Here is a 43,721-nt window from a genome sequence, read left to right as displayed (position 1 = left end):
GTCCACTTCTTCACCCGCGGTAAAGCCGTCACCAGCCGCTGGCTCGACCCCAGCCACGGCGGTATCAACCTCGGCTTCCCCGAAAACAGCTGACGGAAGGACGAGACCATGACAATGACCTCGGAGACAATGACCTCGCACTCAGTATTGCCGCGCGGGTTGAATCTCGACGCGGAATTGGAGCGGGGCCGCAGGGCCTACGAACTCGACCGCAGCCATGTCTTCCACTCCTGGTCCGCGCAGGGGCTGATCGACCCGATGACCATCGTGGCGTCGGAAGGATCCTACGTCTGGGACGGCACCGGCACACGCTTGCTCGATTTCTCCAGCCAGTTGGTCAATACCAATGTCGGACACCAGCATCCGCGCATTGTCGAAGCAATTCGCGAGCAGGCCGCGAAGCTGTGTACCGTCGCACCGCAATACGTCAACGATGCACGATCCGAGGCGGCCCGCCTGATCGCCGAACGCACCCCTGGTGATCTCGACAAGATCTTCTTCACCAACGGCGGCGCGGATGCGAACGAACATGCTGTCCGTATGGCCCGTCTGCACACCGGACGGTACAAGGTGCTTGCCCGCTACCGCTCGTACCACGGCGGCACGGACACCGCTATCAACCTCACGGGCGATCCTCGGCGCTGGCCCAACGACTACGGCAACAGCGGGGTCGTCCACTTCGCCGGGCCGTTCCTCTACCGGTCGCAGTTCCATGCCACGACCGAGGAGCAGGAGTGCCAACGCGCACTCGAATCACTCGAGCGCACGGTCCAGCTCGAGGGGCCGACCTCGATCGCGGCGATCGTCCTCGAATCGGTTCCGGGGACAGCAGGAATCATGGTTCCCCCCGCCGGATACATGCAGGGTGTAAGGGAAATCTGCGATCGATACGGCATCGTTTTCATCGCCGACGAAGTGATGGCAGGGTTCGGCCGAACCGGTCGATGGTTCGCCATCGATCACTTCGGAGTCACACCTGACCTCATCACCTTCGCCAAGGGTGTGAACTCCGGCTACGTCCCTCTCGGCGGTGTTGCCATCAGCGAGAAGATCGCAGGCACCTTCTCCGAGCGGGCATACCCCGGTGGCCTCACCTACTCGGGACACCCACTGGCGACCGCAGCGGCCGTGGCAACGATCAATGCAATGACCGACGAGAAGATCGTCGAGAACGCCGCACGGATCGGAGCCGATGTTCTGGGCCCAGGCTTGCGAGACCTCGCAGCGAAGCATCCATCGGTCGGCGAGGTACGAGGCCTCGGAGTGTTCTGGGCAATCGAACTGGTCACCGATCGGACGACGCGAGAGCCGTTGGCACCCTACGGCACCAGCAGTCCGGCAATGGGCGAGGTCATTGCGGCATGCAAGCAGCACGGCATTCTCCCGTTCGCCAACTTCAATCGGATCCACGCCGTGCCTCCGTGCACGGTCAGCGACACCGAGGTAGCCGAAGGCCTCGCAGCTCTCGATGGCGCACTCGACGTAGCGGATTCACACATCGTGTCCTGACCGAAATCGGTCAGGACGACGATTCGTCCCGCGGTCGACGATGCCCGCGGGGCGAATCCGTTCCACCGATTCTCGCCCCACCCACCCAGCACGCGTTCGGATCTCAATGGAGAGACCAATGAAGACGACCACCCATGCCGCAGCCACAACACTCGACGACTACGTCGAAATCCCCGACGAACAGCCGAAGGTCAACACGTCCAGGGTCATCGCGCTGGGTGAGAACTCCGTCGAGATCGACGTCGATGCCTCGAGTGCGAGCGCACCGAAGATCACGTTCTACAGCAGCGACGGTCCAGTCTCCTTGGAACGCGTCTTGCAATTGGTGGACAGCTTCGATCTGAGCATCACCGACCAGCGAACCGTGACGCTGGCCCGCCGCGACGGGCTGATCTGCTTCGTCCACCAATTCAGCACTTCCGCGCGAATCATCGACGGCGACAACGTACATGATCATATCGAGTCCAGGCTGGCCGATGCCGTCCGCGCGATGTGGGCGGGCTGGACCGAGCTGGACCGATTCGCAGTGCTGGTGCTGACCGCCGGGCTCGATTGGCGCGATGTGTTCGTCCTGCGTGCATACGGACGCTATCTCAAGCAGACCAATCTGCCGCACAGCCTCTACCGGATTCAAGCCATCCTCCTCGATAACCCGGCGACCGCCCGCGCTCTCATCGACCTCTTCCATGCGCAGTTCGATCCCACCTCGACCAGGGACCCGGAACGCCGTCGTCGGCTCGTCGAAGATTGCCTCGCCCGAGTCGATTCGCTGCTCGATCTCATTCGAAATCTGGATGCCGACAAAGTCATTCGCGCATACCGGGGACTGATCACAGCCACCGTGCGGACGAACTTCCACCGTGACGGCGGCCTTGGTCTGCAGCGACGCCACCTGTCGTTCAAGCTCGTCCCCGCGTTGATCGACGAGCTCCCGCAACCGCGACCACTGCACGAAATCTACGTCTGCTCCCCCGATGTCGAAGGAGTTCACCTCCGATTCGGATCGGTGGCCAGAGGAGGGCTTCGCTGGTCCGATCGGCTCGACGACTTCCGCACAGAAATACTCGGGTTGGCCAAAGCGCAGTCTGTGAAGAACGCAGTCATCGTGCCGGCTGGAGCAAAAGGCGGGTTCGTCGTCCGCAATCCCCCTCCCTCCACAGGAGATCGCGCAGCGGATCGACAGCTGCTACTCGACGAAGCCCGCCGCTGCTACCGGCAGTTCATCGCCGGTCTGCTCGACGTCACCGACAACCTCGATTCGCAGCGCACAGTCATCCACCCACCGTCGGTGATCTGCCGTGACGGCGACGACCCGTACCTCGTTGTCGCAGCGGACAAAGGGACGGCGACGTTCTCCGATCTCGCGAACCAGGTAGCGAGCGACTACCACTTCTGGCTCGATGACGCGTTCGCGTCGGGCGGTTCTGTCGGCTACGACCACAAGAAGATGGGGATCACCGCCGCGGGAGCCTGGGTCAGCGCAACCCGGCACCTCGCCGAAAACGGCATCGACGCACAGCGCGACCGCTTCACCGTCGCGGCGATCGGGGACATGAGCGGAGACGTGTTCGGCAACGGAATGCTGTCCAGCACAACGCTTGCACTCGTCGCCGCTTTCGACCACCGCCACATCTTCATCGATCCGAATCCCGACACCGCTGCCTCCTACCTCGAACGTCGACGTCTGTTCGAGCTCCCGAACTCATCGTGGAACGACTACGACGAACACCTGATCAGCCCCGGCGGTGGGGTCTTCTCACGCGAGACGAAGTCGATTCCGATCTCACCTCAGATGAGGGACGCACTCGACATCGCCGACGACGTAATGAGTCTCGATCCGAACGAGCTCATCCGCGCGGTGTTGAAGGCACCGGTCGACCTGCTGTTCAACGGTGGCGTCGGAACGTACGTCAAAGCGCACAGCGAGTCGGACTCGCATGCCGGCGACAAAGCCAACGACGGAGTCCGCGTCGATGCCGACGAGTTGCGGTGCGGCGCCGTCGTAGAGGGCGGAAACCTCGGCGTCACCGCACGTGGACGCGTCGAGTTCGCGCGGGCGGGCGGGAAGATCAACTCCGATGCGATGGACAACTCGGCCGGGGTCGACTGCTCGGATCACGAAGTCAACATCAAAGTGCTGCTCGATACGGTGGCACCCGAAGACCGGTTGTCCGCTGCCGACCGCGCCCACCTGCTGGCGTCCTTCACCGATCAGGTCGGCGAATTGGTTCTCGAGAACAACCGCGCACAGAACCGAGTGCTCGGCGACGCGCGTTCGACATCGGCCCGTCATGCCGAGATCCACGCGCGAATGATCGCCGATCTCGAAACACGCCGCGGTCTCGATCGCGAACTCGAGACGCTTCCGACCGCCCGCGAGTTCGAGCAGCTCGTCGCCCGAGGCGAGGGCCTGACGTCTCCGCAGTTGGCCACCCTGCTGGCCCACGCCAAGACGGATCTTTCGGACGCACTCGCCAGCGCCCAGGTACTCGACGATCCGCACTTGGTCGACCGGCTGGACAACTACTTCCCCACAGGATTGCGCGACAACAGCAATATCGCGCAGCACCCCCTCCGCAGCGAGATCCTCTCGACGACCCTGGTGAACGAGATCTTCGCGGTCGGTGGATTGACCTTCTGCTTTCGGCTGCGCGAGGACACCGGCGCAACGGACGAGGACGTGCTGCGGGCTTACCTGGTGGCAAACGAGGTCTTCGGAGTGTCGACGCTGGTGGACGACATCGTCGATGCCCATCTGGCCCCGGACGCCGAGTATCGACTTGTGGTGGAGAGCAGGCGGCTTCTCGATCGCGGTGCTCGGTGGTTTCTCGCGCACGCTCGACAACCACTCGACATCGATACCGAGATCAGCCGCTTCGGTCCGGCGGTTCGCTCCCTGAGCGACTCGGTCCACGAATTCCTGCGGGGCGAGGAGGCACGCAGGATGCAAGAACTGCACGACGACTTCACCGCAATCGGAGCCGGTCACTCGATTGCGCGAGGCGTTGCGGTCGCCCTCTACAAGTTCAGCCTGCTCGACATCGTGGAAGTAGCCGACGAATGCATCGTCGACGTCTCGGTGATTGCCCGAGTTTACTTCGCTCTGTCGGACCGACTTCGCGTCGATCGATGGCTCGTGGCGGTATCGGCGCTGGAGCCGGTCGACAACTGGCACACGCTCGCGCGCATGACGTTACGTGAGGACCTGTATCAGTCACTTCGCTTGCTCGTCCACGGCATCGCTCGGCACGGATTGAGCGAAGACCCGGACGAGTCGATCGACATTTGGGCCCGCGCGAACCGATCTCTTGTCGACCGTGCCAACCGCCAACTGAACGAACTCGATGATGCGCGCTCGCACAGCGTTGCATCCCTCGTTGTGGCAGCTCGGCAACTGAGAGGAATGACCGGCTAGCTCGTCGGCCTCCGCGATTGTCTAGCGTACAGCAGACAACTGTCGTTCCAGCCAGTCCGCGGTCAGCTGATCCTTGTCGACGGGGTTTCCGTTGGCGATGATGGCGCGGACCTGTCGGATGTCCTTGGGGAATCCGATCCCTATGGCTCCCACGAGCAGGTCGCCGCGCACTGCACAGACCGTGAACCGGCGATCCTCGATGGAACCGCGGACCAGGACGTAGTCGTCGTCCGCATTGGTCCACCCTGCGAACTGCAGGTTGACCCCATGCTGGTTGGACCAACCCCACGGCACATCGAGATCGCCGACCTCCGCGCCGAGCATCGAGCGTGCAGCCCTCGTCGCCTGGTCGACAGCGCCGTTCCAGTGCTCGCTTCGGTAAGTGCCGCCGAGTAGGCGATTGGGAACCTCGGCAACGTCGCCGGCTGCATAGATGTTCGGCGCTGACGTCCTCATGTTCGCGTCCACCAGGACCCCGGAACGGGTGGCGAGACCGAATTCAACGGCTAGTTCGGTATTCGGCACCGAACCGACCGCCAACAGAACCGTTCCGGCAGACCAGGTGCGGCCGTCCTGCGCCGTGACAAGGGCGGTGCCGTCGTCTTGCCTCTCGATCTGGGAGACGGCAACATCGGTATGAATGGTGATGCCGTTGTCTGCGTGCATATCGACGTACATGCGCGAGATCGATTCAGGGGCAATCCTGTTCAGGGGCGCCTTCGCTGCTTCCAGAACCGTGACCTCGGCGCCGAGGGTGCGAGCGGTCGCGGCGGCTTCGCACCCGATCAGCCCGCCGCCGATCACCAGCAGCGAACCGGTGCGCGCGATGTCCTTGCGCAGCGGTTCCACATCTGCGGCCGTGCGGAGAGTGAAGACCGAACCGGAGCCGAGATCGTCGAGTTGCCGTGCGCGCGAACCTGTCGCCAGAAGCAAGGCGTCGTAGGAGATCGGATCGCCGTTGTCGACGATGACTGAATCATCGGAGATCGACACTGCGGTGACACCGGGGTAGACGTCCACATCGACGACAGGCTCCCCCAGCAGTACCTGCTCCACCGACTTGCTCCCTGCCAAGAGCTCCTTGGACACTGCCGGTCGCCGGTAGGTTGCCGACCGGTCGCTACCGATCATCGAAATGCATCCGGTGAATCCCTCGGCGCGCAGAACTTTGGCCGCTGTGTACCCAGCCGCACCATCGCCGACGATCGCTATCGAACGTGGTGTCGAAACACTCAGGTCACGCTCGCGCCACGACTCGACAGACGCCTGCACCCTGGGTTCGACATCCGATGTCGTCATCGCCACTCCTCTGTAAGTCCGATCACTGCGACATGGACAATACACGTATTTTGTAAGAAGAATAGACAAATTAGTGAATTTGTAACCCGAAGCTGAGCGAGCAAACCTCGCTACCGAGTTTCGACGGCGGGCCGGGCGAGTGTGTGCGACGTGTCGATGCAGTAGCCGCCGGTCCGGCCGAGTTCCGCCCAGATGGGCACCGAGAGTGCCGCGAACGCCTCAGCTGTCGTCGGCCGCCTTCACCAGCATCTCACCGATCCGCCTGTGCACTTCATCCGTATCATCCTCTGTTGCAACGACACTAAGGAAGAGCGATGCACCGGCCGCCAGCGCGATCAATGCGCGCGCATCGAGCTGTGCGTCCGCTGGGTCTCGGGATGATCCCGCCGAGAACAGTTCGGCCGGCGGGCCACTGAAGCTCTGCCACAGCTGACTCCGCAGGCCCTCGTTGCGGGTGAATGTGCTGAGCAACCCCGGAACGGCAGCACGAACTTCGGGCATCGCGAAAATCTCGCGACTTCCCGACGCAACCCACCGCACCCACCCATCTGTATCGGCGCCTTCGAAGGGCGCGAGATCAGGGGTGGAACCGAGAATTGCGTGGAGCACCAGTTCCGCTTTCGACGACCACCGTCTGTCGATCGTGCTGCGGCCGACTCCCGCACGCGCGGCGATCCCGCGCAAGCTCAGCTCGTCCCAGCCGAGCTCCACCAGCAACTCTCGGGTAGCACCGAGCACCCTGTCGTCGATGCTGGCGTCGCGTGGCCGACCCGGCTTCGCTGCGTCGGCGCGGTCGGGTTTCGTCGATTCAGTCACTCTGCTCGCCCGTTCCCCCTATTGTGATGCCACTGGCATCGAAATCCTGGGCATGGGAGACAGTGCATGATCGAACAGAACACACCCGCGGCACTGTCACGCCGCCGCTTCTTCGGTGCGGCAGCGGTCTTTGCGGTTTCCGCAACCGTGTCGTCCGCGTGGACTCCAGCAGCGGCTGTGCCCGCTGATGACGCCCCGCTCCGAGTTCCGCACGAGTTCCCGCCCGGCATCGATCTCTACCAACAGAGCTACGAGAACTGGTCCAAAGAAATTCAGTTCGACAGCGTCTGGACGTGCGCACCGCGCGACGAACAACAGGTGGTGAACCTGGCCAACTGGGCTGCGGGGCACGGGTACACCCTACGTGCACGCGGGTCGATGCACGGGTGGAGTCCGCTGACCGTTGTACCCGGCCACCCCGTCGAGACGGTGATCCTCTTGGATACCACCAGACATCTGACCGGCGTGAGCGTCGACCCAGCTGGAACTCCGGCCACCGTGACCGCGCAGGGCGGCGCAAGCCTGATGACCATCCTGACCGCCCTCGAAGCCGTCGGACTCGGCTGGGCAAGCATCCCCGCCATCGGCGACATCACCATCGGTGGTGCTCTCGCGATCGACGCTCACGGCGCCACCGCCCCGGCTAACGGTCAGACCGCGACGCCGGGACTGAGCTTCGGATCTGTGAGCAACCTCGTCACCGCGCTCACTGCCGTCGTCTGGGACGAGTCCTCCGGCGAATACACCGGCCGAACCTTCGCGCGATCCGACCCGGGCATCCTTCCGCTTCTGACCCATCTCGGACGAACGTTCATCACCTCCGTGACGCTTCAGGCAGGCGCCGACCGGCGTGTGCGGTGTCAGAGCATCCTCGACATCGGGTGGCGAGAACTGTTCGCACCCGCGGCTGCGTCGGGGCGGACCTTCGAAAGGTTGCTTGCCGCGTCGGGAAGCGTCGAAGCGATCTGGTTCCCGTTCACCGACACACCATGGGTAAAGGTGTGGACCGACGAACCGCAGCGCCCGATCGGCTCGAGGGAAGTCGCCGGCCCCTACAACTACGCCTTCTCCGACATGCTTCCCGAGCCACTCACCGACGGACTCGGTTCCGTTGCACCGCATCTCGGGGCGGCCACGCCAGCCTTCTCCGCGTCGCAGTTGGGTGCCGTCACGGCCGGGCTCGCGCTCACCGGTACCGCCGATATCTGGGGCACGTCGAAGAACGTCAGGTTCTACCTGCGGGCAGACACGCTGCGTGTCACCGCGGGCGGTGGTGTCGTGCTCGCCCGTCGCTCCGACGTCGCCACGATCATCAACGACATGACGACCTGGCTCTTCGATCGCCTTCGGCACTACAGCTCGCTTGGCCGATATCCGGTCAACGGCCCGTTCGAGGTACGACTGTGCGGTCTGGACGACGTCGTCGATGTCGACAGCGCCGGGCCGCCGTCCTTGTCTGCACTATCCCCGGTGGTCGAGCACCCGGAATGGGACACTGCGATTTGGATGAACGTCGTCTCCATCCCTGGCACACCGGGAATGTACGCATTCTTCCGCGAAATGGAACAGTGGATGCATCAACACTATTCGGGGTCACGCTGGACGATACGGCCGGAGTATTCCAAGGGCTGGGCATTCACGGAAGACCGCTCGCATGCCGATGGGCAATTTCTGACCGATACTCTCCCCTCCCGCTACAGCGAGTGGGACACTGCATCCCAGACGCTCGATGCCTACGACCCACACCGCATCTTCCGAAACCCGTTCCTCGACAGAGTGATGCCATGAAGATCTTCGAACCCGCAGCCATCGGCCCGGTCTCGCTGCGCAATCGCGTCGTCAAGGCAGCCACATTCGAGGGGCGGACGCCGGACGCGCTCGTCACCGAGGAGCTGATCGACTTCCACCGCGGGTTCGCCGCAGGCGGCGTCGGCATGACCACTGTCGCCTACTGCGCATCCTCGCCCGAGGGCAGAACCGATCGCCACCAGATGTGGATGCGTGAGGAAGCAATGCCGGGACTCGTGCGTCTGACCGACGCCGTGCACTCCGAAGGTGCGGCAATTTCAGCCCAGATCGGGCATGCGGGACCCGTCGCGAATTCGAAATCCAACCGCGCCACCGCCCTCGCGCCGACGTGGCAGATCAGCCCGTTGAGCCTTCGTTTGACGAGGTCTGCCACGAAGTCCGACATCGATCGCATCGTCGCCGATCACGCGAGGGCCGCCCGGATCGCTGTCACAGCAGGGTTCGATGCGGTCGAATTGCATTTCGGCCACAACTATTTCGTCAGTGCATTTCTCAGCCCGGCCCTGAATCGGCGATCCGACCAATTCGGCGGAAGCCTCGACAATCGGGCTCGCGTCGCGCGCGCTGTGGCATCGGCCGTTCGAGCGGAGGTCGGATCCGAGATCGCGGTGACGGCGAAGCTCAACATGGACGACGGTGTGCCCGGCGGGTTCTGGCTCGACGAGAGCCTGGCGGTCGCGCAGTGGCTCGAGGCCGACGGTTCGCTCGATGCTCTCGAACTCACCGCGGGCAGTTCGCTGAAGAATCCGATGTATCTTTTCCGTGGAGATGCACCACCACTGCGCGATTTCGCAGCGTCGTTCCCGCAGCCGCAACGCGCCGGAATTCGCCTGGTCGGTAGCAAGTTTCTGCGCAGTTACCCGTACCGCGAGGCGTATCTCCTCGATCAGGCTCGACAGTTCCGCAGCGTGGTGAAACTTCCGCTGATATTGCTGGGCGGCATCTCTACACGGGCGACGATGGACCTGGCGATGGCCGAGGGATTCGAATTCGTCGCCATGGCGCGCGCACTCCTTCGCGAACCCGATCTGATCAACCGAATGCAGAACGACGAGCGCTCCACCTCCCTGTGCATTCACTGCAACCGATGCATGCCGACGATCTACAGCGGCACTCGGTGCGTGCTGGCCCACGAAGGAGACCGAAGATGAATCGATTGAGCGGACGAGTTGCGCTCGTCAGCGGCGCCGCGCGCGGTATGGGACTGAGCCACTGCCGCGCCATGGTGGCCGAGGGCGCGCAGGTAGTGCTGGGCGACATTCTCGACGACGAAGGACGCGCTGCGGCCGAGTCGCTGGGCGACGCCGCACGGTATGTCCACCTCGATGTGACGTCCCCGGAAAGTTGGGAAGAAACGGTACGGTTGACCACCGAAACATTCGGGCCTCCAACGGTACTCGTGAACAACGCGGGGATTGTCAACGGCAATCTCATCACAGCGTTCGAACCAGACGAGTGGCGCCGGATCGTGGACATCAACTTGACCGGAACGTTTCTCGGCATCCGCGCGTGCGCTCAGACGATGATCGACGCCGGTGGCGGCTCCATCGTCAACATCTCCTCGGTCGAAGGGTTCAGGGGAAGCCCCGGTCTGCACGGCTACACCGCCACGAAATTCGCCGTTCGCGGACTCACCAAATCGGTCGCACTGGAACTCGCTCCGCACAAGATCCGCGTGAACTCGGTCCACCCCGGGTTCGTCAGGACCCCCATGACCGATGGCATCCCCGAGGACTTCCTGCAGATCCCGTTAGGCCGCGGAGCCGACGCGTCCGAGGTGGCTGCGATGGTCGTCTTCCTCGCCAGCGACGAATCCTCCTACTCCACCGGCTCCGAGTTCATCGTCGACGGCGGCCTGATGGCGGGGGTTCCGCATCGGACGTTCGAGTAGCTGGCGGACAGATTCCACAACCTGGGCCTTGCTCGCTCGGTCGTTCGCTGGTCTCGTCGAGTTCCTCTCGCTTCACACAGAACCTCACTTTTGCCTTCGATGTTGTTCCGATCCCGAACACTCGAACTGGCGTCGCCTGACCGACTATGAGTGAGGTCACATCGGAGTCGGTGTGACGCACATCGAAGGAGAAATTCAATGAGCGTTGAATCCGCGCAGCGAGCGCTAGTCGATACCGAGTTCGTCATGACCATCGATGGCCGTGCTGCTACCACGAGCGCCACCGCTCCAGTCTTCAATCCTGCAACGAAAGAGGTCGTGGCGAGCGTTCCCGTTGCCGGCCGTGACGACCTCGACCGTGCCGTCTCCGCGGCACAGGAGGCGTTCGTCGGATGGTCGAACACTCCCCTGACGGAGCGACAAGCCGCGGTATCAGCGATCGGCGATCTTCTCGAAGCACGCGCCGAGGAATTCATGGCACTGCTCACTACCGAGCAGGGCAAGCCGCGGCCGATGGCCGAGTGGGAAGTCCTCGGGTCCGTTGCCTGGTTTCGTGAGATCGCACAGCAGTCGCTGCCCGAAGAGGTTCTGGAAGACGGGCCCGACCGCAAGGTCATCACTCGCCACACGCCGCTCGGAGTCGTCGGTGCGATCGTTCCATGGAACTTCCCAATCCTGCTGATGGTGTGGAAAATTGCGCCAGCTCTGGTCGCCGGCGACACGATGATCGTCAAGCCGTCCCCATTCACGCCCCTGTGCGACCTGAAGCTGATCGAACTCGTGCAGGAAGTCCTGCCGCCTGGCGTATTGAGTGCACTCAGCGGGGACGACGAGCTGGGCAAATGGATCACCTCCCACCCAGGTATTTCCAAGATCGCGTTCACCGGCAGCACCGACACAGGCCGGCACGTCATGCGTTCAGCCGCCGAAACACTCAAGCGAGTCACTCTCGAGCTCGGCGGCAACGACCCGGCCATCGTGCTTCCCGACGTCGACCCGAAGAAGGTTGCATCGCAAATCTTCTGGGCTGCATTCCAGAACAATGCCCAGTTCTGCAACGCCGCAAAACGAATCTATATCCACGACGACGTTTACGAGGCCGTCCGCGATGAGCTTGTCGAGTTCGCGAAGACTGTGACGGTCGGAAACGGCGCGGACTCGTCGACCGATCTCGGCCCGATTCAGAACGAACCGCAGTACCACAAGGTGCAGGAGTACTTCGACGACTGCGCGGCGCAGGGTTACACCTTCGCACTCGGCGGACACATCGATACGGACCAAGACGGTTGGTTCGTGCCGGTCACGTTGGTGGACAACCCGCCTGAGAACTCGCGCTTGGTTGTCGAGGAGCCGTTCGGACCGATACTTCCGCTACTGCGTTGGTCGGACGAGGACGATGTCATTCGGCGCGCGAACGACACGATCTGGGGGCTCGGCGCCACAGTGTGGGGTGCTGACCTCGAAGCAATCGAACGAATCGGCAAGCAGCTCGAGGCCGGAACGGTATGGCTGAACGAGGTGCATCAGTATTCGCCGCATCAGGTTTTCGGCGGCCACAAGCAATCCGGAATCGGCGCGGAGAACTCGCTACACGGCCTCGCCGAATACACCAACCACCAGACCATCACCATCAACAAGACCTCAGGCGCGGTGTCATGAAAATCCAAGCGGCGGTACTCAACAAAGCAAATGCACCACTCGACTTCGAAGAACTCGACACAACGGATCTCCGACCCGGAGAAATCATCGTCAAACTCGCGGGCACCGGAGTGTGCCATACTGATCTGGGCTTGATCGCAGCGCCCGGCGAAGGCCAGACCCCGATCGTCCTAGGACACGAAGGCGCCGGCACAGTCGTCGAAATCGGCAGCGGCGTCGAGACCGTCGCGGTCGGAGACAGTGTCGTTCTGTCGTATGCGCATTGCGGCCGTTGCGACAACTGCACGTCCGGCGTTCCACAGCATTGCAGGGATTTCATTCCACTCAACCTGGTCGGCGCACGCGTCGATGGTTCTACCCCGCTGCGTCGGGGCGACGATCCGGTGCTGGGCGCGTGGTTCGGTCAGTCCTCCTGGGCTGACCATGCAGTGGTCGCCCCGCACAATGCCGTCAAAGTCGACGACGACCTCCCGCTCGAGCTACTGGGGCCACTGGGGTGCGGAATTCAGACTGGTGCAGGAGCTGTCCTGAACACTCTGCAGCCCGAAGCCGGATCGTCGATCGCGATCTTCGGTTGCGGGTCGGTCGGCATGGCCGCCCTGCTCGGCGCAGTCGTAGCGGAATGTTCGACCATCATCGCAGTCGACATCAACGACGCACGCCTGGCCAAAGCGTCCGAGCTGGGGGCGACTCACACGATCAACTCCGCTGATGTCGATGCAGCTGAATCCATTCGGGAGATTACGGGCGGTCTGGGCGCTCGGTACTCAGTGGACTGCATCGGTTTTCCCGCGGTTGTCCGAAGCGCCCTCGAGTGTCTGCAGACGCCGGGCGTGTGCGCCACCGTCGGGTTTCAGGGAATTCCTAACGAGATAGTCATCGACCAAGGTCTGCTTCTCTTCGGGAAATCATTGGTGGGTGTCATCGAGGGTGATGCCATTCCGTCCGAGTTCATTCCCCTGATGATCAGCTTGTACAAGCAAGGTCGTTTTCCGTTCGACAAGCTGATCGAGACGTTCCCGTTCGCCCAGATCAACGATGCAATCGACGCCGCACATCATGGGACAGTGGCCAAGGCAGTGGTGGTCTTCGGCGACGAGCGCCACACCGATGTCTGAGTTGAATCTCCGGCCGCAGGTAGGTCCCGGAGAAATACTCCCGTACGCGGCCGCCAGGTTTCCCGACAAGGTGGGGCTGGTGGTGGGTTCGCGCCGATTGACATACCGAGAGCTCGATTCGTACGCCCGCAATGTTGCAACGTCGCTGTGCAAGTTGGGGATCGGTGAGGGCGACGTCGTATCGCTGTACGGTCAGAACAGTTGGCAATGGATAGTCAGTTACCACGGTGCACTTCGCGCCGGTGCCATCGTGAACCCAGTGAACGTGATGCTCACCGGTCCCGAGTTGGAATTCGTCTTGAACGATTGTCGATCCAAAGCGCTGCTGGCCGGAGCGCAGCAGGCTGAGGTCGCGGCAAATGCCGCGCAGCGAACCGGCTCGGTCGAGTTGGTCGTCACGTTCGGTGACCAACCACTATCGGGTGCAAGGACATTCGAATCCCTATTGTCGGACGGTGCCGACCAAGACTTGTCGGCCACCGATTGGGCGGGCACAGAAGCCCTCTGTTCCATCGGGTACACCTCCGGGACCACCGGCCACCCCAAGGGCGCCATGCAATCGCAGCAGGCAGTTCTGCTCAATTGCGCGTACACGGCCACAATGCACGGCCGCACTGCGGATGATGTAGTGGTGACAGCACTGCCCGCACCACACGCGTACGGCAATGTCGCGATCAATTCGGCGTTTCTCGCAGGCGGGACCGTGGTGCTCATGGAACGCTTCGACGCTGGGTCGGCGCTGCGCCTCATCGAAGCGGAACAGGCCACCATCTTCGAGGGCGTCCCGGCAATGTATTCGATGATGATCGCAGATGCGGCGTACGACACCGCAGACTTGTCCAGCTTGCGAATTTCGACAGTCGGAGGACAAACGTTTCCGCCTAGCCTGCTCGAACGATGGGAGAACCGGACGAAGAAGCCTCTTCTCGAGCTGTGGGGAATGACAGAAGTAGCAGGTTTGGGAGCAACACATACACCGTTCGCGCCCAGCAGTCCGGGATCGATCGGGATCGCCCTGCCAGGCACCGAACTTCGTGTACGCGCCCTAGACGGAGAGGGCGAGGCACAGGTCGGTGAACCGGGCGAGCTCATGGTTCGAGGCCCTCTGGTGATGCTCGGCTACTACGGCAATCCGGATGCCACCGCCGAAGCGCTGCAATCCGACGGTTGGCTTCGAACCGGAGACATTGCGACGTGCGACAGTACCGGTCACTTCTTTGTGGTCGACAGAATGAAGGACATGCTGGTGACCGCGGGGTACAACGTGTATCCCGCGGAAATCGAACGGGTTGTCGGCGGACATCCCGATGTTGCGATGTTCGCCGTCGGGCGTCGTGCAGACGACGTTCGCGGTGAAATCGCTGTGGCCTACGTAGTCGCACGACCCGGAACCGATCCGACAGCAGAATCGATCTTGGAATTCTGCCGTGCAGGTCTCGCCGCGTACAAACGACCGCGCGATGTCATCTTCGTGCCGGACCTACCCAAAACCTCATCCGGAAAGCTGATGCGTCGCAAGCTGGCCGACTTGGAACTCCCTCGTCGCGGAGGTGCAGACCGCCTCCATCCCAGTCCTGCTGGCTGACGTCTTTACACCCGCCACCTCTTGGAAGGCAGACATGACAACTACCGAAGCGCGATCGAGCCAACAGCACGATGTGCTGACCGACGAACAACTTGGCCACCTCCGTCACATCGACAACTTGTCACGGCAGCTGCCGAATGATTGGTCGATGATGCAAGGCAAGGATGGTAGCCAAGATGACTTTGGCGGCTATCGATTTCAACTTTCATATATGACATACGCGATGGCGCTGGCGCACCGACATCGACTCCCGAACGCGCCTGGAGTCTTCAAACCTGTCTTCGAGCGGATGATCGAAAAAATGCTGTTGCCCGAAGTGTGGATGTACTGGCGGAACACCAGCAGAGGCGGAGCAATTCTGAATGCGCATCTGTCCCAGGGGTATTCCGAGGAGTGGAACCCTGTCGTCAAGGACAACATCATGTACAGCGCCTACGTGCAGTCCATGTCACTCATGTACGACTATCTGTTCGACGACGCGCGCTACTCCGCCCCGGGTGCTCTCTCTTTCGATCACTGGTCCTTCTTCTGGGGTGGCGAGGGCCACCGCTTCGAGTACGACCAGAACTCGCTGAACGAGCACATCTATTGGCAGATGGTAGAGAGCGGCTACATCGGCGTCGCCTGCGAACCGAACTGTGTATTCCAGATCTGTAACCAGCCAGCGATCCTCGGCTTTCGAATGCACGATCTACTGACCGGTGGAAACACTGCAGAAGAAGTAACGAGAAGCTACGACAAAGTCTGGAGTGAACTCGGTCGCCTCGACGCCTCCGGTCACTACACCATGATGCTGGTGGAAGATGCCAAGATCGTTGTCCCAGCCGCTGAGCCGACGCCGTGGGTCGACGCGTGGGCCGGCTCATTGATGAACATGTGGAAGCGGGATTTCGTTCACGCTCGATATCCGGAGCAGATCCAGGATCTGTTGGTGCGCGGCACCGACGGTGCGTTGAGCGTCCGTCCTTCCGCCCCGTTGTCGGCGATGGGACGGGTTGGCAATTACGATTCCGGCGACTTCGGGTGGACGACGGTGTGGGCATCCGAAATGGGTGACCAGGAGACCCTGCGCGGACTTCTCACACACGCGGATCGGTATATGAACCCGACCTGGAAGGACGGCGGACTGTATTACCCGCGCAACGACACGCCTACCGACGCCGATGGAAACTCGACCGTCGTCGAGCCGATCACCGGCAACGCCTTGCTCGCGTACGCACGGCTGAACGTTCCCGACGGGCTGTGGGCGCTGTACAACGAACCCTGGGATGCGTCACACCATACCGAACCTTCGCTTGTCGAGGTATCGGGTGACGTCGCCGTCAGCCAAGCTCGCTTCGATCGCGAATCGAACTGTCTGAACTTCCGTGTTCAGCGACACGGCGATCGACAAGGCGATGGCCGCGTGATGATCTCGAATGTTCCCGACGACACGACATGGACAATGCGAGAGAACGGAACGGCAATAGCATCCGGCGGGTCCACCAGCAGCGCACGCACCTCGGCTTCGATTCGTGTCGTGGGCAACGACGAGGGCCTGTCATTTCAGCTTCCGGTCGGAGGGCCGCTCACGTTGCAACTGGAACTAGGTGCGTCGTGACTACTGCGACCGTCGGCGACGACATGCCTACAGGCCAGCCGTACGTCACCGGCGAGTTTCATCTGACCGACCACGACGGTGAGGACGTCAGCGACGCGACCTATCTCGGCCAGTGGGTGATCGTCTTCTTCGGCTTCACGCACTGCAAGATGGTGTGCCCCCGCGCACTCGCTCGTCTGTCCGCCGTCATCGAGAGAATCGGGCCTGCCGCCGAACAAATCCAGCCGCTGTACATCACGGTCGATCCCGATCGCGACACACCAGAGGTGATGAAGAGCTTCCTGGAGATCGACTACCCCCGCTTCACAGGCCTGTCGGGCAGCGAAAGCCAAGTCGAGGACGCGAAACGATCCTTCCGGGTGTTCTCGACCAAGGTCGCGGACCCGGATGACCCCGATAGCTACCAAACACCGCACTCTGCTTTCACTTTCGTTCTCGGTCCCGACGGACGGTATCGAGCTCATTTCACCGATGCGGTCGACGAAGACGAGATGGTCGAGAGACTCGAGGCGCTGCTGGCTTCGGGAAGGCAGGGGGCAGACATCCGAGATTCGTTCTCGAAAGAACAATGTGAACGATCCCCATAGTGGAGTCCTGTCTTACGGCATCGTCCTTGCTGGCATGGGTGGAGCTTTGCTCCCCCTTGCCGGGTCGGTGCGTTGTCGCCCTCGGGTCGCTCTCGGCCACATAGCGATGGCCATCGCTATGGCGGGGATGCTGGTTCCGGGAGATGCGTACGTGTGGGGATGTTGGGTGGGAGGAATTGCCCTCGTCGGGATGTCTGTCTGGGTTACCGACGAATGTGCCGAACCCACGCACGATTTGAGGTGCGCGCTGGACCTCGTGGCAATGGGATTGCTCATGCTGTTCGTTGTGCCTTCGCATTCGACTCCAAACGGTGTGGCGACGCACCAGGTAGCGCCTTCTCCGCGTGTGCATCAACACATGGCCGAGTTCGTCCCCGGGGCATCGTCGTGGCTGGGGCCTTCGATGCTTGCCCTGTGGGGAGCAATCGTGGTGGCGCTGGTAGTTGCACCTCGGCGGGGAAAAACGCGTCACGGACATGCCATGGCGTTCACATCTACGGCAGTGATGATTGCGGCGATGGTGCCGATGGCCGCATGATTGAACGGTGACTTGGCCCACAGTGCGGGTCGACGTGACGGCAGGAGGATACGAAGTGACCGCAACTGGTCGCGACACAAGCGAAGCTCTGCACAGACGTCCAGAGATCGAACTTGCATGGCACCGAGCTGCCATGAGCGGCCTGGACCCGGGAATGGACGTCCGTGAAAGGACCATCGCGGATGTCGACACGCGAAGCAGCCTGACGTTGGCCGCTGGGCCGGTCCTGGACAAGATGGTCGACGATCTCGCCGATACTCGATTTTCGATACTCCTGGCCGACCGGACGTCGAGGATTGTCGATCGGCGAGTCGGAGACCGGACTGTCGGTCAAGCTCTCGACCGTGTTCTCGCAGTCCCGGGCTTCCAGTACCTGGAAGAAGTAAGCGGAACGAATTCGCTCGCTACCGCATTCGAGCTCCGAAAGCCGATTGCTGTCACAGGAGATGAACACTTTCTCGAAGCCCTGAAGCTCTTCGCCTGCTATGGCGCTCCGATCATCCATCCGATCACGCACAGGATCGAAGGCGTCATCGATGTCTCCGGTCCGGTCTCCGACGCAACGACGCTTCTGGGCCCGTTCCTGATGCGTGCGACACGCGACATCGAGCAGCGCCTCCTGGAGGGATCACGAATAGCCGAAAAGCAACTACTGGCCGAGTTCCAGTCCCATTCGAACAAGGTGCGGCACGCCGTGGTGGCGCTCGGTGAGAACCTCGTGCTTGCCAATACTGCCGCGGCCGACCTGGTGAGAGGAGTCGACCATGTTGCGTTGCGAGCGATTGCATCCGAGTTGACGACAAGGTCGGACTACGAAGGATCTCTCGTCCTCGCTTCCGGTCTGCCCGTCGCGGTCCGCGCGAGTTCGGTCGCGGGGAGCAACGGCGGTGTCCTGTTCGAGATCACCGAAAAAAGCGCCCCTCAGCCGGAACGACTTACCGCGGGTTTCCGAGCGACTCCGACAACCGCGTCTGCTGCAGCGGCCCCGCCGCTCTCTCGCGTAGTTCTGGTGACAGGCGAGCCGGGAACGGGCAAGACAACAACGGCGCTCAAGATTGCAGGAGAAGCAAGAGCATCGTTCGACAGTTTCGACTCCATCGGCACCAAGACGCAGTGGTTCGCCGACGTTCGATCGGCTCTGTCACATCCCGAAGCCTCCGTAGTGATCGACAATATCGACGCGTTGGAGATCAAGTTGGTACGACAGCTTTCAGCGGTAGTGTCAGAGAGCGCCTGTTCCGTGGTGCTCACGAGCATTCCGATTGCCGAGCTGAGCAACCCCCACCGCGCTCTGGCATCCCAGGCGTTGACCCGCCGCGAACTTCAACCGCTCCGTTCGTACCCGCACAAGCTGGTGTCGATCGTGAAGTCGGTCGTCTCGGAAGTCGCCCCCGGTTCTGCGATCGAATTTGCACCGTCGGTGTTTCGATCTCTTGCGCAACACGATTGGCCCGGCAACCTTCGTGAATTGCGCGCAGTGATCGACTTCGCGGTGCGAGGCCGTGATAGCGGTGTGGTCACGGAGTTGGATCTGCCGCAGGTCATTCGACCGCAACCACGAGCCGGCCGTGCGCTCACGTTGATGGAAGCGGCCGAGCGCGACGCCATCGTTGCCGCGCTCCGCGCATCGCGAGGGAACAAGACCATCGCGGCCGACGCTCTCGGGATCGGGCGGACGACCTTGTACTCACGCATACAGCGCTACAAGATAGTCGGGCCGTGACACGGACTTACTCGTCGAACGGGCGCTGTACCTCCATCCACCCCTGCGGTGGCGCAGGACAGTCGGTGGCGCGTGGTTGACCTGGGATGCAAGGATTCCCGCGGCAGCCAAGTTCGCGCTGAGATCCGCCGTCGTGAACAACGATGTGCGTTCGACGACGAGCGCGTCGCATTCTGCTCGGTTCTGTACGCGCAGAACATTGGTCGCGTTCCGGTCATCGTCGGCCATCTCCGGAATGTCGAGGACATCGTCGACCAACGTGCGCCATCCGCGGTCGTTCTGAACCCCGATAAGAATCGCCAAAACGGAGGGCTGGGCAAATGCCACCCCTCACATCCACTGCATCAGCTCCGGACGATGGGTCCGAGACCGATCAAGCATCTCAACTCCGTGAGGATCCGACGCGGTCCGATCCGGGGAACAGTAGAGCAATTATTCGATCCTCCCACCCCTCTTCGATCTTGCCCGTGCGCGCCTGTTCCATCGCGTACGTGCCCACGATCGAATCGACGAGAGTGTCGATCGGAACGTCGGGCCGGATCAACTTGGCCTCGACCGCGGCGCGGACGGCCGCCGACAGGTGCGAACGATGCTCGACGAGAACGTCACGAAACAATTCGCAGAATTCTGGATCATCACCTACCAACAACGCCGCCAAGCCACCGAACCCGATCCCGGCATGAACGGCGCCCGCAGCGTAGTGAACGAACGACCGTAGTTGCTCGACTGGTTCCATCTGTATGTCGCCCCGTGGTGGATCTGAGATGGGCGCCAGAACCGCACTGAGCATCTCTCGGCGGTTCCGGTAGCGCCTGTAGATCGTGGTCTTCGCCACCCCGGACAACGCCGCCACACCTTCGATCGTTGCCGAACGGGGGCCGCCGCTGCGCAGTAGCTGCAGTGCGGCAGCGTGGATTCTGTCATCACTCGATGTCGGTGCCATGTTCTCCGTCCGGTTGTCCTGAACATTATCCAGTCAGCTGGCATCTACTTGCCAAGGCCTCGCATTTGCGCGCTACGCTACGCGTAGCGTATTGTTAGTTGCATCGCCGGGTCCCGTAGGTAGTCGTTCGCCGAGGCCTCCGAGGAAGCTGCATTCGAGTACAGAAAAACAAGGTGGTGTCGGAAGTGCTGAAAAACAATCTGCGCAAGATTCCGTTTCCCTTTTTGGGCTACGTGTTCATGCTTCTCGGGTTCTTGGGCCTAGGGTCGTTCGTCTTCGCCCTGGCAATCAGAAGCGGATGGACACTCACGCTGTGCGCTCTCACAGTCGCAGCGTTCGCAAGCTGCGTGGGCTGCTTCTACGTGCGGGCTTGGCAGATCTCGACACGCGTCGGCGGGAGGGGGTGGACTCTCAACAATGACCCGTTTCGCCCAGACAGAGAGAGGGACGGACGCAGTCTTTACCTGCAGCAGTATCGATGATTTCAGCTGAGGGTCCGAAGATCGTCGACGAGTCCCAGTTCGCCGGCCGCGAGAAGAATTGCACGAGTGTCGAGTCCGTACTGCCTCGCCGCAGCTTCGGCGTGGCGCAGGAAGCTCGAGTACACGCCCGCGTATCCCAGGGTCAAGGTCTCCCGGCCGACCTGGACCGGCCGATCCTGGACCGGCCGCACGATGTCGTCTGCAGCGACCCGCCCTCCCTGCCACAGCGCTCTGTGGAGAGCGGCCATAGGCCCGCTGGGTCAAGTGCGACGTCGCAACCCTTGTCCACCGGGCAGCGGCGACATGGGCCTCCGGCCACGAGTCGTCCCGTTGCAATACTCCGTCGATGCAACGGCTTTCCGAACACTCACGAGTTTGCGGTCCGACGAAGCGGCGACGAAGACGTTAACGCCGAGCGCCTCGCCGTCAGGCCGTCGGGCCATGAATGCGAGGTGCTTTCTGAAGTACACGACTGGACACGCGAACGATGCGGCGATCGCACAGTTCCTCGCGTCAGAGAAGGATTCTTCGCAGATCGTCGATGACAGCGTTTGCCCCGGTCAGGTTGTAGCCGTCGAACCATGGTGCCGAGTCGACTTTGAAAGCTCGGTCAGCTTGTACTGCTGACAGTTTCGACCATAACGGGCTCGAGACGAGAGACTGCTCGACCGCAATTCCTGCGTCGGCTTGGCCGCCGGCTCCGACGTAGTAGATGATCACGTCACCGTCGATGAGCGGAAGATTCTCTGCGCTGACAGCGGTGTTGACCTTGCTCGGATCAGCTCCGGTCAAGGAATTGGCGGTAGGGACGATCCCTGCTCCCGAAAGAATATCGGCGTACAAGAACGTTGTCGATGCGGCGAGAGTGTTGTACGAGCGCACATCACCGGAGGTGTCCGACACCCGGACCACCGACAGACGAACTCCATCGGGCCACGCCAGCTCGATCTCGGAGCGGAGGGCGACGATCCGTTCGTCGAGACCTGTGAAGTTCTGCGTGGCCTGAGCGCCGAGTGCGACAGAATCGGCAACATCGATGTACTGGTCCCGCCAGTACGTGAAAGGGATCAACACTGTGGGAGCGATACCGGACAATTCGGTGTAGTACTCCTCGCCGATCGGTTGGCGTCCGACGATCAGGTCGGGTGCCGCTGCAGCGATCGCTTCGAGTTGCATGTCCCCGAGTGCAGTGACACCGATCGAGGGCAACTCTTGCGAGGCGGCGCTGACGAGGGTGCGCAGTCCACCGCCGAGGGTTCCGGTCGCGACAACCGGGGCACCGAGTTCGTCGAGGGTTTGCAATCCGACGTATGCGTCCAGGCTCACGACTCGTTGTGGATTCACCGGGACTGTGACTGGGCCCATCGGTGTCTCGATCGTGCGAGTCGAGCCGCCCGCAGTGCTGTTGCCGGTGTCGTCGTTTGCGGAAGAACATGCCGCACCGACCAGCGCGGCGAGGGATAGACCTGCGGCGGCGCCGAAGTGCCGGCGTGAGAGATCATCAGTGACGACACTGTTATCGGCGACAGGGTGATCGAGGAAGCCATGGGGTTCCTTACAGAGGAGTGGGTGAGTTCGGGGATTTCACAATCCGGCTTGTTCGAGTGCGTTGTCGACGATTCGGGCGAGTTCGTCACCGAATTTGCCGTCGGCAATGGCCTGCTCGCGGACCGCGTCGATGCGGTCGTGTACTTGCGCGTAGCGCTGCTGCCATCGTTCTTTGTCCCGACGCCAGTATCCTTTGATTTGAAATCTGGTGGGGTCCCAAGACAGTTCGCGATGGAAGTACTTGCGGATGGATCGGGCTTCGGAGGCCTCGGTGGCCACCCACACATGTCCTGGGCCGTCGGGAAGGCTGAACGATCGCACCGCTTGGGGTAGTGACGGTGTGGCGGTGCTGCTTGTCTTCCCGCGCTCGGGAAGACATGTGTGCAACCACTGGTAGGACACCTTGCCTTGTGTCGCAACGGTCTGTTCGTCACCGCCATCGGGCACTGTAGCGATCACGAATGCGCGAGAATCCGCGGGGAGCTGCTCGATCACGCGGGTCAAAGCCGGAAGGCCGGTCATATCGGCGACGAGCAACTGCCAGCCACTGTCGGAGGGAGGTCCGTACCATCCGCGAGCTTCGGAGAGCTCGAGCCGATCACCAGGCTTTGCGCGCAGTGCCCAGTCGGCCGCGATTCCGCCGTCATGTACTACGAAGTCGACGTCGAGGAACGGTCCCCGCGGATCGAATGCGCGCACCGTGTAGCTGCGTGCGACCTGTTCGGCACCATCACCGAAGAGCAGCCGCAACCTCTCGTCGGGCACCCCCGTGCTCTCGAACTTCCCGAGTCCGGCACCCCCGAACCGAACCCTGATCATTGCGGGAGTCACGAACACCGTGGACACCGTCACCGCGTCGAACGTTCGTGGCACTACGGAATCAGTCATCGACACGAATGCAGCTACTTTCTCGACACAAGCAATCTTTACAATCCGAGCTTAGCCTGCCCTCATTCGCGAGTGAGGGGTGGACTTACTTGAAGAAGTACCCACTGGTGGCCAGGTCGAGGTCCCCACCCTTGGACGCCTGCGGCGTGACCCTGGCTGTCGATCCCGAGCCGTTCCTGGAGTCATCGGCCGAGCGTCCCGGACTTGGGTGTCAGGGCGCGGATCTTGAGTGCAAGGTGCAGCATCAGCCGGTCCGTCCCGGACCCGAGGTCACACCCGGTGATGTCCTCGATGCGCCTGAGTCGTTGGTAGAACGTGGCACGGTGCACGCAGGCGACGCTCGCGGAGCGACGGACGTCGCCGGCGTGGTCGAGGAAGCACTCGAGGGACTCGAGCAGGATCCCGTGATGGTCGGCGGTTGCGAGGGCCTGGAGGGCCTGGAGGGAGGACACTGACGCGATGTCGCTGCTGTTCATCCGCAGCAGCAGCTGATACGGGCCGAGGTCGGCCCACCTCGCGAATGGCGAGAACGACGCCACGAGATCCGCGGCACGCGCCGCCATCAGAGCCTGACGGTAGGAGAGATGTAGGTCGTCCAACTCCGTGACCACTCCGCCCAGGCCGAAGGTCACCTCAGGCTCACCCGATGTTCCTGTGGCCAGTCGGTCGGTGATCTGGCTGCGCAACGACTCGACGCGACGGTCAGACCACGGCTCCGCCCCAGCGAGCATCAGCCAGGCTCGCGCCGGACCTGCGACCGCCATGGCGGTGCCGGACAGCAGTCGTCCCGCAGCCTCTTGGACCACCTGCTGCAACTCGGGGTCGCCTGTCGTGGTGTTGGCCAGAGTCGTCGTCCGCACTGCGAGCACCTGATATGGCTGGGCGTGTTCGGGAAAGACCTGCTCGGCCCGTAGGTCCTCGACCGCCTGCGCCCGTGCTGCTTCGTCCGAAGAGACCAGCTCGCGCAACACGGCCTCGTGACGGTTCCTCAACCGTTCGCGCGTGAGCCGGCCGCGGAAGAGGAGTACGCCGGCCTGGGCAGCTGCGGCAACGGCCCGTTCGACGTCCGCGGGCCCGATGGGATGGGCCGGCCATTCGATGAGCCACATGAACCCCAGCGGCAAGCCGTGATAGCGGACCGGCACACATAACCTGCGCCTCAGGCCCAGCTCGGCGTCCTCGACCCATCCGGGCTCCGTCCAGTCCGCGATGCCCATGTCCAAGATGCGGTCGACGATCGAACCAGGCACCTCACGATTGAGGATCGAGCTCGATCGCAGCTCGTCCTCCTCGCCGAAGTGCCGACTCGACGCCATGAGCCGAATGGATGTGTCGTCCACAGCGACCGATCTTTGGAGACGGTCGGCAAGGTCGTCCACGATGGCCTGCACGGTGTCGAAGTCCGTGGTCGTCACCGCCGCCGACCCATGACGTCGATCGGGCCTGAAGAGGTCCTCTTCGGTGCGAGGTCTCACCGTACCGCTCCTTGACTCGAGTACCCGTCACGCCGTCGTGCGCCCCTCGGCAGGCGACCTGGGCGGGTTGACCTACGCTACCGAACTCGGACGGTCCCGGCATCCGACAGGTGTCGCGTCGATGGGCCCGAAGTCGCGACGGACGGCGCTTGGTCCACCACGCCGGGGCGATGCTTCGGGAGGACAGCGGCAGCTTGTGAACCCCACCGCCTCGCGGTGGTGCGCTACGTGGCGGTGCGAGGTCTCCTCCACTGATCCCGACACCTGTCGAGGAATCTTGGCCAATGTGGTGACAGTCCTCCGTGGCCGGGCGCCGTTGTCTTGATCAGGATGCAGGGAGGCGGTGGACGAGAACCGATCAGAAATAGTGGCTCTCGTTGCCCGAGACTGGCCGCCGATCCATGAACAGACGAAAGGAACGACCATGCTCCGACGAGTGATCTCAGCGAACGACGAAAACGGCAATCCGGTCTTCACCGAGGATTCCATGATCGAGGCTCGATCGGCCGAGGCGCTGCCCGGTGTGGCCATGCACCACATCTGGGGTGCCGACGGACGCGTTCTGCCACGAGATGGCTCGCAGCCGTCGTGGCACAGCCACTTCCCGCCGGCCGACGGCTGGCGTTTTGTGCTCCTCACTCTGCAACCAGGGCAGGCCGCTGCCCCGATCGACGCCCCGACAGAGAGCCAGCTGGAGGAGCTGGAAGAGGCCTTCCCCGGCCTCCTGACAACTGTCGAACCCGGCACGGAGGGCATGCATACCTCGGAGACAGTCGACCTGGTCGTGGTCGTGGACGGTCCCATCACTCTGGAGCTCAGCGACTCGCAGGTCAAAGACCTCCACACGGGCGACGTGATCGTGCAGGTCGGCAACGTGCACCGGTGGGTCAACCGGAGCAGTAAACCCTGTGTAGTCGCCGCAGTGGTGGTGGGCACGAGGTTCGAGACCAGCACTGCCGCAGCTTCCTGAACTGTCACCTCCTGCGGTGGCCCGCGACATCGGTCAAGCGGTCCCGGCTGAAGTCACGACAAATGACTACTGCCTCGACTATCGCCTCAGGTGATGCTAGTTCGACCACTGCAACAAGCAGAACCGGTGACATCAGACGGGCCACAGCGGGTGGCGTAGCGAAGGGATGCCTCGTGAGTAATGAGAACATGGACGCGCCTCGGAGAACGGCGAAAGAACCCAGCTTGCGACGCACCGTGGTTGCGGCATCGATCGGCAACTTCGTCGAGTGGTACGAGTTCGCGGTTTATGGCGTGGTTGCCGCGTTCATCTCCGTCGCCATGTTCCCGGCCGACGACCCCACGGCAGCCATGCTGAATACGTGGGCGGCCTATGGAATCGCGTTCCTCGTGCGCCCGGTCGGCGGGGTGATCCTGGCGCGCGTCGGTGACCGCTACGGGCGACGACACATCCTCTACGTGACGATCACGATGATGTCGGTCGCGACGTTCTCCATAGCGCTGATTCCGACGTACGCGACCATCGGGATTGCCGCTCCGATCCTGCTGATCTGCGCCCGCATTTGCCAGGGCATCGCCGCCGGCGGTGAGCTGGCCGGTGCTGCGGCCTTCCTGTACGAGCATTCGCCGGCGGACCGTCGGGCGCGCACGATCAGCTTCCTCGGCGTGAGCACGTTCTGCGCCATGGTCCTGGGTTCTTTGCTGGGAACGGTACTCACCGTGGCGTTGCCGGCCGACGCGATGCAGTCGTGGGGCTGGCGCGTGGTCTTCGCCACGGCTCTTCCTCTCGGATTCGTCGGTCTCTACATCCGGCGTTCCCTGGAGGAGACGCCCGAGTTCAGGCAGCTGCACGAGAAGCGCGCCGCCGATGTGACCGAGCCCAGCCCGAGCCCGGAGGGCTTCTGGCTGACCATGAGGGAGAACAGGCGTGCCATCTTCCTGTACCTGGGATTCGGTTCGTTCTACTCGATCGCCATCTACGTCAGCGTTGCCGCCTACCTGGCGTTTATGCTCGCCAACGGCTTCTCCGAGAGGTCGGCGCTGACGATCAACACCCTTTCCGGCCTCGTGATCATCGTGGGCATCCTGCTCTCGGGCGGTCTGGCCGACCGGATCGGACGCAAGCCAATCCTGATCAGTGGCGCCAGTGCCATGGCCGTGGCCGTCGTGCCGACCTTCCTGCTCGGCTCCACCGGAACGTTCGCGCTCGGACTGCTGGGCGCCCTGATCTTTGTCATCCCACTGTCTGTGTTCATCACTCCGGCCGTCATCAACGTCGTTGAGTTGTTCCCAACCAAGGTCCGTGTCACCGCCGGCGCTGTCGCCTACAACCTGACGGTCATCGTCGGCGGGTTCATGCCCTTCATCGCGGTGTGGCTCACCCAGGCTACGGGCTCCACCTTGGCCTTCCCGCTCTTCGTCGCATCGACGGCGGTCCTGGCCATCACCGTGGTGCTGGTCTGGTACCGCGAGCCGAAGGATGATCGAGTCTCAACCCCAGGAGTGGAGGAGGCTCGACGATGACACAGATCATCTTGGAGAACGCCCGGATCTTCGACGGTGTGTCCGAGGAGTGCGCCGACGGGATGGCGGTGCTCGTTGCGGACGGTCGCATCTGCGATGTCTCGGACCGTCCGATCCGCTCGGACGATGCGCTTCGGATCGACGTCGCGGGCAAGACCCTCATGCCGGGTCTGATCGACATGCACGTGCACTCGTACTTCTCGGACCTCGATCCGCGCGTTCTCAACGACCGCGACGCGCCCTACCGGACTGCGTATGCGATAAAAAAGCTCGGCCATGCGCTTGACAGTGGGTTCACAACGGTGCGTGACATCGGCGGGGGCGACTACCCCCTGTCCGCCGCCATTACCGACGGACTGATCCGGGCGCCGCGCTTCTACTACGCGGGCAAGATTTTGTCGATGACCGGCGGCCACGTCGACTACCGCACACCCAACGAGAAACACCACACGCATGGGTACTGCTCGTGCGAGGCGATGAACTGGGCCGGCGTGATCGCCGACGGTGTCGACGAGTGCATCAAGGCCACCCGCGAGGAGCTGCGCCGCGGCGCCCACTGCATCAAGATCGTCGCGTCCGGTGGCGTGATGTCCCCGAGCGACCCGATTTGGATGAACCAGTTCCGCGAGGACGAGATTCGCGCGATCGTCCAGGAGTGCGCCGAGCGCCGCACCTACGTCGCCGCGCACTGCCTGACGAGCGAGTCGACGCGCAGAGCGGTCGACTTCGGCGTCCGCTGTATCGAACACGCGGCCCTGATCGACGCCGAGACGGCGGGATTCGTCGCGGAGCAGGGCGCGTACGTCGTACCCACGATGGTCTGTCTCTACTCGCTCGTCGAACAGGGCCTGGAGATGGGGTTGCCAGGCGACCGCATGGACAAGCTTCGCACCATCTACGAGGACTCGATGGCCGGGCTGGACGTGATGCGCAGCGCCGGCGTCAAGCTCGCCTTCGGCACCGACCTGCTCGCCGGTTTCTACCCCCAGCAGACGCGCGAGTTCGAGCTCCGTCGCGAGGTCTTCACCCCTCTCGAGCTCCTTCGCCAGGCCACCTCGGTGGGCGCGGAGATCCTGATGCAGACGGAAAAGCTGGGCTGCATCCAGCCGGACGCCCACGCCGACCTCATCGTCGTCGACGGCGACCCACTCACCGACATCGGCCTCCTCGCCGCGGAGGGCCGCCACCTGGACCTCATCATGCGTAGCGGTGAGGTCGTCAAGAACCGCCTCAACTGAAGGAGCCCACATGAGTGACGAAGCAACGAAACGCAGTCAGAACGACGGCGTGACCGCGCCCGCAATGACGGTGGACCAGGTGTTCGGCTCGACAGAGTACTTCGAGATGGAGTCGCCGTCGGTCGGCGCCCGGTTCGCGGTGTGGGTGACCGTCTCCCCCACGTACGGCCAGGATGAGCAGGATTACCCCGTCCTCTATGTCACGGACGGCAACTACAGTCTGGGTCAGACGGCCCCGCTCGCCGTAATGCAGAGCGACCTGGCACTTCCCATTGCGCCTTACATTCAGGTGACCGTGGGCTACGCCGGAGTCGACGCTCAGGACTGGACCCGCGTGCGCAACCGGGATCTCGTGCCACCTGGCGAACCGATCCCACCGGCGATGCTGTCCTCGCTGGAGACGGCGATCGAGCACCAGCTGATGACGCAGGAGGAAGCCGACGCCTATCTCCACCAGCTCGCGAACACGCGTGCCGACGCATTCCTCTCCTTCATCACCGACGAGCTCCACCCGGAGATCACCCGTCGCTATCGGGTCGCCCCGGAGGGTCACGGGTTGTTCGGCTACTCATACGGCGGACTCTTCACGCTATACGCCCTGTTCACGGGCTGTCCCTTGTTCGCCGCCTACGGCTCGGGCAGTCCAGGCCTCGCCTCGTTGGAGAGCAAGCCTCTCACGCTCGCCGAGAAGCTGCCCGACCTCACAGGCAAGCGGCTCCACCTCACGATCAACGGGCCGGAGATGACGGGAGAGCTACCGATCTATCGCATGCTCGGACGCGGATTCACTCTGCTCGTCGAGTCCCTGCGCACGACCGACTCAGGACTCGCGCTGACTACACGAGTGCTGGGTGAGACTCACCTCACCGGTCTGCAACCCTCGTTCCTGAGCTTCATGCGCACCTGCTGGTCGAGTCCTGCATGAGTTCGGTCACCACTCACCGCGGAGCTTGCCAATGCTGATCGAACGCCTTCAAGAGCGCCTCCACGCTGACCGTCTGCAGCTAGGTCCCGAGGTGATGGCGGGTTACGCGCACGACGAGGCCGAGTGGGCACCCCACGGGGCGCCGCTCGTCCTCGTCAGGCCGCACACTGCCGAGGAGGTCCAGGAGGTCGTGCGCGCCTGCATCGAGTTCGGCGTTCCCGTGGTGCCCCGTGGGGCGGGCACCGGCCTGTCTGGCGGGGCGAACGCTGTCGACGGGTGCGTCCTCCTATCGACTGAGGCGATGACAGCCGTCACCGAGCTCAATACCGTCGAGCGGTTGGCCGTCGTGCAACCGGGCGTCGTCAATGATCACCTGCGCGCCGCGGTCGCCGAGCATGGTCTCTGGTACCCCCCGGACCCCGCCTCGTCGCCGTGGTCGACCATCGGCGGCAACGTCGCGACGAACGCGGGCGGCCTCTGTTGCGTGAAGTATGGCGTCACCGCCGACTACGTGCTCGAGCTGCAGGTTGTCACCGGCACGGGCGAGTTGGTCCGGCTCGGTCGACGCACGGCGAAGGGCGTTGCGGGGTACGACCTCGCGCGCCTGCTCGTCGGCTCCGAAGGAACACTGGGTGTCATCACCGAAGTCACGGTCAGGCTCCGTCCGCAACGAGAGCCGGAGCGTACCGTCGCCGGGTTCTTCTCGTCGATCGTCGATGCCGGGCGCGCAGTCACAGCCGTTGGAGCGGCGGGCATCGTCCCCTCCGCTCTCGAGCTCATCGACCGGCACTGTCTCGAGGCCGTCGACCGGTGGAAGAAGATGGACCTCGCCGTAGCGGCCGACGCCGTTCTGCTGGCGCGCTGCGACGTACCTGGCGCAGCAGGCGATGCAGAAGCGGACGCGATCCGTGACTGCTTCGAGCGCGCGGGCGCTACCTGGGCGGCCCGTTCGACCGACCAGCTCGAAGCGGACGCCCTGTTCGAGGCACGACGCCTGGCCTACCCGGCCCTCGAGCGTCTCGGCCCCGTGCTCACCGAAGACGTCTGTGTGCCGAAGGCAGCGGTACCGGAGATGCTCGCCCGTATCGAGGCGATCGGCAAGAAGCACGACACCCTGATCGCCAACATCGCCCACGCCGGAGACGGAAACCTGCACCCCCTGCTGGTGACGCCTCGTGGCAACGACGCGGCCAGGGAACGGGCGCAGCACGCCTTCCACGAGATCATCGAGGAAGCGCTCGCCCTCGGTGGCACTGTCACTGGAGAGCACGGTGTCGGTCTGCTCAAGATGGACGGCCTCGTCCGGGAGCTGCCGCCGGCGGTCATGAACCTGCACCGCGCGATCAAGACCGCGCTGGACCCGCACGATATCCTCAACCCCGGCAAGGTCATTGCCGCTGCCGGGCGTCGGCAGTTCGAAAGCGGAACCGATCGTGGATCAGCCACCCTGCACCGGTCCTCGCCGAAGGCTGATTCACCGCCCGCCTCCGTGTGAGTGTGTACGCGTCAGGCACTCAGGACGAGTCCGGCCGATCCGCTACCACATCACCGTTCCGCTGGACGTGGCGTTGACCTCGCGTCGGCGGACGTAGGCCCCCGAGGTGTCCGTCCCAGTCCCCCCAGCTGTGCTTGGACTCCCACGCCGCCGCGATGCATGCGGGCAGTCCGCGACGGGGCAACGTGTCGCGGAAAGTCGCCGACGACCGCGACAGTCGTCTGTAGACGCTGAGATCCGAGTTTCTCATTATTGAGTCAACGAAATGTCCGGTGTGATCCACGGGACAGTCATCCCCTGACCGGACGAGCAACGCGCCCGGAAGGTCAGTCGACGAAAGTTGCGCCGCCATGAGCACGAGCGTCCTCGACCAACCCTCCATCCCCCTCGCCGTCTTCGACCGAGCCGACGAACTGCGGGACGCCAATCACGAGCAGGTCGTGTTCTGCCGAGACGATCGGACGGGTCTCCGGGCGATCATTGCGATCCACGACACCACGCTCGGTCCAGGCCTCGGCGGTACGCGGTTCCACCCCTACGCGAACGAGTCGCTCGCGCTGACCGATGTGCTGCGGCTGTCCGAGGGAATGACGTACAAGGCGGCCGGCGCCGGCGTGCCCCTCGGCGGCGCGAAGGCCGTCATCATCGGCGACCCGGTAGCCCAGCGGACCGAGAGGCTTCTCGAGTCCTACGGCAGATTCGTCGAGTCACTTGGCGGCCGGTACTACACGGCCGCAGACGTGGGCACCACGTCCGAGGACCTCGACGTCATCGGGCGGACCAGCACCCACGTCGTAGGACGGACCACGGCCGCCGGCGGCTCCGGCGACAGCGGTTACGCAACGGCCCTCGGTGTCTTCTCGGCGATGCACGCCGCGGCAACGGCGACCTGGGGCGGGAACGGTCTGGCGGACAAGGTCGTCGGGGTCGAGGGAATTGGAAAGGTCGGGCGGCACCTCGTGACCTTCCTCCAGTCCGTAGGAGCCCGCGTCGTGGTCTCCGACCCGTTACCCGCCGCGCTGAGCGAGCTCGACGGGCACGATTCGCAGGTCCAGGTCGCGGATTCGGTGCTGACCGAGGAGCTGGACGTCTACGCACCGTGTGCATTCGGCGCGAGCCTGACGGCGGCCAGTGTGGCTCGGCTGAGCGCAAGAGTCGTTTGTGGCGCGGCAAACAACCAACTCGCCGACGGGAGTGTGGCCCGGGCGCTCACGGACAGGTCGATCCTCTGGGTCCCGGACTATCTAGCCAATGCCGGCGGGCTGATCCAGGTCAGCGGCGAGCTCACGAACGAGCGCCGGGCCGACGTTCTTGCTCGCGTGAGGCGTATCGAGCACACGGTAGGCGAGGTGATCCGTTCGGCGCTCGACACCGACGTCACGACGTCGCAGGCCGCGCGCAGCATCGTGCAACAGCGGCTTACCGCCGGACGGGAGAGCTGACGTGTCCACGCACCCGACGACCCTCGCTGTCACTTCCGAAAGGACTCTGCCCGTGAGCACGACCACGATCGCGACCACGCCCGACGTGGTCGGGGCGCTTCTCGTCGCCGCCCGTCAGGACGATCCGGCATCGACGGCTCCGTTTCAGCTCGTCGACGAGAGGGGTGAGCTCACTCCCGCCGGTCAATGCCTCGGTGTGGACCTCGAGCTGGCGAAGAACCTCCACACTGACATGGTGCTGGCCCGTCGACTGGACCACGAGGCGCTGGCCCTCCAGCGGCAGGGGGAGCTGCACCTGTGGCTCATGGCCTGGGGACAGGAGGCAGCCCAGGTCGGGTCGATACGCGCACTCCGGGACACCGACCACGTCTTCCCTAGCTACCGCGAGCACGCGGCGCTGCTGTGCCGGGGCATCTCGCCTGCCGACCTCCTGCGGCAATGGCGTGGGGCAGCCCACTCGGGCTGGAACCCTGCGGTGTCGCACGTGCACATCAACTCGCTCGTCCTCGGTACCCAGACCCTCCACGCCACGGGTTACGCCGCAGGTGTCCGGCTCGACCGTTCCGACGAGGTCGTCATGACCTACTTCGGGGATGGCGCGGCCAGCCAAGGTGACGTCAACGAGGCGCTGAACTGGGCGGCCGCGGGCACCCTCCCGGTCGTGTTCTTCTGCCAGAACAATCAGTGGGCGATCTCGACCCCCACGGTCACGCAGATGCGTACTCCACTCCACGTCCGCGCCGCCGGATTCGGGGTCGCGGGCTACCACGTGGACGGCAACGACGCGCTCGCCGTACACGCCGTCACCCAGCACGCGGCCGCGCGGGTCCGAGCCGGGGAGGGACCGGCACTGATCGAGGCCCAGACCTACCGCCTCGCCGGACACTCGAGCTCGGACGACCCCACGCGCTACCGCACCGACGATGAGCTCGCCGGTTGGAAGGCGAAAGACCCCGTCGCCCGGCTCGAGCGACTCCTACGCAACGTCGGCGTCAGCGAGCGCCACTTCAGTGACCTGGAAGTCCGCGCCGATGTCTTCGCGGCCGAGGTCCGCGAGCAGTGCAAGTCTGTGCACGGCGACGACCTCGCCGTCGTCTTCGAGCACACCTACTCCGAACCGCACCCGGTCATGCAGTCCGAACTCGCGCAGCACCTCGCCCACCACGGCCGGACGGTGGCCTGACGTGAGCACCCGATACGCCCTCGGCGCCGCGATCAACGCGGGCCTGCGCGCCGCGATGGCTCGTGACGAGAAGGTCCTCATGATGGGTGAGGACATCGCCACCCTCGGTGGCGTCTTCCGCGTGACCGACGGACTGGCAGCGGAGTTCGGCGCCGAGCGCGTCGTCGACACCCCGCTTGCCGAGTCCGGCATCGTCGGCAGCGCAATCGGTTTGGCGTTGCGCGGGTACCGGCCCGTCTGTGAGATCCAGTTCGACGGCTTCGTCTACCCCGCCTTCGACCAGATCGTCAGCCAGCTCGCCAAGATGCGAGCCCGCTCGCGGGGACACCTCTCCCTGCCGATTGTCATCCGCATCCCCGTCGGCGGCGGCATCGGTGCGGTCGAACACCATTCGGAGTCCAACGAGGCTTACTTCGCCCACACGGCCGGGCTGCGGGTCGTGTCGTGCTCCACCCCCGACGACGCGTTTCACATGATCCAGCAGGCCATCGAATCCGACGATCCGGTCATATTCTACGAACCCAAGCGGCGCTACTGGGACAAGGCGGAGGTGTCGGTAGAACCCACCCGATCCCTGCACGAGGCGGCAATCCTGCGCGAAGGCGCCGATTGCACCCTGGTCGCTCACGGGCCGACTGTGGCCACAGCTCTGGCGGCGGCAGCCGCTGCGCAGGAGGACGGTTTCTCGGTCGGCGTGGTCGACCTGCGCACGATCTCCCCGCTCGACGTTCCGACACTGCGCAAAGTGACGGCCGAGTCCCATCGCGTCGTGGTGGTCCATGAAGCTTCGACCTTCCTCGGCATCGGCGCGGAGGTTGCCGCCACCATCACGCAGGAATGCTTCTACGACCTGGAGGCGCCCGTCCTGCGAGTCGGTGCCTACAACCTTCCCTACCCGCCCGCTCATATGGAGGACCGCTTTCTTCCCGACGTCGACCGGATCCTCGCGACCGTCGACGCCAGCCTGAACTTCTAGGAGACCCTGTGTTCGAGTTCAAGCTTCCCGACGTTGGCGAAGGTCTCACCGAGGCCGACATCCTCGAGTGGCAGGTTGCCGCGGGCGACACCGTGGAGGTCAACCAGATCCTCCTCGAGATCGAGACGGCCAAATCCGCCGTCGAGCTCCCGTCTCCAGTCGCCGGCACCGTCACGGTCCTGCACGTCGAGCCCGGGCAGACCGTCCCGGTCGGAGCCGTCATCGTCTCGATCGAGGACGGGATCGAGTCCTCGGCTGGGACCGGTGTAATCGCGGCCTCCTCCGTCGGTGGGCCCGCGACGGAGGAGGTGGTCGAGGAGAAGCCATCGGTGCTCGTCGGACCCGGCCCGACCGCCGCTGTTCCTCGGACCCGCCGACTGGCACGCAGGAGCGTCGCCGTTCCAGAGCAGAATGCCGTGGCGCCCCTACGCGGTGAGGCCGTCGCCAAGCCGAGCCGGGGCGCGACCCGCGCCAAGCCTCCGGTCCGTCTCCTGGCCAAGCAGCTCGGCGTGGACCTGACTTCGGTCGTCGCGTCGAATGGTGAGGTCATCTCCCGTCGGGATGTCGAGGCCGCGGCCGGCGCGGGGGCCCGATTCATCCAGTCGCCACCACGGATGGCTGCGGAGTCTGGAGACCGCGAAACGAGGACGCCCATCAAGGGGGTGCGCAAGGCGATCGCCGCGGCCATGACGAGCTCGGCCTTCTCCGCGCCGCACGTGACGCTTTTCCTCACGGTGGATGTGACGCGGACGATGGAACTGCTCGCCAGGCTCAAGGCCGACCGGCACTGGTCGGGCGTACGTCTCACTCCGCTGGTCCTCGTGGCTCGTGCCCTTCTCATGGCCATCCGTCGCCACCCCGGCATCAATGCACGCTGGGACGAGGCCGCACAGGAGATCGTGGAACCGCACTTCGTCAATCTCGGGGTGGCGGCGGCGACCCCGCGGGGTCTGATCGTCCCGAACATCAAGGAGGCGCAGGATCTCGACCTGCGCGGCCTCGCGGATGCCATGGCCGAGCTGGTGGCCACTGCGCGTGCTGGCAAGACTTCGCCCGCGGAAATGACGCAGGGGACCATCACCATCACCAACATCGGTGCGCTCGGCGTTGATGCCGGCACGCCCATCTTGAACCCCGGTGAAGCGGCAATCTTGGCCTTCGGCAACGTGCGGGACACCCCGTGGATCGTCGACGGGGAGATCCGTATCCGCAAAGTCACGCAGCTTGCGTTGTCGTTCGATCACAGACTGGTCGACGGCGAACTTGGGTCGAATGTGCTGGCGACGCTGGGGCGCCTGCTGGGGGACCCCAGCGAGGCCTTCGTGCTGTCGTGAATGGCCGGGCCCGGTACGCCGCGGTGAGCAGGTCTCATCACCCCGTGGAGCATCAAGCCGAGCTAGAGGAGTTTCGTCGAGCTGGTCGAGACCACCGCCATCGGCTTGGTCGGCGTCATGTCCTACCCCTCCGTCCGCTCCTCACCGCACCGCGCCGGCTGCCTCTACCAGCAGGCCACCGAAGCCCGAACGAGCAGAGAGAACCACTGACATGCCGAATGTGTACGACATCGTGATCCTCGGCGGCGGGAGCGGCGGTTACGCCGCGGCACTCCGCGCCGACCAACTGGGCCTTTCGGTGGCCATTGTCGAGAAGGGCAAGCTCGGTGGCACGTGCCTGCACAACGGTTGTATCCCCACCAAGGCGCTGCTCCACTCCGCCGAGGTCGCCGACGCGGCTCGCGAGTCCGAGTCCTTCGGCGTGAAGGCCTCGTTCGAGGGCATCGACATGAAGGGCGTCAACGCCTTCAAAGCCGGCGTCGTCGAGCGCCTCTACAAGGGCCTGCAAGGACTACTCGCGTCCTCCGAGAGCCTCACGATCATCGAGGGGGAGGGCAAACTCGTCTCCACCGACGAGAACGGTGGCGGCACCGTCGAAGTGAACGGTGAGAAGTACACCGGCAGGAACGTGATCCTTGCGACCGGCTCGGCCCCCCGAACCCTGGGGCTCGACATCGGCGGACGCATCGTCACCTCCGACGAGGCCCTGGAGATGAGCGAGGTCCCCGAGCGCGTCGTTATCATCGGCGGCTCCGTGATCGGTGTCGAGTTCGCGAGCATCTGGAAGTCGTTCGGCGCCGACGTCACAATCATCGAGGCAATGAAGACGCTTGTCCCACTGGAGGACCCATCGCTGAGCAAGCAGCTCGAGCGCGCGTTTCGCAAGCGCAAGATCGCCTTCAGGACCGGCGTCAAGTTCACGAGCGTCGAACAGACCGACAGCGGTGCCATTGTCTCGCTGGAGAACGGCGACACGATCGACACCGATGTGGTGCTCGTCGCCGTGGGCCGCGGCCCACGTAGCGAGGGCTTCGGGTTCGAGGAAGCTGGGGTCACGGTGGACCGTGGTTGGGTGCCCACCGACGAGCGTTTGCGTACCAACGTCGAGGGTGTCTTCGCGGTCGGCGACCTGGTGCCCGGCCTACAGCTGGCCCACCGCAGCTTCGCGCACGGAATTTTCGTGGCCGAGGAGATTGCCGGCCTCGACCCGCAGCCGATCATCGACGTCAACGTCCCGCGCGTTACGTACTGCGAGCCCGAGCTTGCCAGCGTAGGCATCACCGAACCCCAGGCCGTGGAGAGGTACGGCGAGGACAACGTCGACATCGTCGAGTACAACCTCGGGGGCAATGGCAAGTCACAAATCCTCCAGACCGCGGGCATCGTCAAGCTCGTTCGTGAGAAGGACGGCCCGATCGTCGGGGTCCATATGATTGGCAGCCGATTCGGTGAGCAGGTTGGCGAGGCTTCGCTGATCGTCAACTGGGAGGCCTACCCCGAGGACGTCGCTGCCTTCATCCACGCGCATCCCACGCAGAACGAGTCCCTCGGCGAGGCCGCACTCGCACTGGCCAACAGACCGCTGCACTCCCACAACTGACGATGCGTCAGCCCTCCACACCCGCAGCACGAAATCCGGAATATGACCGTGGTCCCAGACGATGCAGCCACCGCAGCGCAACCACGATCCCGGCCGCCGTGACGAATCGAGCATGAGCAGGCCGGGAATGTCGTGGAAGCGCTGTCACTTTCTGTCCGGCCGGTCCGTTACCCCATCACCGTTCCGCTGGACTCGGTGTTGACCGGGCGCCGGCGGGAGTAGGACCCGAGGTCGACTGTGAGCCCGGTCCGTTCCCCGCGGTACTGGACCGGGTCGCCGTCGTGGTCGTGCCCGGCCTCGACGGCGAGGATGATGTCCCGCATGAATTGGCCAGCGACCGGAGCGTTCTTGAATTGGTTGCCGCTCGTGCCGATCGCGACGTAGAAGCCGTCGAGGCCCGTGCGGTCATAGATGGGCGTCCAGTCCGAGGACACGTCGTAGACCCCGGCGATGCCCCGCGGCCGCGAGGGTACGCCCAGCTCACTGAAGCGACGCGCTGCGCGGATCACCTGTGCCTCGAACGCGGTGGGGGTCGGGTCGAGGTCAGCGGCATCCGGGTCGTTGATCCACGGCAGCGGATCGCACTCGGGCTCAGTGCCGCCGATGTAGAACCCGTCGCCGGGTGTGCCACGCATGTATGTACCAAGGTCGAGGTCCGCGATGACCGGGCCGATGCGGTCCCCGTCGTTGAAGCCCGGAGGCGCCGTTACGTGGTGCACCTCCTGTCGCATCGGACGGGTCTCGATCGTGAAGTCTTCCCCCACACCGGCCATGTCGTTCAACATCGGCGACCAGGGGCCGGCAACGTTGACGACGACGGGTGCGCTCACACGTGTCCCGTCCGTGAGGTCGACACCGGCGACGCGGCTGTCGGACCGTCTCACGGCCGTGACCTGGCTTCGGAACAGGAACTGTGCGCCAGCCTTCCGCGCTGCGGTGGCCAGGTTGACGGCGGCCAGCATCGGGTCGTCGACGTAGCCACCGTCGGGAGTCCACAGGGCACCGAGTCGGCCCACTGGGTCGCCCCAGAATGCCTCGTCGTCAAGCCGCTTGGGAGGCCAGAAACGGCCCGGGTCGATGCCGGGAACGCTGGCGGCGAGCGTGGCTGCGTCCCACAGCTCGTATGGCACGCCGGCCCGGTCGAACAGGGGCATCACCTTTTCGGTCGGGGCCACATCGACATCGAGGAACACCATTCCGGTGCGGCGGAAGCCGGCCATTCCCGCGGGGTCGACCATGCCGAGGTGGTCAGCCCAGTCCACCCAGCAATGCTTGGACTCCCACGCCGCAGCGACGCTGGGGAAGATCGAGTAGTTGAACCGGACCACGGCGCTCGAAGCGCTGGTCGAGCCCTGGCCGGGTCCGTGTAAACGGTCGACGACGACGACCCGCAGGCCGGCGCGAGCGAGCTCTAGTGCCGTCGACGAGCCGATGACACCGGCCCCGACGATGATGGCGTCCGCAATGAGATTCACCCCACAATGGTCAGCCGCCGGCAGGCGCCCCGGGAATGGTCGTCTGTCAACGAATCGAGTGGCCGATCGCGACAGGAGAAGCGCTGCCAGTCGTCTCTTGGTTCGTCATGGTCCATGGGCCTTCAGCGAAAGTGGCTCACCCACTAGGTCGTGGCTTCGTGGGTGTACGTGCGTACGACACGTTCCGTAAGAAGGGGGAGAATTTTGCCTTTCCCGATCTCCTCGAAATGGGACGACACCCGGTGCGCGTCGAAGCCCGCTTCGTCGAGGTACGTCTCGAGTATCGTTACATGCAGGCTATTTCGGACGTTGCGGAAGTACTCGTAGCCGAGATTCGCTGGCTCATTCCGGCTTGCTGCGGCGAGTCGAGCGAGATGCCCGAGAACTTCGTCTGAAGTTTCAGTGCGCAGCCAGTACTCGGCGACGACGTGAAAGTTGACAGAATCGCCCTGTCTGTCTCGCGGCACGTACCCACCCTTTTTTGTGTTCGTCTTTGTTGCTATCGCGGTGTCAGCGTGTATTTGGTGGACAGAAACTCTCGGATTCCCTCGAAGCCCCCTTCACGCCCGATCCCCGAGTGCTTGATTCCTCCGAACGGTGCTGCTGCATTCGAGACGAGACCGGTGTTGAGTCCCATCATGCCGGTCTGAAGTTTTTCTATCATCCTCTGACTTCGGCCGAGGTTCTCGGTGTACACGTAGCTGACCAGGCCGTACTCCGTGTCGTTGGCGATCTGCACGGCTTCGTCTTCCGATGCGAAACGGATGATGGCCAACACCGGACCGAAGATCTCTTCGTTGACCAACCGAGCGTCGGGACCGACCTTGTCGATCACAGTGGGCTGAAAGAAGTTACCCGGTCCTGCGACGGTGTCGCCGCCGGTGACTATCTCCGCGCCCGTTTCCACTGCGTCGGCGACCAGAGCCACCGTTTTTGCGACCGCTCTTCTGTCGACCAGTGCACCGATATCGTTGCCTTCGTCGGCACCACGACCGATCTTCATCGCCGCAACTTGTTCACTCACACGACCGACGAACTCGTCGGCGATAGAATCGTGTACCAATATACGGTTCGCGGCTGTGCAAGCCTGGCCGATGTTACGGAACTTGGCGAGCAGAACGCCCTCCACCGCTCGGTCGAGATCTGCGTCGTCGAACACCAGGAAGGGCGCGTTGCCGCCGAGTTCCATCGACGTCCGCAAGACGTTCGGTGCGGCAGCCTCGAGAAGCTTGACACCGACGGCCGTCGAGCCCGTGAAGCTCAGTTTACGGAGTCGCGGATCTGCCAGCAGCACACTGGATTGCGCGCCCGGGTTCGAGGTGGGCACGACGTTTACCACCCCCGGCGGAAGCCCTGCCTCTTCCAGCAGCTGCACAAGGTAAATCGTGGTGAGGGGCGTCAGTTCCGCCGGCTTGATGACAGCCGTACATCCCGCGGCGAGTGCCGGGGCTATCTTTCTGGTCGCCATCGCGAGTGGAAAGTTCCATGGCGTGATGAAATAGCACGGTCCGACGGGCAGATGTGACACGGTGATGCTGCCGGTTCCCTCCGGGTTCCGTCGATAGTCCCCCTGAACGCGCACAGCTTCCTCGGAGAACCACCGTAGAAACTCGCCTCCGTAGACGACCTCCCCGCGAGCCTCGGAAATGGGTTTGCCCATTTCCACGGCGATCAAGAGTGCGAACTCTTCCTTACGCTCTATCAGGAGGTCGAAGGCTCGACGCAGGATGTCCGAGCGTAGGCGGCTCGGGGTTTCCGCCCACTCCTGTTGTGCTGCAACGGCTGAGTCGAGCGCGCGAACAGCATCCTCGACAGTTGCGTCGGCGACGGACTTGATGACGTCTCCGGTTGCGGGGTCTTCGACGGTAAAAGTGGCGCCAGAACTCGATGGTCCCCATGTTCCACCGATGCCGATCCCGGCCTGGACCTTGTGGAGTAGGTCCTGTTCATGCATTTCGAGGGTCATGGCCTGTTTTCCTTTACGTGTGTAGTCGGTGCATGCGCGCGGAATCCGTCGACGACGACGCGGAGACCGTCGCGCAGCAACTCGTCCGAAATAGTGAGTGGTGGGAGAAATCTGATGACGCTTCCATAGGTGCCGCAGGTGAGTACGACTACGCCGTGGTCCGCGGCGAAGCGCGCGACGGATGCCGTAAGTGACGGGTCCGGGTCACCGCTACCGGGGAGCACTACCTCGACGGCCTTCATCGCTCCGCGGCCTCGAACGTCTCCGATGCGGTCGTCCGAGTTGGCCAGTTCGAAGAAGACCTCGTCGATGACTGCCCCGATCTGGCGCGCACGAACGGCAAGGTTGTGCTTCTCGTACGTTTCGATAGTGGCGAGTGCTGCGGCACAGGCAATCGGATTCCCGGCATAGGTACCCCCAAGACCGCCGGGCTGGGGCGAATCCATGATCTCCGCTCGACCCGTCACCGCGGCCAAAGGAAGCCCGCCCGCAATGCCTTTTCCGGTCGTGATGATATCCGGTACAAGGGTTTCGTGATTCGACGCGAACAGATCGCCTGTGCGAGAAAACCCCGTCTGGACTTCGTCGAGAATGAACACCACACCGTTCGCGGTTGCCCAATCCTGTAACGCAGGAAGAAAACCTGGAGCCGGTTCGATGAATCCGCCCTCACCCTGAATTGGCTCGATCACTATCGCCGCAAGGTTGGATGCGCCGACTTGTTTGTCTATCTGCAAGAGCGAATATCGTGCGGCCTCTTCGCCAGTCAAACCGTCGCGGAACGGATACGAGGTCGGGACGCGGTAGATATCGGGCGCGAACGGTCCGAAACCGTCTTTGTACGGCATGCTCTTCGCCGTCATGCTCATCGTGAGGTTGGTCCTGCCGTGGAACGCATGATCGAAGACCACCACCGCGTGTTTGCCTGTGAAGGACCGAGCGATCTTGATTGCGTTCTCGACGGCTTCCGAACCCGTGTTGAACAGCGCTGTGCGTTTCTCGTGGTCGCCCGGGGTGATCGAGTTGAGCTTCTCGGCGACAGCGACATAGCCGTCGTACGGGGTCACGGTGAAGCACGCATGGGTGAACTGCTGCACCTGGTGGGTTACGGCCTCGACAACAGCGGGAGCCGAGTTGCCGATGCCGGTCACAGCGATGCCGGACCCGAGATCGATCAGCGAATTGCCGTCGGCATCGATCAAGATCCCGCCGCCGCCCGCAACGATCGACACGGGCACGACATGGCCGACGCCCGCAGCAACAGCGGATACTTTCCGCTGCATGAGTTTCTGTGATTCCGGCCCGGGAATTTCGGTTACGAGTTCTCGACGCTGTGGAACCAATGGGCCACCGAGAATGGAGGAGACTGACAATTTTTCCCTTGTCGTTCAGTGTCGATAGTGGAGGTCAAAGCCAGCGACGCGCTGTCGGAGCTTCGCCGATCTCACGGCCCGACACATCGAGAGCGGACACTCCTGCGTGCCTGCGACCGGTCGCCCACAGCATCAAGTTCGGCAACGATCCGGACACTGTCGCTCGAGGATCAGCGGTGGCGGGCACGACGGCGGGGCTCGGCACCAGCTCGAGCCGCTCGCCGGTGACTGAGACCACGGCATGTACCCGATGACTGTCCCGGGTGGCCCAGGTGTCCAAGACGTTCTGGACTATCCGTCGCTGCACTGCGGCCGGGACGTCCGACTCACTCGCGACATGGTCGAGGTCCACAGCATGTAACCACAGTTCACGGGCTCGCATCCACACCGTGTCGCGCACTGGTATGCGTGCGCCCTGCGCGTTGCTCACCTCGTCTGCCCAGCGATCGTCGGGAACAGCCCGCCAGGCCAACGTAAGCGCGTTCGCCTCGCCGTGACTCAGCCGCAGAAGTTCGGTAGTCGACATCGGCGCTCCACAGTCTATTTCCCGGTTGCGTGCATCGGCTGACTCGTACATCGCATGCTCGATATCCGTTCTTGCCCAATCGACAAGGCGGGTAAGCGCTCGGGCGTTGAACCCGACGTGTGCGATCACGTGCGCGCGAGTCCAGCCAGGAAGCAGTGATGGTCCACGCAGTCGGTCGTCTCCGAGCTCGGAGATCGTTCGGTCGAAGTGGACTTGGCCGGCTTCGGCGTAGTCGAGATCGAGCGCGAGGCTGTCGGCCGGCTTTCGGACCGCATTCATTGCATTCTCCTTCACACGATCACCTGAGGTTTCGCCGAACCTGGTCGGCTGTCGTACGTGAGTTTTCCCCCGACAATCGTTGCGACGACGTCGATGTCGGTCACTTTGGAGGCAGTGAGCGGTGACTCCGTGAACACAGCGAAGTCGGCAAGCTTGCCTCGTTCGAGCGTCCCCTTGTCATCGATCTGACCGGTTGCACGCGCCGCCCATTCAGTGTGCGTGCGAAGCGCCTCCTCCGGCGTGATCGCTTCTTTAGGCGCCAACTCGTATCCGGACTCGGTACGACGGTCTATCGCAGCCTGCATGCCCCTGCGTAGGTTGTTGTCGGCGACCGGAAGGTCGGAGGAACCTGCGAGGACAACACCCGCGTCGATGACGGTCCTTCCTCGGTAAAGCCAGGACTCCCGGTTGCTCCCCACCAGGTCGGCGATCTGATCACCTAGTAGTACTTTGTTAGGTCGGCGTGTCGGCTCGAGTTTTCCGTCGATTCTCGAGACCATTCGTGGATGGATACGTCAGAACTCGACGAGG

Annotated in this window: 35 protein-coding genes and 2 pseudogenes; 23 read left to right on the top strand and 14 right to left on the bottom strand. The window is 63.5% G+C overall.

Annotated features, from left to right (window positions below; translation table 11 throughout):
• The 3 genes and pseudogenes from A2J03_RS31750 to A2J03_RS19315 all read left to right on the top strand — a co-directional run.
• A pseudogene (locus A2J03_RS31750) lies at positions 1-93 on the top strand (methylmalonate-semialdehyde dehydrogenase); the annotation flags it as partial.
• Between the two features lie 15 nt (positions 94-108).
• The gene (locus A2J03_RS19320; RefSeq protein WP_068377170.1) at positions 109-1,509 is read left to right on the top strand and encodes an aspartate aminotransferase family protein; all 1,401 of its coding nucleotides are present in this window, start codon (positions 109-111) and stop codon (positions 1,507-1,509) included.
• A 118-nt stretch (positions 1,510-1,627) separates the two neighbouring features.
• Positions 1,628-4,924: an NAD-glutamate dehydrogenase domain-containing protein gene (locus tag A2J03_RS19315; protein WP_068377167.1), complete on the top strand. Its 3,297-nt coding sequence runs from the start codon at positions 1,628-1,630 to the stop codon at positions 4,922-4,924.
• A gap of 21 nt (positions 4,925-4,945) precedes the next feature.
• On the opposite strand, the gene A2J03_RS19310 is transcribed toward A2J03_RS19315, so the two are convergent.
• Together A2J03_RS19310 and A2J03_RS19305 are read right to left on the bottom strand one after the other, a co-directional pair.
• A complete protein-coding gene (locus A2J03_RS19310; protein ID WP_082897944.1) occupies positions 4,946-6,223 on the bottom strand; it encodes an NAD(P)/FAD-dependent oxidoreductase in 1,278 nt (425 codons plus the stop codon).
• A gap of 219 nt (positions 6,224-6,442) precedes the next feature.
• Positions 6,443-7,039 (bottom strand): TetR/AcrR family transcriptional regulator, encoded by a 597-nt coding sequence (locus tag A2J03_RS19305; protein WP_068377164.1) that lies wholly within the window; start codon positions 7,037-7,039, stop codon positions 6,443-6,445.
• 66 nt (positions 7,040-7,105) lie between these two features.
• Between A2J03_RS19305 and A2J03_RS19300 the strand changes: the two genes are divergently transcribed.
• From A2J03_RS19300 to A2J03_RS19255, 10 genes are all read left to right on the top strand, one after another.
• A complete protein-coding gene (locus A2J03_RS19300; RefSeq protein WP_068377160.1) occupies positions 7,106-8,827 on the top strand; it encodes a cholesterol oxidase substrate-binding domain-containing protein in 1,722 nt (573 codons plus the stop codon).
• Positions 8,824-9,999, top strand: a complete 1,176-nt coding sequence (locus A2J03_RS19295) for an NADH:flavin oxidoreductase (protein ID WP_068377159.1) — start codon at positions 8,824-8,826, stop codon at positions 9,997-9,999. Before A2J03_RS19300 ends, A2J03_RS19295 begins: the two co-directional genes overlap by 4 nt.
• Positions 9,996-10,739: a glucose 1-dehydrogenase gene (locus A2J03_RS19290; protein ID WP_068377158.1), complete on the top strand. Its 744-nt coding sequence runs from the start codon at positions 9,996-9,998 to the stop codon at positions 10,737-10,739. The genes A2J03_RS19295 and A2J03_RS19290 overlap by 4 nt, the downstream gene beginning before the upstream one ends.
• 198 nt (positions 10,740-10,937) lie before the next feature.
• Positions 10,938-12,398, top strand: a complete 1,461-nt coding sequence (locus tag A2J03_RS19285; protein ID WP_068377157.1) for an aldehyde dehydrogenase family protein — start codon at positions 10,938-10,940, stop codon at positions 12,396-12,398.
• Positions 12,395-13,516: an NAD(P)-dependent alcohol dehydrogenase gene (locus A2J03_RS19280; protein WP_068377155.1), complete on the top strand. Its 1,122-nt coding sequence runs from the start codon at positions 12,395-12,397 to the stop codon at positions 13,514-13,516. Before A2J03_RS19285 ends, A2J03_RS19280 begins: the two co-directional genes overlap by 4 nt.
• Positions 13,509-15,101, top strand: coding sequence for a class I adenylate-forming enzyme family protein (locus tag A2J03_RS19275; RefSeq protein ID WP_068377152.1), 1,593 nt, complete (start codon positions 13,509-13,511; stop codon positions 15,099-15,101). The genes A2J03_RS19280 and A2J03_RS19275 overlap by 8 nt, the downstream gene beginning before the upstream one ends.
• A 34-nt stretch (positions 15,102-15,135) precedes the next feature.
• Positions 15,136-16,701, top strand: coding sequence for a linalool dehydratase/isomerase domain-containing protein (locus A2J03_RS19270; RefSeq protein WP_082897945.1), 1,566 nt, complete (start codon positions 15,136-15,138; stop codon positions 16,699-16,701).
• Positions 16,698-17,288 (top strand): SCO family protein, encoded by a 591-nt coding sequence (locus A2J03_RS19265; protein WP_197480861.1) that lies wholly within the window; start codon positions 16,698-16,700, stop codon positions 17,286-17,288. The genes A2J03_RS19270 and A2J03_RS19265 overlap by 4 nt, the downstream gene beginning before the upstream one ends.
• Positions 17,272-17,826 carry a hypothetical protein gene (locus tag A2J03_RS19260; protein ID WP_068377145.1) on the top strand — a complete coding sequence of 185 codons (555 nt, stop codon included), beginning with the start codon at positions 17,272-17,274 and terminating at the stop codon, positions 17,824-17,826. The genes A2J03_RS19265 and A2J03_RS19260 overlap by 17 nt, the downstream gene beginning before the upstream one ends.
• A 133-nt stretch (positions 17,827-17,959) precedes the next feature.
• Positions 17,960-19,549, top strand: coding sequence for a sigma-54-dependent Fis family transcriptional regulator (locus tag A2J03_RS19255; protein WP_068377188.1), 1,590 nt, complete (start codon positions 17,960-17,962; stop codon positions 19,547-19,549).
• Here the strand turns inward: A2J03_RS19255 and A2J03_RS19250 are convergent.
• From A2J03_RS19250 to A2J03_RS19220, 6 genes and pseudogenes are all read right to left on the bottom strand, one after another.
• The gene (locus A2J03_RS19250; protein WP_068377142.1) at positions 19,514-19,876 is read right to left on the bottom strand and encodes a CoA transferase; all 363 of its coding nucleotides are present in this window, start codon (positions 19,874-19,876) and stop codon (positions 19,514-19,516) included. The genes A2J03_RS19255 and A2J03_RS19250 overlap by 36 nt on opposite strands.
• 55 nt (positions 19,877-19,931) lie before the next feature.
• Entirely contained in the window at positions 19,932-20,492 is a 561-nt protein-coding gene (locus tag A2J03_RS19245; RefSeq protein ID WP_068377139.1) for a TetR/AcrR family transcriptional regulator, read from the bottom strand.
• A gap of 484 nt (positions 20,493-20,976) precedes the next feature.
• Positions 20,977-21,180: pseudogene (locus A2J03_RS19235) on the bottom strand (hypothetical protein); the annotation flags it as partial.
• Between the two features lie 307 nt (positions 21,181-21,487).
• Positions 21,488-22,300, bottom strand: a complete 813-nt coding sequence (locus A2J03_RS19230) for an ABC transporter substrate-binding protein (RefSeq protein ID WP_231912618.1) — start codon at positions 22,298-22,300, stop codon at positions 21,488-21,490.
• 258 nt (positions 22,301-22,558) lie between these two features.
• On the bottom strand, positions 22,559-23,410 hold the full coding sequence (locus tag A2J03_RS19225; protein WP_068377185.1) for a siderophore-interacting protein: 852 nt from the start codon (positions 23,408-23,410) through the stop codon (positions 22,559-22,561).
• A gap of 182 nt (positions 23,411-23,592) precedes the next feature.
• Positions 23,593-24,885 carry a PucR family transcriptional regulator gene (locus A2J03_RS19220; protein ID WP_156520466.1) on the bottom strand — a complete coding sequence of 431 codons (1,293 nt, stop codon included), beginning with the start codon at positions 24,883-24,885 and terminating at the stop codon, positions 23,593-23,595.
• Between the two features lie 436 nt (positions 24,886-25,321).
• Between A2J03_RS19220 and A2J03_RS19215 the strand changes: the two genes are divergently transcribed.
• The 10 genes from A2J03_RS19215 to lpdA all read left to right on the top strand — a co-directional run bounded on the left by A2J03_RS19215 (position 25,322) and on the right by lpdA (position 37,571).
• Positions 25,322-25,855 (top strand): cupin domain-containing protein, encoded by a 534-nt coding sequence (locus A2J03_RS19215; RefSeq protein ID WP_197480860.1) that lies wholly within the window; start codon positions 25,322-25,324, stop codon positions 25,853-25,855.
• A gap of 173 nt (positions 25,856-26,028) precedes the next feature.
• Positions 26,029-27,378, top strand: a complete 1,350-nt coding sequence (locus tag A2J03_RS19210; RefSeq protein ID WP_197480859.1) for an MFS transporter — start codon at positions 26,029-26,031, stop codon at positions 27,376-27,378.
• Positions 27,375-28,616: a metal-dependent hydrolase family protein gene (locus A2J03_RS19205; RefSeq protein WP_068377128.1), complete on the top strand. Its 1,242-nt coding sequence runs from the start codon at positions 27,375-27,377 to the stop codon at positions 28,614-28,616. The genes A2J03_RS19210 and A2J03_RS19205 overlap by 4 nt, the downstream gene beginning before the upstream one ends.
• Before the next feature lie 10 nt (positions 28,617-28,626).
• Complete coding sequence (locus tag A2J03_RS19200; protein WP_231912617.1) at positions 28,627-29,541, top strand: alpha/beta hydrolase; 915 nt, start codon at positions 28,627-28,629, stop codon at positions 29,539-29,541.
• 31 nt (positions 29,542-29,572) lie between these two features.
• Entirely contained in the window at positions 29,573-31,036 is a 1,464-nt protein-coding gene (locus A2J03_RS19195) for an FAD-binding oxidoreductase (RefSeq protein ID WP_082897939.1), read from the top strand.
• Positions 31,037-31,386: 350 nt separating this feature from the next.
• Positions 31,387-32,478: a Glu/Leu/Phe/Val family dehydrogenase gene (locus A2J03_RS19190; RefSeq protein WP_068377127.1), complete on the top strand. Its 1,092-nt coding sequence runs from the start codon at positions 31,387-31,389 to the stop codon at positions 32,476-32,478.
• Positions 32,479-32,530: 52 nt separating this feature from the next.
• Complete coding sequence (locus A2J03_RS19185) at positions 32,531-33,661, top strand: thiamine pyrophosphate-dependent enzyme (protein WP_156520465.1); 1,131 nt, start codon at positions 32,531-32,533, stop codon at positions 33,659-33,661.
• 1 nt (position 33,662) lies between these two features.
• Positions 33,663-34,637, top strand: a complete 975-nt coding sequence (locus A2J03_RS19180) for an alpha-ketoacid dehydrogenase subunit beta (RefSeq protein ID WP_197480858.1) — start codon at positions 33,663-33,665, stop codon at positions 34,635-34,637.
• Positions 34,638-34,645: 8 nt separating this feature from the next.
• Positions 34,646-35,971, top strand: a complete 1,326-nt coding sequence (locus A2J03_RS19175) for a dihydrolipoamide acetyltransferase family protein (RefSeq protein ID WP_068377126.1) — start codon at positions 34,646-34,648, stop codon at positions 35,969-35,971.
• Positions 35,972-36,182: 211 nt separating this feature from the next.
• Entirely contained in the window at positions 36,183-37,571 is a 1,389-nt protein-coding gene (gene lpdA / locus A2J03_RS19170; RefSeq protein WP_068377124.1) for a dihydrolipoyl dehydrogenase, read from the top strand.
• A gap of 167 nt (positions 37,572-37,738) precedes the next feature.
• On the opposite strand, the gene A2J03_RS19165 is transcribed toward lpdA, so the two are convergent.
• The 6 genes from A2J03_RS19165 to A2J03_RS19140 all read right to left on the bottom strand — a co-directional run bounded on the left by A2J03_RS19165 (position 37,739) and on the right by A2J03_RS19140 (position 43,690).
• Positions 37,739-39,046, bottom strand: a complete 1,308-nt coding sequence (locus A2J03_RS19165; protein ID WP_068377122.1) for an NAD(P)/FAD-dependent oxidoreductase — start codon at positions 39,044-39,046, stop codon at positions 37,739-37,741.
• 143 nt (positions 39,047-39,189) lie between these two features.
• A complete protein-coding gene (locus A2J03_RS32095; protein ID WP_068377119.1) occupies positions 39,190-39,513 on the bottom strand; it encodes a putative quinol monooxygenase in 324 nt (107 codons plus the stop codon).
• Between the two features lie 32 nt (positions 39,514-39,545).
• Positions 39,546-41,012, bottom strand: a complete 1,467-nt coding sequence (locus tag A2J03_RS19155; RefSeq protein WP_068377116.1) for an NAD-dependent succinate-semialdehyde dehydrogenase — start codon at positions 41,010-41,012, stop codon at positions 39,546-39,548.
• Positions 41,009-42,295 (bottom strand): 4-aminobutyrate--2-oxoglutarate transaminase, encoded by a 1,287-nt coding sequence (gene gabT, locus A2J03_RS19150; RefSeq protein WP_231912615.1) that lies wholly within the window; start codon positions 42,293-42,295, stop codon positions 41,009-41,011. Before gabT ends, A2J03_RS19155 begins: the two co-directional genes overlap by 4 nt.
• A 124-nt stretch (positions 42,296-42,419) precedes the next feature.
• A complete protein-coding gene (locus A2J03_RS19145) occupies positions 42,420-43,190 on the bottom strand; it encodes a maleylpyruvate isomerase family mycothiol-dependent enzyme (protein WP_068377173.1) in 771 nt (256 codons plus the stop codon).
• An 11-nt stretch (positions 43,191-43,201) separates the two neighbouring features.
• Complete coding sequence (locus A2J03_RS19140) at positions 43,202-43,690, bottom strand: amidohydrolase family protein (protein ID WP_068377113.1); 489 nt, start codon at positions 43,688-43,690, stop codon at positions 43,202-43,204.
• Positions 43,691-43,721: the final 31 nt, after the last annotated feature.

The organism is Rhodococcus sp. EPR-157, assembly GCF_001647195.1.
Taxonomy (GTDB): Bacteria; Actinomycetota; Actinomycetes; order Mycobacteriales; family Mycobacteriaceae; genus Rhodococcoides.
Note: the sequence above shows the minus strand (reverse complement) of the source record. Positions and strands in the feature narration are given on the sequence as shown.

Excerpts from the sequence above, each read along its gene's own strand:
- A2J03_RS19145 (WP_068377173.1), bottom strand. The coding sequence starts at position 43,190 with ATGAATGCGGTCCGAAAGCCGGCCGACAGCCTCGCGCTCGATCTCGAC.
- A2J03_RS19300 (WP_068377160.1), top strand. The coding sequence starts at position 7,106 with ATGATCGAACAGAACACACCCGCGGCACTGTCACGCCGCCGCTTCTTC.
- gabT (WP_231912615.1), bottom strand. The coding sequence starts at position 42,295 with ATGCAGCGGAAAGTATCCGCTGTTGCTGCGGGCGTCGGCCATGTCGTG.
- A2J03_RS19190 (WP_068377127.1), top strand. The coding sequence starts at position 31,387 with ATGAGCACGAGCGTCCTCGACCAACCCTCCATCCCCCTCGCCGTCTTC.
- A2J03_RS19255 (WP_068377188.1), top strand. The coding sequence starts at position 17,960 with ATGAGCGGCCTGGACCCGGGAATGGACGTCCGTGAAAGGACCATCGCG.
- A2J03_RS19205 (WP_068377128.1), top strand. The coding sequence starts at position 27,375 with ATGACACAGATCATCTTGGAGAACGCCCGGATCTTCGACGGTGTGTCC.
- A2J03_RS19270 (WP_082897945.1), top strand. The coding sequence starts at position 15,136 with ATGACAACTACCGAAGCGCGATCGAGCCAACAGCACGATGTGCTGACC.
- A2J03_RS19155 (WP_068377116.1), bottom strand. The coding sequence starts at position 41,012 with ATGACCCTCGAAATGCATGAACAGGACCTACTCCACAAGGTCCAGGCC.
- A2J03_RS19245 (WP_068377139.1), bottom strand. The coding sequence starts at position 20,492 with ATGGCACCGACATCGAGTGATGACAGAATCCACGCTGCCGCACTGCAG.
- A2J03_RS19225 (WP_068377185.1), bottom strand. The coding sequence starts at position 23,410 with ATGACTGATTCCGTAGTGCCACGAACGTTCGACGCGGTGACGGTGTCC.
- A2J03_RS19320 (WP_068377170.1), top strand. The coding sequence starts at position 109 with ATGACAATGACCTCGGAGACAATGACCTCGCACTCAGTATTGCCGCGC.
- A2J03_RS19315 (WP_068377167.1), top strand. The coding sequence starts at position 1,628 with ATGAAGACGACCACCCATGCCGCAGCCACAACACTCGACGACTACGTC.
- lpdA (WP_068377124.1), top strand. The coding sequence starts at position 36,183 with ATGCCGAATGTGTACGACATCGTGATCCTCGGCGGCGGGAGCGGCGGT.
- A2J03_RS19310 (WP_082897944.1), bottom strand. The coding sequence starts at position 6,223 with ATGACGACATCGGATGTCGAACCCAGGGTGCAGGCGTCTGTCGAGTCG.
- A2J03_RS19195 (WP_082897939.1), top strand. The coding sequence starts at position 29,573 with ATGCTGATCGAACGCCTTCAAGAGCGCCTCCACGCTGACCGTCTGCAG.
- A2J03_RS19140 (WP_068377113.1), bottom strand. The coding sequence starts at position 43,690 with ATGGTCTCGAGAATCGACGGAAAACTCGAGCCGACACGCCGACCTAAC.
- A2J03_RS19200 (WP_231912617.1), top strand. The coding sequence starts at position 28,627 with ATGAGTGACGAAGCAACGAAACGCAGTCAGAACGACGGCGTGACCGCG.
- A2J03_RS19280 (WP_068377155.1), top strand. The coding sequence starts at position 12,395 with ATGAAAATCCAAGCGGCGGTACTCAACAAAGCAAATGCACCACTCGAC.
- A2J03_RS19290 (WP_068377158.1), top strand. The coding sequence starts at position 9,996 with ATGAATCGATTGAGCGGACGAGTTGCGCTCGTCAGCGGCGCCGCGCGC.
- A2J03_RS19295 (WP_068377159.1), top strand. The coding sequence starts at position 8,824 with ATGAAGATCTTCGAACCCGCAGCCATCGGCCCGGTCTCGCTGCGCAAT.
- A2J03_RS19275 (WP_068377152.1), top strand. The coding sequence starts at position 13,509 with ATGTCTGAGTTGAATCTCCGGCCGCAGGTAGGTCCCGGAGAAATACTC.
- A2J03_RS19285 (WP_068377157.1), top strand. The coding sequence starts at position 10,938 with ATGAGCGTTGAATCCGCGCAGCGAGCGCTAGTCGATACCGAGTTCGTC.